Origin of the sequence: Paraburkholderia domus, from assembly GCF_905220705.1 — a bacterium.
GTDB classification, from domain to species: domain Bacteria; phylum Pseudomonadota; class Gammaproteobacteria; order Burkholderiales; family Burkholderiaceae; genus Paraburkholderia; species Paraburkholderia domus.
In genome coordinates this window covers 975424-1033094 of the sequence record NZ_CAJNAT010000001.1, presented here as the reverse complement: position 1 = coordinate 1033094, position 57671 = coordinate 975424, and the positions used below count along the sequence as shown (strand labels likewise).

Sequence of the window (57671 nt, the reverse complement as noted above, 5' to 3'; positions counted from 1 at the left end):
ATGGCGCGTTTGCCGCGCACGACGTCGTTGATGCGCGGGGCTGGCACATGTAAGGCGAGCGCCAGCGCATTGACTGACATGTTCAGCGGATCCAGAAATTCGTAACGTAGGATTTCGCCCGGATGAATGGCAGGGATTTTTTCGCCAGTCCCAATATCCGTAAAATCGATGCTGTCCAAGTCAGCGCGTTTGATAACCACTTCTGGCTCCCGGTCTAGTGATGGTAGTCAACTATTTCGACATTCATCGCGTTGCCCCCGGCGAAGTGAAAACAGATCCGCCACTGAGCGTTGATGCGGATGCTCCATTGGCCGCTGCGTCGCCCCTGCAATAATTCGAGGCGATTCCCGGGTGGGCTATGCAGGTCTTCGATGGTCTCCGCCGCATCGATCAGATGCAGTTTGCGACGCGCCATGTCTTGAATCTGGGGCGGCAGTGAGCGGATAAATTCTTCTTCGAACAGCGCCGCTGTAGCCTTGTCGCCGAATGTCGTGATCATGGGATGGTATAACGCGTCGCGTTAAACGTAAACCGTTAAATGAATGCGTTTACTTTCATCCTGCCAAGGCGACATGAACAGTCGTCCAGACGGCTAACGTTGACGTCCGCACGCCGCCTCATGGCGAGATTCAGGACGAAAAAAAGCCGGCAACACGTGCCGGCTTTCGATGCAGGAAGCAATTTCAAACGATCATCACGCCAACGCTTTCTCCACGATCTCGCGCACGTCGCGCGATTTCACCTGCGACGCCACTTTCTCCAGCGCCGCGCGCATGCCGTCGCGCAGCGTCGGCGTAAAGCGGCGCCACAGTTCCAGCGAACGGGCGAGGCGGGCGGCCACTTGCGGATTGATGGCGTCGAGCGCGATCACCTGGTCGGCCCAGAACGCGTAGCCCGAGCCGTCTTCAGCGTGGAACTGCGCGGGGTTCGCGGCGCAGAAGCTGAAAATCAGCGAGCGCGCGCGGTTCGGGTTCTTCAGGTTGAACGCCGGATGCGCCATCAGCTTGCGCACGATCTCGATCACCGGACGCTGCGCGCTGCCGCGTTGCGTGGCTTGCAGGGCAAACCACTTGTCGATGACGAGCGGCTCCTTCTCGAAGCGCCGGTAGAAGTCGTCCAGCGCCTGCTGCGCTTCAATGCTGCCGCCATTCGCCGCCGCTGCATTGAGCAATGCCGAGAGCGCCGCCGAGCGGTCGGTCATGTTGTTGGCGGCGTCGTATTGCGCGGACGCGAGGCGCACTGCTTCAGCCGGATCGTCCAGTTCCGCGAGATACGACAACGCAAGATTCTTCAACGCACGATGGCCGGAGGCTTCCGGCGTCGCTTCATACGCACCCGGCGTACGGTGCTTTTCGTACACGGCGAGCCAGTCCTTCCTGAGCGCGTTCGCGAGACGCTTGCGCACGAACTGCCGTGCGGCGTGGACGGCAGCCGGATTCGATTCCGCCATCTGTTCAGCCAGATACGCTTCCGACGGCAGCATCAACGCCAGTTCGCGGAATGAGGGCGAGAGCGTTTCGTCGGTCAGCACGCGGGCGAACGCGGCGACGACCGAGTCGTCGAGCTGCAGCGGCACGCCCGTCGCGGCGCGTCCAGCGAGGGTCAGCAACTCGCGCGTGGCGAGCCGTTGGCCGGCCTCCCAGCGATTGAACGGATCGCTGTCATGCGCGAGCAGGAAGGCGAGCTGGTCAGCCGAATAGTCGTATTCGACGATCACCGGCGCCGAGAAATTACGCAGCAGCGAAGGGAGTGGTTCTTGTGCGACGTTGACGAACGTAAAGGTCTGTTCGGTCTGCGTGAAATCCAGCACGCGTGTGGTGGAATCCGAAGCCCTGGTTTCGCCTTCCAGTTGCAGTGAGAGGTCGCTGCCGTCCTTGCCGATCAGACCGATCGCGAATGGAATCAGCAGCGGGCCCTTTTGCGTTTCGCGCGCGGCCGGGGCGGCATCGCCATAACCTTGCGCGAGCGTCACGCTGTAGCGTTGTTGCGCGGCGTCGTACCTCGTGCGTACCGAGACGCGCGGCGTGCCCGCCTGGCTATACCAGCGCTCGAATTGTGCGAGATCGCGGCCGTTCGCATCAGCCAGCGCGTGACGGAAATCGTCGCAGGTCACGGCCTGGCCGTCATGACGTTTGAAGTACAGGTCCATGCCCTTGCGGAAACCGTCGCGGCCGAACAGCGTCTGATACATCCGCACGACTTCCGAGCCCTTTTCGTAGACCGTCATCGTGTAGAAGTTGTTGATCTCGACGTAGCTTTCCGGACGCACCGGGTGCGCCATCGGACCCGCGTCTTCGGCGAACTGCATCTGGCGCAGCACGCGCACGTCTTCGATGCGTTTGGTGGCGCGTGCGGCTTCGTCTGTGGCGCCGCCCGCCATGTCAGCCGAGAACTCCTGATCGCGGAACACCGTCAGACCTTCTTTCAGGCTCAGCTGGAACCAGTCGCGGCACGTCACGCGGTTGCCGGTCCAGTTGTGGAAGTACTCATGGCCGACCACCGCCTCGATGTTCGCGAAGTCGGTGTCCGTTGCCGTTTCGGGGTTCGCCAGCACGTACTTCGTGTTGAAGATGTTGAGCCCCTTGTTTTCCATCGCGCCCATGTTGAAGTCGCTCACCGCGACGATCATGAAGCGGTCCAGATCCAGTTCCAGCCCGAAGCGCGCCTCGTCCCAGCGGATCGAGTTGATCAGCGAATCCATTGCGTGACGGGTCTTGTCCAGATCGTGTGGCTCAACCCACACCTGCAGCAGCTTTTCCTTGCCCGAGCCGCTCTTCACGCGTTCTTCGAGTGCGACCAGCTTGCCCGCGACGAGCGCGAACAGATAGCTTGGTTTCCTGAACGGATCTTCCCAGCGGGCGAAATGGCGGCCGTCCGGCAGATCGCCTTCTTCGAGCAGATTGCCGTTCGACAGCAGCACCGGATAGTCGGCCTTGCTGGCGCGCAGCGTGACCGTGAAGGTCGCCATCACGTCAGGGCGGTCGAGGAAATACGTGATGCGGCGAAAGCCCTCGGCCTCGCACTGCGTGAAGAAGTTGCCGCCCGACACATACAGGCCCGACAGCGTGGTGTTCTCCGCGGGATTGCAGATGCTGGTGATCGTGAGTTCGAAGTGATCCGGCACGTTGCTGAGCGTGAGGCCGTGCTCGTGCGCATGCGCGTTGTCGAACGGGGCGCCGTCGATCGTGGCGCTGACGAACTCGAGTTGTTCGCCCATCAGTTCGAGATTCGAGGCGTGGGACGCGTCCGGGTTGCGGCGCACCCGCATCGTGTTCCTGACGACGGTGCGTTCGGGAACCAGATCGAACTCCAGTGCGACGGTGTCGATCAGGAAGGCGGGCGGCGCGTAATCGGCGCGGCGGATCACATTGGGCGTTGCGGTATCGGCCATGGCGTTCTGTAGTGATGGGACTCGAGCCGTCACGCGTGCTTATGGCGCGCGAGCCGGGCTTGTCGAGCCATTGTACAAAGGCTCGGCGGATCGTGCGGAGCGAACTTTTTACCGAATTGCCTGGTCAGCGTATTATCGGGGCCGCTCGGCGCATCAAAGCGTGCGCACGAACCGACCCGCTCAAGAATGGCGAAAACAGGCATCACGAGGTAGACCATGAAATTCGATCGATGGACCCGCCGCGCCACGCTGCTGCTGGCCACGTTGACGGTGTTGCTGTCCGGCTGTACGACCTACGTGACCTCCCAGGTCACGGCGTTCTCCGACTGGAGCGGCAACGACGCCACCCGTACCTATGCCTTCACGCGGGCGGCGGATCAGCAGAACAATCTCGAACTCACCACGTACGAACGCCTGGTCGGCAACGAACTTGCCACACACGCGTTCCGTCAGGTCGACACCTCCCAGGCGCGTTATCTGGTCGGGTTGTCGTACGGGATTCGCTCGGACATGGTGACGGTCGCGCAGCCGGTGTATTACAACCCCTGGCCGGCGCCGTATTGGGGCCGGCCGTTCGATCCGTGGGGGCCATGGGGCGCGTTTCCGACGGCTTATGTGAACCAGAGCTACCCGATCTTCACGCATCTGCTCGGCGTGCGCATCACCGAGCGCGCCAGTGGCAAAGAGGTCTATAACGTGACGGCGCGCAACTCGGACGAAGAATCGTCGCTGGTGAGAGCGATGCCGTACCTGGCACGCAGCGCGCTGGCCGACTTCCCCCTGGGCAACGGCGTGGTCCATACCGTCAAGATTCCCGTCGACAAGAACGGCGGGGTGTCGAACGAAGTCGCGACGACGGGCGCCGCGCCCGCGGCTGCGCCGGCCTCGGCGCCGGGTGCGAAGGTCTTGCAATAAGCAGTACGCCGGCACGGCGAACGGCATACGCTGCGGCGCAACAAAAAACGGCCCGGCAGGTGATCCTGCCGGGCCGTTTTTGCTTCGCAACCCGCATAAAGCACGCGCCGAGCGCGCCGACGCAGGTGTGATCGACAGGGTAGCGGTCTGGACGCCGAGAATGATTGGTACAAGTCTGCAAAAGCGCGCCGCCGATTCCTCGCAAAAATAGCACTGCGGTAAGCGCCCGTAATTCGTGCGTGCGATCTGAGCGACACACCGCAGCACTCAACAGATAGGGCCCGAAGCATTGAAGTGTTCCCAAACGAAACACTCGCTTGGAAAGTTAAATGAAAGTATTTGTGTCTATTTGTGGGTGCGGCAGCGTCCGCCTGGGCCGCAAAGCTGTGCTGGCAGCGACTTTCTGGCCCTGTCGCAGGTTGTGCAAAGGCCGCCAGGCCTGCATTTTGGCGCTGTCCAGTCACCCGTCGCACCAGCGATACGGATACAGATAGATACGTCTTTTGTGGCTGAATTAATCCAGAATATTCAGTATGATTCCGGCGACCATAGGGAGCCTTTGCCAATCCATCAGACTAATTGGCAAAGGCGCCTAAATAATCAGGGCCAAGTGCCGTTAAATCGCTGGACCCCATATAAGAAGATTGGATTGACCCCGGCTGGAGATTGTCGTTCCGCGCGGCGCGCAGACGCTGTGACGGCTGCGTATTCCGTCAGGCGCCCTCAGCCCCTCCTTGCTTCTACGCGCGAACACCGATATGCCCGATCTGCACTGGACCATTCCGGTCGCTCGCTGGTCTAGCTGGCCTGCTGCCGCATCTGCCGCACCCGATATCGGCTTTATCGAGCCGATCGTGCGGCGTCGCCTGAGCACGCTGTCCAAGGTCGCCCTGAAAGTCGCGCACGATTGCGTGACGCAGGACGAAGTTCGGGTCGTGTTCGCTTCACGCCACGGCGAATTGCGGCGCACTACGGACATCCTGCGCACCATCAGCGCGGGTGAGCCGGTCTCGCCGACCGCCTTCAGCCTGTCGGTGCTGAACGCAATGACCGGGGTGTTCGGCATTGCGCGCGGCGATCGTTCCGCTGCCAGCGCGATCTCGGCCGGCGCTGAGACGCTCGGCTACGCGCTGCTGGAAGCGTACGCGCAATACGCAACGCAGCCCGGTTCGCCGGTGCTGCTGGTGTACGCTGACGAACCGGCCGATCCGGCGTACGGCACAATTGAGGACGAAGTGCAGGGCGGCGCAATCGCGATCCTGCTGAATGGCGAAGCAGCGGCGGGGCAGTTGGTCTGCACGACGTCCGGTGCAGGCGGGCCGGAGCCCGAGGCCGGGCAGGAGGCAAGCCGCGCAGGCCGGGAAAGCGCGGACGAAAGTTTCGCGACCCAGAGCCAGGCGCTGCTGCACTGTCTGGAAACGGGCGGGCCTGCCGTCTGGCAGGGCGCCGGCGCGGCCTGGCATTGGAGGTGGCATGAACGCGCGGCTTGATTTTCTTTGGCGGTTCTGCGCGACGGGTATGGCCTTCGTGGTGTTCGGCATCTGTGGCGTGCTGTTTTCGGTACTGGTGTTCCCGCTTGCGTGGCTGTGGCCGCATCGGGCGTCGCGTCAGCGCACGGTGACGACCGTGATCCACTGGTTCTTCCGCGCGCTGGTCGCGGTATTGCGGCGCATCGGCGTGATGGAGCTCGAGGTAACGGGCGCCGAGGCATTGCGCGCCGGTGGCCCGACGATCGTGGTCGCCAATCACCCGACGTACCTGGACGTGATGGTGCTGTTGTCGCTCACGCCGCGTGCCTGTTGCGTCGTGAAAAACGCACACTGGGGCAACCCGTGTTTCTGGGGAATCGTGCGCTCGGCGGAATATGTGAGCAATGCCGACCCCTCGGAGCTCGTCGAAGCCGGCGCCCGGCAGCTCGCAGCGGGCTATACGATGATTATTTTTCCCGAAGGCACGCGCAGCCCCGCGCCGAACCGGCTGCACGCGTTTTCGCGAGGTTTTGCGCACATGGCGTTGAAGGTCGGCGCGCCGATCGTGCCGGTGCTGATGGATTGCGATCCGCCGGCGTTCACCAAGCAGATGCGCTGGTACGACGTGCCGGCGCGCGCTTTCCGGATGCGCGTGAACGTGCTCGAGCCGCTTGGCGTCGAGCAGTTCGCGGACCCCGACACTTCACCGTCTCTCGCGGCGCGCAGCGTGACCAGCGCCATCGAAGCACACATTACTCAGCACCTGTTCGATTATGGATTCTTTAAAACTGGAAATTAAACAGCTTCTGATCGAAGCCCTCGATCTGGAAGACCTGAGCCCGGCCGATATCGACGACGACGCACCGTTGTTCGACACCGACGGCATCGGTCTCGACTCGATCGACGCGCTCGAGATCGGCATCGTGCTGCGCAAACAATACCAACTGACCATCGCAGCGAACGACGAACGCACCCGCGATCACTTCCGCTCGATCAGCACGCTGGCCGCGCTGGTCGCGAGTCAACGCGAAGCGGTGCACGCTGTGAACGAAACCGAAAAAAAGGGGGAGTAAATCGTGTCCGAGGCAGAGATTCTTGAACGCATCCGCGCCATCTTCAAAGAGAACTTCGCGATCGAGCCGGAGCGCGTGACGCCCGACGCGCATCTCTTCGAAGACCTCGATCTCGATAGCATCGACGCCGTCGACCTCGCGATCAAACTGCAGGAAATGACCGGCCGCCGCATCAAGCCGGAAGAATTCAAGTCAGTGCGCACGGTCGGTGATGTGATCGGTGCGGTCGAATCCCTGCTGGCGGCGCAAGGCTGATGCCATCCGTGCGCTCGCGAATGCAAGCGGCGGCGAGCCAGCCCGCCGAGGCATCGCCCGGCACGGAGCGCCACTGGGCCAAAACGGTAGTGCAGGTCCTGCTGAAACTCGCCTATCCCGCGTTGATTCTGTGTGCCTGGCGCTGGGACACGCCACGCTATGTCGGCTGCATGCTGTTTGCGATTCTGTGGCTGCAGCGCTGGGCCGGTAGCGGTCCGGTTGCGACTTCGCTGCGCCGGCTCTCCACGATCGATTGGACCGTGGTCGGCTTGCTGAGCTGCGCCTCGGCGGCGATCGTGTTCACCAATAGCGAGTTGTTGCTGCGCCTCTATCCGTCGCTCGTCAATCTGGGCCTCTTGATCGCGTTCGGCGCGACGCTCGTGCGCGGGCCGTCGATGATCGAAAAATTCGCGCGGCTGGGTAATCCGAATTTACCGGCAGGCGCCGTGCGCCATACGTGGCGCGTGACCCAGGTGTGGTGCGTATTTTTCGCGACGAACGGCGCGTTCTCCGCATATACGGCGCTGTACTGGAGCCGTGCAAGCTGGTCGCTCTACAACGGCGCGATCGCTTATGGGCTGATCGGTGTGTTGCTAGTGGCCGAGGTCATCTGGCGTTATCTGGTGGTACTGCCGCGAGCCGCGCGTTCGGAGGCGGCATGATCGCGTTGCATGATCTGTTGCTGGTAGGCCATCAGGCCTCCGTCGTGAATGCGCCCGTATGCCGCGACGGCGCGACGGTGCTCGATCGCGCGGCGTTTCGCGCGCGCGTCTCGACGCTGGTCACGCTGATGCAAACGCAAGCTGCGCGACGCTACGCGTTGTGTATCGACGATCCGTTCGATTTCGCTTGCGCGTTGTTTGCGTTGTTCGCGTGCGGCAAGGAGCCGGTGATTCCGGCCAATGCGACGCCGGGCTATCTAGCCGATCTTAAGGACGCGTATGACGCTGTGCTGACCGACGCCGACCTGCCGCATGGTGTGCAAGACGCCGACGCTGATGCCACGCGCGCGCTAGACACCTCACACACGATCGATCCGCAAGCCCCATTGACGCTTTACACGTCGGGTAGCAGCGGCACCCCCAAGCCGATCCGCAAGACCCTCGCGCAGTTCAACGCCGAAGTGCACACGCTCGAAAAGCAGTGGGGCGCTTTGCTCGGCGATGCGACGATGCTCGCGAGCGTGCCGCATCATCACATCTACGGTTTACTGTTTCGTGTGTTGTGGCCGCTTGCCGCGGGCCGCGCGTTCGACCGCGCGATGAGCATTGAACCTTTGCATTTGCAAACACAGATCGAGCAATGCGGCGCGACGGTGGTCGTCTCGACGCCCGCGCAATTGTCGCGTTGGCCCGCGTTGCCTGGCTTCGCCGCGTTGACGCCGGCGCCGCGTGCGTTCTTTTCTTCAGGCGGTCCGCTCGCCCTGGAAGCCGCGCAGGAATACGCCGCCGCGTATGGCGCTGCGCCGCTCGAAATCTACGGCAGTACGGAAACCGGCGGCATTGCGTGGCGTCGTCAGGACCAGACCGATGCCTGGCAACCGGTGACCGGCATCGAAGTGCGCCGCGACGAAGACGGCGCGCTGAATGTCCGCTCGCCGCATCTCGATCACACCGGCTGGCATCGTACGGACGACAAAATCGCCTTCGACGCCGATGGCCGCTTCCGTCTGCAAGGCCGTCTCGATCGCGTGCTCAAGCTCGACGGCAAGCGCGTGTCGCTGCCGGAGCTCGAAGCGCGTCTCGCGCTGCATCCGTATGTCGCGCAAGCGGCGATCGTGCCGCTGGAAGGCGCCTCGCGCGATCGCGTGGGCGCCGTGGTGGCGCTGACCGAAGCGGGCAGCGAGGCATTGCGCGACGAAGGCCGCGTGCTGCTCGCGCAAACCCTGCGCCGGCATCTCGCTGAGTATTTCGACGTGGTGGTGCTGCCGCGTCATTGGCGTTTTCGCCTCACATTGCCCTTCGACTCGCGCGGCAAACTGCCGGTGGCCGCGGTCGCAGCGGCTTTCGAGCCGCGTACGGACGGTGTGGAAGTGCTGGCCGTTGCCCGCAGCGCCGATACGTTGCATTACGAACTGCGCGTGCCGCCGACACTCGTGCATTTCGCCGGCCACTTCCCCGGTCTGCCGATTCTGCCGGGCGTGGTGCAGGTGCACTGGGCCATGCGTCTAGCCGCCGAACAACTGCCCGCTGTGCGCGCGCTGGTATCGGTCGACCGGCTCAAGTTCATGGCGCCCGTGCCGCCGGGCGCGGTGCTGAATCTCACGCTCGCACACGACGCCGCGCGTGGGCGAGTGCAGTTCGCGTACCGGCTGAGCGGGCATGAATGCGCATCCGGCGTACTCGTGTATCGGGAGCCTGCGTGATGAGCTTCGCTCCGTGCATCGTCATTCCGATTTACAACCACAAGGACGCGATCGGCGCGACCGTCGCCCATCTCGCGGTGCACGGCTTGCCGATCTTTGTCGTCGACGACGGCAGCGATGAGGCGACCCAGCAGGTGCTTGCCGCGCTGGCGCAGCCGTACACGGGGCAGCTCACGCTGCTGCGCTTGCCGATCAACGGTGGCAAGGGCGCGGCCGTGATGGCGGGACTGCGCGCCGCGCGCGCCGCAGGTTACAGCCACGCTCTGCAGATCGACGCCGATGGCCAGCACGACGCGACGGACGTGCCGCGTTTCATCGAAGCGTCGCAAGCCGAGCCGGGTGCGGTGATCCTCGGCCGTCCGGTCTACGACGAGAGCGTGCCGAAGTCTCGTCTCTACGGCCGCTATTTGACGCACGTGTGGGTGTGGATCGAAACGCTCTCGCTGACGATTCGCGATTCAATGTGCGGCTTCCGCCTGTATCCGCTTGCGCTGGCCTGCGAGCTGATCGACAGCGTGCAACTGCCGACGCGTATGGACTTCGATATCGAAATTCTCGTGCGCCTCCACTGGCGGCGGGCAGCGTTCCGCTCGATTCCTACGCGCGTCACCTATGCAACCGATGGCGTCTCGCATTTCGACGTGCTGTGGGACAACGTGCGCATCAGCCGCAGCCATACGCGGCTCGTGTTCGGCATGCTGTGGCGACTGCCGATGCTGCTCGCGCACAAAATGATGCCACACCGCGCGGCCATCGCAAGCGAACCGGGCGAACCGGGCGAGGCGGGCGAACCACACGAACCGAGCCCCCAGGACTGGTGGCGGATCGCCGAACGCGGCAGCCATCTGGGCATGTCCTTGCTCGCGCTCAGTTGCAAGCTGTTCGGCCGCCGTTTCACCGCGCTCTGGCTGCATCCGATCGTCGCGTATTTTCTGCTGACCGGCCGCGCCGCGCGCGAGGCATCGAGCACCTACTTCACGCGTCTTGGCGAAGCCGCGCCGCACGGCGATACGCCACGTCCAGGCTGGCTGTCCGCCTATCGCCACATGCTCGCGTTTGCGCAATCGGGCTTCGACAAGCTCGCGGCATGGTCCGGCCGTGTCAACAGCGCCGACGTCAAATTCGAAGACCCATCGGCATTCGAAGCCTTGGTGGCGAGCGGCAAGGGTGCGCTCGTGATCGGCGCGCATCTCGGCAATCTGGAAATGACCCGCGCGCTCGCCGCGCAAGGCGCCCACGCCAAAGTCACGGCCGTCGTCTACACCGAACATGCACGGCGCTTCAATAGCGTGCTGGCGTCGGCCAATAGCCAGTTCGCGCGGCATCTCCTCGAAGTCAGCAACTTCGGTCCCGAGACCGCGATGATGATGCAGGAGCGCGTCGATGCGGGCGAGCTGCTGGTGATCGTCGGCGACCGCGTGCCGGCACACGAAGCGGGCCGCACGACCGAAGCGCAATTTCTCGGCGCGAATGCCCCGTTCGCGCAAGGCCCTTACGTGCTCGCGCATGCGTTGGGCTGCCCCGTCTATCTGTTCTTTTGCCTGAAAGAGCGCGACGGTTATCGTCTGTATTTCGAACCGTTTGCCGAACGCATCGAGTTGCCGCGCCGCGAACGCGCGCAGCATCTTGCCGCGTGGGCGCAGCGCTACGCGGCACGACTCGAACACTATTGCCGCAAGGCACCTTATCAATGGTTCAATTTCTTCGATTTCTGGGCCAGCCCCAAGCGAGGCACGCATGGCCGAACATGATCTGACCGAGGCGCCGAACGTCAGCGCGCGCGCGAACGCACCAGCAAATGCAGCGACGGTGACCGTCGGTGGCCGCAAGCTGACGATCGAAGAAGTCGTCGCGATCGCGCAGCATCGTGCGCCTGTCGCGTTGAGCGCCGACCCGGCGTGGCGCGCGCGCATCCAGCGCGGCGCGGATTTCCTGCGCCGGCATCTCGCGGCGGGCGCGACCGTGTACGGCGTCAACACCGGCTATGGCGACGCGTGCGTGGTCGACGTGCCGATGGAACTCGTCGAGGCCTTGCCATTGCAGCTGACGCGATATCACGGCTGCGGCATGGGCCAGTATCTCGACGACGCGCAAACGCTCGCCGTGATTGCCGCGCGGCTCAACTCGCTGGCCTACGGTTTTTCCGGCGTGCGTCCCGTGTTGCTCGAGCGCCTCGCCGATCTGATCAATCATCGCGTCTTGCCGCGCATTCCGTCGGAAGGCTCGGTCGGCGCAAGTGGCGATCTGACGCCGCTCTCGTATGTGGCCGCCGCGCTTGCGGGCGAGCGCGACGTGATGTTCGACGGCACCTTGCGCGACGTGCGGGAGGTCTGGACGGAACTCGGTCATACGCCCTTGACGCTCGCGCCGAAAGAAGGCCTCGCGCTGATGAACGGCACCGCGGTAATGACGGGGCTGGCCTGTCTCGCGTTCGCGCGCGCCGATCATCTGACGCGCCTCACCGCACGTCTTACAGCACTCTCCACGGTCGCACTCGACGGCCGCGCCGCGCACTTTGACGCCACCCTGTTCGAAGTGAAGCCGCACGCAGGGCAGGCCGAAGCCGCAGCATGGATTCGCGATGACCTGACCGGTCGCGACGATACGCCGGGGCATCGTCTGCAAGACCGCTATTCGATTCGCTGCGCGCCGCACGTGATCGGCGTGGCGCGCGATGCCTTGTCGTGGGTGCGCCGCGATGTCGAGAACGAACTGAACAGCGCGAACGACAATCCGTTGATCGACCCCGACAACGAGCGCGTGCTGCACGGCGGCAACTTCTACGGCGGCCATATCGCGTTTGCGATGGACTCGCTGAAAGTCGCGGTCGCCAATCTGGCCGATCTGATGGACCGGCAGCTCGCGCTGCTGGTCGACGTGAACTTCAACAACGGCTTGCCGCGCAATCTGTCGGGTGCAGCGCCCGCGCGTGCCGCGATCAATCACGGTTTCAAGGCCGTGCAAATATCATCGTCCGCATGGACGGCCGAAGCGTTGAAGAACACGATGCCCGCGAGCGTCTTCTCGCGCTCGACTGAGGCGCACAATCAGGACAAGGTCAGCATGGGCACGATCGCCGCGCGCGACTGTTTGCGCGTGCTGGAGTTGACCGAGCAGGTCGCCGCCGCGCACACGCTGGCGACGGTGCAAGCCGCACGTTTGCGTTTGAAGATCGACAGCGCCACGCCGGTTCCCGCGCCGCTGCAAGCCTTCATCGACAGCGTGACGGCACAGTCGCCGTTCGTCGACGAAGACCGCGCGCTGGAAAGCGACCTGCGTGCGCTGACCGCGCGCATCGCCGCGTGCGATCTGTTGAAGGACTATCGCGGAGGTTCGAACGCATGACCGGCTCCCCCAAAGTGCTGACAGCCAGCGCGACGGTCGAAGTGCCGTTTCACGACGTCGACGCGATGAACGTGTGCTGGCATGGCCACTATCTGAAGTACTTCGAGATCGGCCGCGCGGCGCTCTTACGCACCTTCGATTACGACTACCGGGAGATGCAGGCATCGGGTTACCTGTGGCCGATCGTCGAGGCGCATCTGAAGTATGTGCGCCCGGCCACCTACGGCCAGGCGATCGAAGTGCGCGCGCAACTGCTCGAACACGAAAATCGCCTGAAAATCGGCTATGAAATTGTCGATTGCGCAACCGGCACGCGGCTGACGAAGGGCTACACGATCCAGGTCGCGGTCGATGCCGCGACACAGGAATTGCAGTTCGTGTCACCGCCGGTCGTATTCGAAAAGCTGGAGCGCGTATGGGGACGATGAACTTGCGCGGTGTGGCAGTGGGCGGGTTGCTCGTGCTAGGTGCATTAGGCGTATTAAACCTGGCAGCATGGCCGAGCGCGGCGTCCGCGGCAGAAGCCGCGCAGTCCGCCGGCAATCCGGCTCTCGTCTCGCAGATCGCGTCGCACCTCGCTCAAGCGAAGGGCGTCCGCGCGCAATTCACGCAAACGCAAACGCTCGCCGCGATGAAGCAGCCGCTCGTCAGCACGGGCTCGTTGCTGTTCTTCCGCGATCGCGGTGTGATCTGGCAGATCGACACACCGTACAAAGCCACCTACGTGATCACCGACGCGGGCGTCGCCGAAGTCGACGCCAACGGCCAGCGTGTGACGGCACACAGCGCCCAGGGCACACGCGGCGTCGCGCAGGTCTCGAAGATGATGCGCGCGATGCTCGGCGGCGATCTGTCGGCGCTGTATTCGCAATTCGACGTGCAAGCCGAAGGCAGCGCCGCGCAATGGCGTATGCAACTCACGCCGAACCAGCCGCAGATCGCGCAGTCGATCAAAGGCTTGCAGATGAATGGCGGCGACTATCTGCAGAGCTTGCGCATCACGCTCGCGAATGGTGACGTCACGAAGCTCGATTTCGCGAAGAGCGCGGCGGTGACCGATCCGACGCCCGCCGAGCGCAGTTTGCTCGGAGCGCCGTAATGCAGGTGCTACAACAGCGGTCCGGGAAACAGGCATGGGGCGTGCGCGCCGCGTGGCTGCTGCTCGCGTTCGTCGCTGCGCTGTATTGCGGTTGGCGTTTCGCGGGACCGTCGCCGCTACAGACCAATTTGCTGGCTTTGCTTCCTGCTACTGAAGCGGATCCGGTCGCCGAAAAGGCGGTCGATACGCTGGCGAGCGCGCTGGGCGATCGCACCGTTTTTCTGGTCACCAGCAACGACGACGCGCACGCGAAAGCGGCCGCGAAACAACTCGGCGCATCGTTGCAGAAGAGTGGGGCGTTCGGCTCGGTGACGGCGGAATTGCCGCCGTTCGATTTGTCGCAGATCGCGGCGTTGTACATGCCCTATCGATTCGGTTTGCTGGCGCCCGCTGATCGTGCAGCGCTTGCGCAGAGCAATGCTTCACGCCCCGCGTTGCGCGACGCGCTCGCGCAGCGCATCTACAGCCCGCTACACGGCGGCCTGACCACGTCGCTCGCTGACGATCCATTCGGCTGGCTCGAAGACTGGCTCGGCGGTTTGCCGCTTGCCACATCGAATCTCGAACTCGAAGACAACATGCTGGTGTCGCATCGTGGTGCCGCGACCAGCGTGCTGATCGTTGCCACGCTGCCGGGTTCGGCCTACGAATCGACGACGCAGCACGCCGTGCTCGCCGCGCTTGCACAAGGCGAAAGCACGTTGAAGCAGGCGTTCCCCGACGTGTCGGTGGCGAGAACCGGTGCGGTGTTCTACGCGGAATCGGCCCGCAGCGCATCGGAACACGAGGTGCACCTGATCGGTGTCGCGTCGCTGTGCGGAATTGCGTTGCTGATGATGTGGGTGTTCCGCTCGCCGCGGCTGTTGCTGCTCGGTTTCGTGTCGACGGCGCTCGGCATCGTCTGCGCGCTCGCCGTGACGATGCTGGTGTTCGGCCAATTGCATCTGTTGACGCTGGTGTTCGGCGCAAGCCTGATCGGCGAAGCGGTCGATTATTCAATTCAGTATTTCGTGGTCTATCTCGGTGCGGGGCGCGATTGGGATTCGCGCCGCGGTGCGCGTGCAGTACGTCCGGCCTTGACGGTTGCGCTTGCCACCAGCCTGCTCGGCTACGCGATCCTCACCTGGGTGCCATTCCCCGCGCTCAAGCAGATTGCATGCTTCGCGATTGCGGGCATTACGACGGCGTTTGCCTCCGTGTTGTGGTTGTTGCCTGCGTTGCTCACGCGCGCGCCGAAGCACAGCCCCCGGCGCTTATTCGCTGGGGCGGCAAGTGTGCTGAAGGTCTGGCATCGTACGATCGGCGGCAAGCGCACATGGTTCGTCGCGGCGCTCTTGCTGATCGTGGCGGTTCCCGGCTGGTTGCGTCTGACGAGCGACGACGATATCCATCTGCTGATCCAGCGCGATCCTTCGCTGGTCGCGCAGGAAGACAAAGTACGCGAGGCGGTCGGCGTCGATAACAGCGCGCAGTTTTTTGTCGTGCGCGGCGAGACGCCGGAAATCGTTTTGCAACGCGCCGAGGCGTTGGGCGCGAAACTCGACGGATTGAACGGCACGGCGAACAAGGTCGGCAGCTATCAGTCGGTGGCGCAATTCGTGCCGTCCGCGAAACAGCAGAACGAAGATCGCGCTTTGCTCGCCCAGCACGTATTCGACGATCCCGCGGCATTGCGTGCGACGCTGCTGCAGGCAGGATTTAAAGACGAAGTCGCCGATGCCTGGCTCGCCGCGTATGCGAAACCGCAGCCGTTGCTCACGGTCGACACGTGGCTCGCCGCGCCGTGGTCGCAGCCGTACAAACATCTATGGCTGGGCGTCGTCGACTCGACAACCAAAGCGTATGCAGCGGTCGTGATTCCACAAGGCGTGACGCCGCAGAATGAACCCGCGCTGATCGCCACCGCGCAGGCGCTGCCTGGCGTCGTATTCGTCGACAAGGCGGCGAGCGTGTCGAAGCTGTTCGGCGCGTATCGCGTGGATAGCGGCTGGTGGCTCGGCGGGGCACTCGCGCTCGTGCTCGTGCTGCTGACACTGCGCTACGGCCGAGAGGGGGATCGCGTGCGCGGCGGCATCGCCGTGACGCTGCCGGTGTTGCTGGCAATCGGCGTCACGCTCGCAGTGTTCGGCTACGCTCACATGCCGCTCAATCTGTTCAACTGGCTCGCGCTGATGCTGGTGCTCGGCGTTGGCGCAAACTATGCGGTGTTTCTGCGCGAAGGCTGCTTGCGCGCGGACGCGGATCTCGGCGCAGTGTGGACCGGCGTGCTGCTGTCGGCGGCCACCACGCTGTTGTCGTTCGGCATGCTCGGCATGAGCGCGATGCCTGCGCTGAAGAGTTTCGGCACCACGCTAGCGCTCGGTATCCTCGTGTCGGTGCTGCTCGCGCCGATCGGCATGCCATCGGAATCAAGGAGGGCCGCATGAAGGCGCCATCAGTTTATTTGCACGCGCTCGGCATGATCAATGCGCTCGGCGGCGACCTCGATGCAATCGTCCCGGCGCTCGCCGCCGGTCATGCACCCGGCATGGCGAACGCGCATACGGGTGTTGGCGAAGCGTTTGTCGGCAGCGTGCTCGCGCCGTTGGAACTAGCGCCGCCGGCCGGGCTCGCGCGTTACGACTGCCGCAATAACCGCTTGTTGCTGGCCGCACTGGCGCAGATCGCGCCGGCCGTTGAAGCCGCGCGCGAGCGGTATGGCGCGCATCGGATCGGCGTGGTGCTCGGCACCAGCACGTCGGGCATCGAAGCGGCCGAAGCCGCGTTCGTCTATCAGGCGCAAGCGGGCGACCTGCCCGCCAATTTCAATTACCGGCAGATGGAGATCGGTACCGCCGCGCCGTTTGCCGCCGCCGCCCTTGGTGTGAAGGGCCCGGCGTTCACGATTTCGACCGCTTGCACCTCGAGCGCGAAGGCTTTTGCGTCGGCGCGCCGGCTGCTGCAATTACGACTGTGCGACGCGGTCGTGGTGGGTGGCGTCGATTCGCTATGCGAGTTGACCGTGCAAGGTTTCGCCTCGCTCGAATCGACCAGTGGCGTGCGCACCAATCCCATGAGCCGCAATCGCTGCGGGATCAACGTCGGCGAAGGCGCCGCCGTGTTCCTGATGAGCCGCGATGAAGCGGAAGTACGGCTCGCGGGCGTCGGCGAATCGAGCGACGCGCATCACATTTCCTCGCCCGACCCGATGGGTGCGGGCGGCGAACTTGCGTTGCACGCGGCGCTGGCCGATGCGGGTGTCGCATCGTCGGCGATTGGCTATGTCAATCTGCACGCTACCGCCACGCGTAAGAACGATGAGATGGAAGCGAAGCTGATGGCGCGTGTGTTCCCCAACGGCGTAGCGACGAGCGGCACCAAGCCGCTGACCGGCCACCAGCTCGGCGCGGCGGGGGCAACCGAACTCGCTTTCGCGTGGCTGACGCTGTCGCGCGAGCATGTGCCACTGCCGCGCCATCTGTGGGATGGCGAAGCCGATCCCGCGCTGCCGGTGCTGGATCTGGTCGAAAGCGAACGCTTCCTGCCGCGCGGCGCGGGCTCGCAATATGTGATGAGCAATTCGTTTGCGTTCGGCGGCAGCAATGTCAGCCTGATCCTTGGACGGTGACACGCGCGATGACCCAGACGCCCGCCATTCAGGATCTCGTCCTGCAACCGATCGAAGCGATCATCCCGCATCGCGGCACCATGCTGCTGATCGACGCCGTGAACACTTTCAGCGAAGACACACTGAGCGCACGAGCAACCGTACGGTCCGACGCCTGGTATGCCGACGCCGACGGCGCGATGCCCGCATGGATCGGCATCGAATTGATGGCGCAGACCATCGCGGCGCACGTCGCGTTGCTCGCCATGCGCGGCGGTGGCAGGGCGCGCCCTGGCGTGCTGCTTGGCTCGCGCAGCTACAAAGCTCGGCAACCGTCGTTCGCAAGCGGCGCCCAGTTGCTGATCCACGCAACAGAATTATTGCGCAGCGAAGAAGGTCATGCCGCCTACGAATGCACGATCCACCACGGCGACGTGTGTTGCGCCGAGGCCGTGATCAAGGTCTTTCAACCGCCCGATTTCCAGTCATTCATCGAAGGGAGTTTCAGTTCATGAGCCGGCGTGTTCTCGTTACCGGCGCAAGCCGCGGCATCGGCCGTGCGATTGCGTACAAGTTGGCCGCCGACGGCTTCGCGGTGTCCGTGCATTGCCGCACGGGCCGCACCGAAGCCGAGGCCGTCGCAACGGGCATCGCCGCGCAAGGCGGCACGGCGCGGGTCCTGCAATTCGACGTGCGTGAGCGCGCCGTGTGCCGCGAAGTGCTCGAGGCGGACGTCGCGGCGCATGGCCCGTATTACGGCATCGTGTGCAGCGCGGGTGTGACTCGCGACGCCGCGTTTCCCGCACTCACCGAAGAAGACTGGGACATCGTGATCGAAACCGGCCTCGACTCGTTCTACAACGTCGTCCACCCGTTGACCATGCCGATGGTGCGGGCGAAGAAGGGCGGGCGCATCGTCACGATCGCGTCGGTCTCCGGCGTGATGGGTAACCGCGGCCAGGTCAACTACAGCGCGGCGAAGGCCGGGCTGATCGGCGCGACCAAGGCGCTCGCCGTCGAGCTGGCGACGCGCAACATCACCGTCAATTGCGTCGCGCCGGGCTTGATCGAAACTGGCATGCTCGACCAGATGCCGCTAGAGCAAGCATTGAAGACGGTGCCGATGAACCGCGTCGGCCAGCCTGCCGAAGTGGCGTCCGTGGTTGGCTTCCTGATGTCGGATGCGGCCTCGTATGTCACGCGTCAGGTGATTGGCGTCAATGGTGGGATGGTGTGATGAAGCGCGTCGTCATTACCGGCATGGGGGGCGTCACGGCGTTCGGCGATAGCTGGGACGTCATCGAAACGCGGCTGAAGCGCGGTGTGAATGCAGTGCGCCGGATGCCCGAGTGGGATTACTTCGAGTCGCTGCATACGCGGCTCGCGTGTCCGTTGCCGGGCTTCACAGCGCCTGCGCATTATCCGCGCAAGAAAACCCGTTCGATGGGACCGGTGTCGATGTATTCGGTGCGCGCGAGTGAACTGGCGCTCGCCGACGCGGGCCTCGCCGATGACGCGCTCATCAAGGACGGCCGCATGGGCGTCGCCTACGGCTCGTCGTCGGGCTCGGTGCAGCCGATTCGTGCGTTCGGCACCATGCTCCAAACCGGCTCGATGAGCGACGTCACGTCGAACAGCTACGTGCAGATGATGCCGCACACCACGGCGGTCAACGTCAGCCTGTTCTGGGATCTGAAAGGGCGCATCATCCCGACCTCGTGCGCGTGCGCATCGGGCAGCCAGGCGATCGGCTACGCCTATGAAGCGATCCAGGCCGGCAAGCAGACGCTGATGCTGGCGGGCGGCGCGGAAGAGATGTCGGGTCCGGCGGTCGCTGTGTTCGACACGCTGTACGCGACGAGCACGCGCAACGACGAGCCGCATCTCACGCCGCGCCCGTTCGACGCCGCGCGCGACGGCCTCGTGGTCGGCGAAGGCGCGGCGACGCTGGTGCTCGAAGAATATGAACACGCGGTGGCGCGTGGCGCGCGGATTCACGCGGAGATCGTCGGCTTTGGCTGCAATTCGGACGGCGCGCATATGACCCAGCCGACCGCTGAAACCATGGCGCTTGCCATGCAGCTCGCTTTGCGAGACGCACAACTGCCACCCGAAGCGATCGCTTACGTGAACGCGCACGGCACTTCGACGGACCGGGGCGACATCGCCGAAAGCCATGCTACCGCGCAAACCTTTGGCGCGCGCATGCCGATCAGTTCGCTCAAGAGCTATGTCGGCCATACGCTCGGCGCGTGCGGCGCGCTCGAGGCGTGGTGGACCATCGAGATGATGAAGCGCAACTGGTATGCGCCGACCTTGAATCTGGAGAACGTCGATCCGGCCTGTGCGCCGCTCGATTACATCGTCGGCACAGGCCGTGAGATCAACGCCGAACATGTGATGAGCAACAACTTCGCATTCGGCGGCATCAATACGTCGTTGATTTTCAGGCGCGTTCGATGAGCAGGGCGCTGCAACGCGTGGTCGTTACCGGCATGGGGATCGTGTCGTGCCTCGGCAATACGCTCGACGAAGTATCCGGCGCGTTACGCGCCGGCCGCTCGCGCATCGAGCGGGTCGACGCGTGGCGTGAGCGCGGTTTTGGTTCGCAGGTGGCAGGCGTCGCGTCGGTCGCGCAGGAGCGGCCGTTCGAGCGCAAGCATGAACGCTTCATGGGCGATACAGCGCGCTTTGCGTGCCACGCCGCACGCAAAGCGATCGACGACGCCGGGCTTGGCCTCGCTACGTTGCGCTCGCCGCGCGCCGGTGCAGTGATCGGCTCGGGCGTCGGCACGTTGTCGAGTTATGACACGGCTGTGTCGGTTGCGAATGCGCGCGGCGTCGACAAAGTCCCGCCGTACACGGTCCCGCACGCGATGAGCAGCACCGCGTCGGCCAACGTCGCGCAGGTGTTCGGACTCGAAGGCGTGAGCTACTCGCCGTCGTCGGCGTGCACGACGTCGGCGCTCGCCATCGGCCACGCAATGCAGTTGATACAGACCGGCCGCCAGCAGATCGTGCTCGCCGGCGGTAGTGAGTCGCTGCATGACAACATGACGCTGATGTTCGACTCGATGGGGGCGTTGTCGCGCAGCTTTAACGACACGCCCCAGCGCGCTTCGCGTCCCTACGATACGGCGCGCGACGGCTTCGTGATCGCCTCGGGCGGCGGCGTGCTGGTGCTCGAAGCGCTGGATCACGCGTTGGCGCGCGGCGCCCGCATTTACGCCGAGCTGACCGGCTTCGGCGACTGCACGGACACCGCGGGTATGGTCGCGCCGCATGCGGCCGGCATCGCACGGGCGATGCGCGGCGCGTTGGGTGAAGCGGGCAGGCGTCCGGACTACATCAACACACACGCACCGTCGACGCCGCTTGGCGATGTCGAGGAACTGCGCGCATTAATCGATGTATTCGGCGATGTTTCTGACGACGGATCCGGCGGAGAAGTACCCGCGTTCTCGTCGACTAAAGGCATGACCGGGCATCCGCTCGGCGCGTGCGGCGCGCACGAGGCGATCTACACGTTGCTGATGATGCGCGACGGTTTCATCGCGGGTACGGCGGGCATCGAGACGCCGGAGCCTGCCGTCGAGGACATGCCGCTCGTGCGCACGACGCGTGACGCGCGCATCGGTACGGCGATGTCGATTTCATTCGGGTTCGGCGGCAGTTGCGCAAGCCTGATGTTTGAAGGGTGGCAGGGCGGTTGAAACGGCCACGAATTTAAAAAAACGAGGGCAATAAAAATGAAAAAACGTTTTGTACTGGGTGCGCTGGCGGTGGTAGTGCTGACGCAGGCGGGATGTGCCACGGACGTGAAGTCGCTGCCGCTCGCGGCAGCCGGCGGCCAGTCGCGCGGCGGTGTGCCGGTGTATTTCGGCCAGCAGAGCCACCCGGCAGTGACGGCCCAATTGGGCGACGTGTCTTACTCGGTGCGGATTGCGCGCAAGGTGTCGAGCCAGGAAGATGCATGTCATGAAGCGCTTGCCGAAGCCGTACAAAAGCTGCGCGCGGAAGCTCACGCGCGCAACGCCAACGCCGTGATCAACGTATCGACGCGCTTTCATAGCACCGAGAGCAATTCGTCGACTGACTTCACGTGCGGCGTGAGTCCTAGCGCTGCGGCGATCGCGGTGAAGGGCCAGTTGGTCGTGCTGGAAGCGAACTAAGCGGGATCGGAAATAGAACTCACTAAAGCAACAAAAACCACCAAGGAGTCACTCAAGTAAGCGCGCTGTGATGTCTGCCAAGGCGGTGGCATGCCAGCGCCTTGACGAGATTCAATCTGCCTTGATCGCCGCGACATTGACCAGCGTCTCACGACGCTTGCCAGGCTGCGGACGGTACAGGCCGAGGCGCTCGAGCAGGCCGAAGTCTTTCGCGCGGCTCCACCAGAGATACGGCAGCGAGACGTTGCGCTGATCGAAGCGGAAGCCGCCGCGGCGGATCATGTCGAGGTAGCCGTCAGCGCTTTTCTGCACGTGCATGGGATGGCGGAACAGCAGTCGAATGACCCACGATTTGATGTACGCGTCGGTGGATTCGGCGAACAGCAGGATGCCGCCCGGTTTGAGCACGCGGTGGAATTCGGCGAGCGCGCGGTCCTGCTCGACGAGATGGTGGAAGGTTTGATGGCAGAACACGATGTCGGCGCTGGCGTCGGGCAGTGGCAATTGCGCGCAGTCGCCGTGCAGTACCTCGATATCGGCGAATTTGTCGCGGCACACGCGGGCTGCATTGGCGGCCAGCGTCAGCGACGGTTCGTGAAAATCGACACCGACAATGCGGCGCGGCTTGAACGCCTCGGCGAGCAGGTGGAACGAGATGCCTTGCCCGCAGCCGACGTCGACGATGACAGGTGCGGCAGGCAAGGGCGCGTCGATCAGGCGTTTGAGGTCGTTGATCGCGACCCGCAGTACATGATGTTCCCACGTATAGGTGCGCAGGAACCAGATCCCGAAGGCCGTTTCCGGCACGAAAGGCACACTGGATGTTTCGGATGGCGACACGCTGGGCTCCCCGAAGGAATATTGTTCTTGCTGTGACGCGTAATTGTAACGAGAAGTAAGGACGCAGCGTAACGCTGTTTCCGGGCAAGCAAACGATTGAGGCAACCTTGAGTACAAATCTGTCAAAGCGCATGACCGTCGACGTAGCGATCATCGGTGCAGGTCCGGCAGGCGCCGTCGCGGCGGCGCTATTGCGCAAAGCAGGCCGATCCGTGCTGGTACTGGAGCGTCAGCATTTTCCACGCTTCTCGATCGGCGAGAGTCTGCTGCCGCAAAGCATGGCCTACCTCGAAGAGGCCGGCATGCTGCAGGCGGTAGTCGAAGCCGGTTTCCAGTACAAGAACGGCGCGCATTTCGTTTACCGTGGCCAGTCGTCGGCGTTCGACTTCCGCGACAAGCATTCGCCGGGGTGGGGCACCACGTACCAGGTCGAGCGCGCGGTGTTCGACGATATTCTGATTCGTTGCGCAGCAGAGCAGGGCGCCGAGGTGCGCTTCGGTCATACGGTCCGCGCGATGCAAACTGCCGGGAAAGACAGCAAGCCAGTGCTCGACGTGATCGACGAAGCGGACAACGCCTATGAAGTCGAGGCGCATTTCGTGTTCGACGCGAGCGGTTTCGGTCGCGTGCTGCCGCGCTTGCTGAATCTCGAAGCCCCCACGCGCATGCCGACACGTGCCGCGATCTTCTCGCATGTGCAGGACGGCATTCCGGCCGGCGCGACCGACCGCAACAAGATCTGCGTGGCGACGCACCCGGAGCGCCGCGATGTGTGGTTCTGGATGATTCCGCTGGCGGGCGGCCGTTCGTCGGTCGGGTGCGTGGCCGAGGCCAGTTTCCTCGATGTACCGGAAGCCGCGCGCGACGCGAAACTGCGCGAGCTGATCCAGCAGGAACCGACACTCGGGCCGTTGATCGGTCATGCGCCGTTTCTGATGCCGGTGCGTCACATCGGCGGCTACTCGGCGAATGTCGAGCGCTTGCATGGGCCGGGCTATGCGTTGCTCGGCAATGCAGGCGAGTTTCTCGATCCGGTGTTCTCGTCCGGCGTGACGATTGCATTGCGTTCCGCGCATCTCGCGGTGCAGACGTTGAACCGGCAACTGGATGGCGAACAGGTCGACTGGTCGGCCGCTTACGACGTGCCGTTGCGCAGGGGGATCGACACGTTCCGCGCCTTTGTCGAGCGCTGGTACACGGGCGAGTTGCAGGACATCATTTTCTATCCGCACCAGACGCCGCCGATCCGCCGCATGATCAGCGCGGTGCTGGCGGGTTACGCGTGGGATGAATCGAATCCGTATGTCGCCGATCCGGTGCGCCGTCTGAATGCCTTGCACGAAGTGTGCACGCACCAGTGATCGAGCCGCACGGCACGAGTAAATAAAAACGGCGCTTCCTGGAGGAAGCGCCGTTTTTTATTCGACCGCTTGAATCGGATCAGGCGTTATTAGCCCAGGCATCCAGTCAAGCAGCGATTTTCGCGACACGCGGCGCATGCTGACGCACGTCGTCGCGACGATGCACGCGCTTGCCCGCGGCATACGTTTCGTAGATCGCGCGGTCGTCGCCGAGCAGCGCGAACGCGAACAGCAGTTCTTCGAGCGATTCGGTGCGTGCGGTACGGCGCGCGAGCAGCGGCGTGGCCTGCGGATCGAGCACGACAAAGTCGGCTTCCGACTTCGGCTTCAACGTGCCGACCTTGTCGGCCAGATCGAGTGCTTCGGCCGCACCCGCAGTGGCCAGATAGAACATCCGCGTGGCCGTCAGATGATGGCCCGTCAGACGCGCGACCTTGTGCGCTTCGTTCATCGTTTGCAGCATCGAGAACGAGGTGCCGCCGCCGACGTCTGTCGCCAGCGCGATCGGCATGCCGGCTTCGTCGGCCTTGTCGAAGTCGAACAGGCCGCTGCCGAGGAACAGGTTCGAAGTCGGGCAGTGCGAGGCGACCGTGCCGGTTTGCGCCATGCGCTTGCGGTCTTCCTCATCAAGGTAGATGCAATGGCCGTACACGGCGCGGCGGCGCAGCAGGCCGTAATGATCGTAAATGTCCAGATAGCTGCGGTGGCCGGGGAACAGATCGGCGACCCATTTCACTTCGTCGGTATTTTCGGCAACGTGGCTCTGGATGAAGATGTCCGGATGCTTGCCGGCCAGCACGCCGCACGCTTCGAGTTGCGCTTCGGTCGAGGTCGGCGCGAAACGCGGCGTGAGCGCGTACATCTGGCGGCCACGGTTGTGCCAGCGGCCGATCAACTCGGCGCTGTCGTCATAACCCGATTGCGCGGTGTCGCGCAGGAACTCGGGGCAGTTGCGGTCCATCAGCACCTTGCCCGCCACCATGCGCAGATTGCGTGCTTCGCTTTCGGTGAAGAGGGCGTCGGCCGATTCCTTGTGAACCGTGCAATACACGAGCGCGGTGGTCGTGCCGCAGGCCAGCAGTTCTTCGACGAAGAAGCTCGCCGTATCGCGCGCATAGGCCGGATCGGTGAAGCGGCGCTCGGTCGGGAACGTGTACGTGTCGAGCCACGGCAGCAGACCCGGCGCCGGCGAGGCGATCATGTCGGTCTGCGGGTAGTGAATGTGTGTATCGATAAAACCCGGCACGATCAGCTTGTCGCGCATTTCCTGCACCTGGGTGCCCGGCGCGAGTTGCGACGCGAGCGCGGCATACGGGCCCGCTGCCACGACATGGCCGTCTTCGACGATCAGCAAGCCGTCCTCATTGAAGACTGCCGCGTTGGGCGATTGCGCAGGATCGCCGTTGAAGGTCAGCAGTTGTGCGCGGAATGCTGATTGTGTCGGTTGAGTCATGAAAAACCGTCTCCGTATTTGTGAGGAGCTAAACAGCGCAGACGGCGGCTTTATTTCAGGTCTGAAACGAACCCGTGCCGCCGCCGGCTGCTATTCATTGGCCCGTCAATGCGGGCCGCTTGGGTGCCAGTGCGCGTCGAGCTTCGCGATCAGTTCGCTGCGTTCCTCGGGCGTGACGAACGACGCTTCGAAGCTGTTGCGGATGATCGTGTAGACCTCGGCATCGTTGAGCTTCAACGCGTCGATGGTGGCGAAATAGTTGGCGTTCACGTAACCGCCGAAGTAAGCCGGATCGTCGGAATTCACCGTGACGGCGACGCCCCGATCGAGCAGATCCTTCAGCGTGTGCTTGGTCATGTCGTCGAACACGCAGAGCTTGAGGTTCGACAGCGGGCACACGGTCAGCGCGACGCGCGTATCGGCGAGGCGCGTGACGAGTGCCGGATCTTCGATGCTGCGCACGCCGTGGTCGACGCGGTCCACTTTCAGCAGATCGAGCGCTTCGTAGATATACGACGGCGGACCTTCTTCGCCCGCATGCGCGACCAGCTTCAGGCCGAGTGCACGTGCTTGGGCGAATACGCGTTCGAACTTCGATGGCGGGTGGCCGCGTTCGGACGAATCGAGACCCACGCCGATCAGGCGATGCTTGTATTGCTCGAACAGCGGCAGCGCCTCTTCAAATGTGGCGAGCGCATCTTCTTCAGACAGATGGCGCAGGAAACACAGAATCAGCTTGCTCGACATGCCGCGCTTTTCCGCATCGGCGAGCGCACGATCAATGCCTGCGACGACGGTTGCGATCGGCACGCCACGCTCCGTATGCGTTTGCGGGTCGAAGAAGATTTCGCTGTGAATCACGTTATCGGCGAGGCAGCGTTCGACATACGCCATCGTCATGTCGTAGAAGTCCTGCTCGTGCAGAAGCACGCTCGCGCCGGCGTAGTAAATGTCGAGGAACGATTGCAGATCGGTGAACGCGTACGCGGCGCGCAGCGCGTCGATCGAGTCGTACGCGAGCTTGATGCCGTTGCGTTCGGCGAGCGCGAAGATCAGCTCGGGTTCGAGCGAGCCTTCAATATGAATGTGCAACTCGGCCTTCGGCGCGCGAGCGGTTTTCTCGATGAGTGGGGTAGCGGTTGTTGTATTCATGGTCGGTCAGCAGTTCGTTGGAGTCGGTTCGCGCCGGATGCGGGATGCAGGGCAGAATGCAATCGCTTTGGGGCAGCAGGGTCGATTGTGCGGCAAATCAGACCGTCTGCGCCGCATGCGCGCCCGCATTCGCCTCCACTGCCTGCAACACCTGGGCGGCCGCCGAGATCGCGATGATCTCCGGCGACTTGTCGACAATGCCGTCAACGCCGAGCGGGCACTTCATCCGTGCGATCTGCGACGGATCGATGCCGCGCGCGGCCAGCCGATGTTCGAACTGCTTGCGCTTGCTGTGCGAGCCGATCATGCCGAAGAACGCGAAATCGCCGCGCCGCAGAATGCGTTCGGCCAACTCGAGATCGAGCGCATGGTTGTGCGTCATCACGATGAAGTACGTGTGTGGCGCGGCCTGGTCGATGGCTTCGTCGGGCGCGTCGTTCGGATCGATCGTCACGTTCGGTGCATGCAGCGTTTCCGCGGGCGGAAACTGCGCGTCGCGTTCGTCGACCCAGCGAACGATGCAGGGCAGCGTGGCGAGCACGCGAACCAGCGCGGCGCCCACGTGACCGGCGCCGAACAGCACGACCTGGAAGTCGCCTGGCGCGATGGTCTCGGTGAGCAGCGCGCCGCTGTCGTCGAAGCCGGCGCCGTCCCACAGCAGGCAGTCGGCGGCATCGACACCCGGTTCGGGGTCGGACAGCATCACCGCATCCGGTGCGGGGCCGAATGATACGCTACGCACCGTCGATTGGCCCGCCACCACGCGCTTCGCAAGCGAGGTGATCCAGCCGAGGTCGCCGATGTCGAGGCGCTCAAAGGCGAGAATCACGGCGCCGCCGCAGCATTGGCCGAGGCTCGGACCCAGCGCGAAGCGTTCGAGGCGGCGCATATGCGGCGAGCGCATGCCGTCGCGCAGCACCTGGCGTGCAGTCTCGATGGCTTTCCATTCGAGATGTCCGCCGCCAATCGTATGCTTGGCCGAATCGCGCGTGACGATCATCTTGGTGCCGGCTTCGCGGGGCGCCGAACCTTCGACGCGCGCGACCGTCACCAGCACGGCGGCGTCGCCGTGCGCGAGCAGGTGTTGCAGGTCAGGTAGCCAGGCTTGCATCCGGCGGTTCTCCATACGTGGCCGCGCGGGGTGTCCGTGCGGCCGGTTGACTGTGGCGGGACGCGTTCGTGTCGCGCCGGGCCCTGGTTTTAAGTTGCTTAACGTTTCGTCAGGTTGCTAAACCGGCGTGGTTGCGGTGGTCGCCGTGATTGCCGCTTCCGCCGGTTGTTCCGCCGGTTCTCCTGTCGCGGTTTGCATCGCCGTCCCAAGCGCTTGCAACGCGTCCAGTGCATCGAGAATCGCTTCGGGCGTCGCCGGCGCGCGCAACTGTGGCGCATTTTCCGCGTCCGGCACCGCCGCCGCTACCGCGTCACGAATGGCGAGAAACACCGAGAACGGCAGCAGCAGAGGCGGCTCACCGACGGCCTTCGAATGGAACACGGTCGGCTCGGCGTTCTGATTCTGATAAAGCTGCACGTGGAACGCCGCAGGGGTATCGCTGACTGCGGGAATCTTGTACGTCGACGGCGCGTGCGTCATCAGGCGGCCATCGCGGTTCCACCACAATTCTTCTGTGGTGAGCCAGCCCATGCCTTGAATGAATCCACCTTCCACCTGGCCGATATCGATCGCCGGATTGATCGACTGGCCGGCGTCGTGCAGTACATCCGCGCGCACCAGTTTCCATTCGCCGGTCAGCGTGTCGATCACCACTTCCGACACCGCCGCGCCGTACGCAAAGTAATAAAACGGGTGACCGGTCAGCGTTTTCGCATCCCAGTGCACTTTCGGCGTCGTATAGAACCCGTCCGACCACAATTGCACACGCGCCAGATACGCTGCGGCGACCAGTTGCTCGAACGGCATCGCGCCGCCGTTCACCGACACTTCACTGTTGGCGAATTCAACCGCATCGGCGGTGCCGCCGAGTTGCTTCGCCGCGAGTTTGGCGAGCCTGTCGCGAATGGTACGGGCAGCGGCTTCGGCGGCTTTGCCGTTCAGGTCGCTGCCCGTGGAAGCGGCGGTCGCCGAGGTGTTGGCGATCTTCGACGTATCGGTCGCCGTTACGCGTACGCGCGAAAGCGGCAAGCCGAGCTGGTTCGCGACGACTTGCGCGACCTTCGTATTCAGCCCCTGTCCCATTTCGGTGCCGCCGTGATTGACGAGTACCGAACCGTCTTTGTACACATGCACCAGTGCGCCGGCCTGATTCAGAAACGGCACGTTGAACGAGATGCCGAACTTCACCGGCGAGAACGCGAGGCCGCGTTTGAGCACTGGACTTTTTGCGTTGAACGCGGCGATTGCTTCGCGGCGCGCACGGTAGTCGCTGGTTTCAAGTAACTCGTCGGTCAGCGGTGCGATGATGTTGTCTTCGACGCGTTGTCCGTACGGTGTCGTGTCGCGTTCGCCGATACCGTAGTAGTTGGCGAGGCGCACATCGAGCGGATCGCAGTGCAATTGACGCGCGATGCTGTCGAGCATCACTTCCGTCACCAGCGCGCCTTGCGGGCCGCCGAAGCCGCGAAACGCGGTGTTCGACTGTGTATTGGTCTTGCAGCACAGCGCAACGATGTCGACGTCGGACAGGTAGTACGCGTTGTCGAAGTGACAGACCGCACGTGTCGCGACCGCACCGGACAAGTCGGCGGAATAGCCGGCTTTCAAGGCAATTTCGACGCGCGCGCCGAGAATGCGGCCGCTATCGTCAAAGCCCGCTTCGTATTCGTAGACCGCGTCGTGGCGCTTGCCGGTGATCATGAAATCGTCGTCGCGGTCTGCACGCAGTTTGACCGGCCGGCGCAGCAGCTTCGCCGCCAACGATGCCACGCACGCGAATACCGCCGATTGCGATTCCTTACCGCCGAAGCCGCCACCCATCCGCCGGCATTCGCACACGACGTTATGCGCCGGCCAACCGAGCATATGCGCGACAACCTGCTGCATTTCGCTCGGATGCTGTGTCGAACTGTAGACGAGCATGCCGTCCATTTCCTTCGGCACGGCGTACGCGATCTGGCCTTCGAGATAAAACTGTTCCTGGCCGCCGACTTCGAACGTACCGCGGATTTTATGCGGCGCGGCGGCGATTTTCGCATCGGGGTCACCGCGCTTCAGATGCAGCGGCGGCAGGACGAATTGCTTATTTGCCTTCGCTTCGGCAGGCGTGAGGATGACTTCGAGCGGTTCATATCGCACGACGTCATCGCTTTTCGCCAGCGCAGCGGCGCGGCGCGCGAGTTCATGACTTTCGGCAATCACCGCGAACACCGGCTGGCCGAGATACAGCACTTCGTCCACAGCGAGAATGGGATCGTCGTGCAGCACCGGGCCGCAGTTGTTCTCGCCGGGGATGTCTTCAGCGGTGAGCACCGCGATCACGCCGGGGGCTTTTCTCACCGCGTCCAGGTCGAGCGACACGATCCGTGCGTGCGCATGCCGCGACAAGCCAAGCGCCGCGTGCAGCGTGCCTTGCAATTCGGGGACGTCGTCGGTGTAGGTGGCTTCGCCGCTCACATGCAGCGCGGCCGATTCATGCGGTAACGACACGCCGATCGCCGCCTCGCTTTCCTGAACAGCGGCGTGTTTTTCAGAATGTTCGACGAAAGCATCAGTCCGGTTCATCACGACGACTCCTTCGCAACGGGCGCGTCCGGCACGCCGTTTTCGAACGCGAACGCATTCACGTCGAAGAGGGCGAGCGGCGCGTCATTGCGCGTTTCGAGGTGGAAGCGCCACAGCAGGTTGCGCGCCACCTTCAGTCGATAGGCGCTCGAGGCGCGCATGTCGGTGAGCGGCTGGTAATCGGCGACGAGTGCGTTCATCGCTTGCCGCGCGGTGCTTTCGTTCCATGTTGCGCCGTTCAGCACGGCCTCGGTTTGCGCCGCGCGTTTCGGCGTGGCGGCCATGCCGCCGAACGCGATGCGGGCGTCCGTGATCGTGCCGTTTTCGTCGATGTGCAGCGCGAATGCGGCGCACACTGCGGAGATGTCCTGATCGTAACGCTTCGACACTTTATACGTACGGAACCGCAGATCGCGCGCCTGACGCGGCACGCGTAGCGCCGCGACAAATTCGCCAGGCGCGAGCGCGGTCTTCTGATAGCCGAGGTAGAACACATCGAGCGTCAGGGTGCGGGTTTTCGCGCCGTGGCGCAGCACGACTTCGGCGCCGAGCGCGAGCAGCGCGGGCATCGAATCGCCGATCGGCGAGCCGTTCGCGACGTTGCCGCCGAGCGTGCCGGCATTGCGGATCGGTAGCGACGCGAAACGCGTCCACAGTTCGGCCAGTTCAGGGTAATCGACGGCGAGCGCCGCGTAGGCGTCTTCGAGCGTGACGGCGGCGCCGATTGTCAGCGTCTGCGCATCGCGCTCGATTGTCTTCAATTCGGCGACATTGCCGATATACAGGATGTCGCCGAGATCGCGGAACTGCTTCGTGACCCACAGGCCGACGTCGGTGCTGCCGGCCAGCAGGCGTGCCTGCGGATTCTCGGCGCGCAATTTGGCGAATGCATCGAGCGTGACCGGTGCATGGAAGGTGGGCGAGCCGAATTCGACGCCGCGCGTATCGGGCGCGTTGTATTCGAAGGTGTCGCGGCGTTGAATCTCACGCAGCTTGTCGGCGACCGCCTTGCGGTCCAGCGTCACGCGAGGATATTGCGGGTAGTCGAACATCTTCTGCGATGCGTCGACGATCGGCCGGTAGCCGGTGCAGCGGCACAGATTGCCCGACAGCGCGGCGTTGATTTCATCGCGGGTGGGCAGGCCGGCGGCGGCTGGCTGGTTTTCGTACAACGCCCACATCGACATCACGAAGCCGGGGGTGCAGAAACCGCACTGCGAGCCGTGGCAATCGACCATGGCCTGTTGGACGGGGTGCAAGGCGCCGTCAGCGGCGCGCAGGTCTTCGACGGTGAAGAGGGCTTTGCCGTCCAGCGTCGGCAGGAACTGAATACAGGCGTTGACCGCTTTCAGTGAAAGGGCGCCTTGCGCATCCAGTTCGCCGATGACGACCGTGCAGGCGCCGCAGTCGCCTTCCGCGCAGCCTTCCTTGGTGCCCGTGCAATGCAAATCCTCGCGCAGGTGCTGGAGCACGGTGCGCGACGCTGGGACGCCCGCGACCTCACGGACGGACCCCTGGTGATAAAAGCGGATGGTTTGCGTTGTCATGGCGAATCCGAAAGACAGTGCGGACCGGGCGCGCGTTACGCATGGGGTCGCGCCAAAGCCGGCCTCGCGCACGTAGATCGCCATCCAGGTTCGAAGATAGCACTACCTCGTCCCAAAAATATTTCCCATATCGCATGAAGCTTATTCGGACGCGGTCATGAGATAAGTACGATTCGCGCTAAGGCGGGAAGTTGCGTAAGAAGGGGCGGATTGGGGAAAACCAGACGGGGCGGGGCAGAGCGGGGGAATTAGGCGGCCCCTGAGGGATGGCGTAGCCGATCCACGGGGCCGGAGCCGATATGAAAACGCCGGCCTTCGAGCCGCCGTAAAAGACGGTGGAAAGGCCGGCGCGAAGCCAGTTACGTCAATCGGAACAGCTTGATCAGGCGAACCGGCGGCGATTCCTGGCCAGGCTCCGCACCAGCGGCACGAAAGCCACCCCGAAAGCCAGCAATGACCAGGTGGGCAGCGACAGGCCCAGAATGGGCGGATAGGCGGTTTCGCAGAGGCCGGCGACCTTGAAGACGCCCGGCAGCCAGTGCGCGGGCGGCAAGCTGTCGACCACCGGTTGCAGCGCGTCGAAACCGCAGCTGAACCCCGGATTCGCCTGAACATACACGTGCCGCGCGGCGGTTACGATGCCGCCCAAGGCTGACAGGGCCGCCAGCACTTCCAGCAGCCGCACGCCGCGCCAGCTGTTGAAACGGGCACCGAGGAACGCAAAAATCGCGATCAGCAGGAAGAAATAGCGCTGGATGATGCACAGTGGGCACGGGTCTTCATGCAAGCCGTATTGCATATACAGTGCGCCGGCGACGAGGCCGAGGCAGATCAGACCAAGCAGAACCAGCAGGGAGCGCTCGCGGCGCAGCATCGCATTGTCGTTATTCATGGGTCGTGTGGCTGTCTTGAAACGGAAAGGGCGGGTGCTCGCGATTCTAGCGCGAACCCCTGCCCAAACGCTTATCGCGGATTTAAGGTGCAATCCCGCTCAGCGCCTGCCCCAGTTCCTGCTTAGCGAATCGCCTTGAGCACCGCTTCGGCGCCGCGGCCGATTGCCAGCAAGGCGTCGTCGGCGTGCGGCGCGCCTGCCAGCATCAGGCCGACTGGCGCGTCGCCGCGCAAATGACAGGGCAGCGACAGCGCGCAGGCATCGAGGAAGTTGAACACGCTCGGGTTGCGCAGGATCAGTGCGTTGGTGCGGCCAAATGCGTCGTCGTCGTGGATCAGATCGGCCACGCGCGGCGGCAGCACCGGTACCGTCGGCGAGACGACCGCGTCGAAACGCTGCCACAGCGTGCGCGCGGCTTCGTCGAGCATGGCCTGGCGTTCGGCGAGCAGGTCCAGATAGTCGACGGCGCTGGCCGGCTGGCCTTTCAGAATACGCACCAGTACGCGCGGATCGTATTGCTCGCGGTGCGTCTCCAGCAGCGGACGGTGCCACGCATACGCTTCAATCGGCGAAAAGCCGAAGCGGTTGATCTCAGGCAGGCGGTCGAGCGGCGCGAAGCGCACTTCGGTGACGATCGCGCCGGCCGCTTCCAGATGCTTGAGCGCCGTGTCGATCGCGGCGGCGACCGCCGGTTCGACACCGTCCGTCACGAAGTTGGTCAATACGCCGAGGCGCACGCCTTCGAGCGGCCGGGAGGCCGGGATGCGCGGCTCCAGTCCGGCCAGCATCCGGTCGACCAGCGCGCAGCAGGCTACCGAGACGCCGATCGGGCCGAACGAGTCGAGCGTCGAAGAGAGTGGCACGCCGCCTTGTTTCGGGATGCGGTCCGCGGTCGGTTTGAAGCCGGTCAGGCCGCACAAGGCCGCCGGGATGCGGATCGAGCCACCGGTGTCGGTGCCGAGCGCGATGGCCGCCATGCCATCCGCGACTGACGCCGCCGCGCCCGACGACGAACCGCCCGAAATCCGCTCGTCGCCCTTTACACCGCGCTGATAGGGCGACAGCGGATGGCCGTAGTGCGGGTTCAAGCCGAGTCCGGAAAACGCAAACTCGCTCATGTTGGTGCGCCCGACGATCACTGCGCCCGCCCGTTTCAGGCGCGCGACCGCGACCGCGTCCGCCTTGGCGGCGGGCGCGTCGGCCAGCACTACGGAGCCGGCGCGCGTCGGCTGGCCCTCGATATCGAACAGGTCTTTGACCGACACCGGAATCCCGGCGAGCGGCGAGAGGACGGTGCCGGCGGCACGCAGCCGGTCGTGTGCATCGGCGGCGGCGCGGGCGCTGTCGGCGTCGACGTGCATGAAGGCGACCGCGCCTTGACCCGCCGGGTCGGCGATCCGTTCGAGCGCGGTTTCAACAAGCGCGCGGCTCGTGGTGCGGCCGGCGGCGAGGTCGGCGGCAAGCTGGGCTAGCGGCGGGAAGGGCGTGAATTCAGTGGCCATGGTGTCGGGAAGACTCCGGTTGAACCGGGTGAAGCCGGTTGAGGTCGCGGTTGAGGTCGATTACTAGGTTCGATTAGAGGCGTTCAGTAAGCTTCGCTCAGATGCGGTTGAAGAGCGTCGCGCGAAACGCTTCGATATGCTTTTGCACCGATTGCCGGGCGCCTTCACCATCGCGTTCGCGCAGCAGGCGAAACAGTTCCAGATGTTCTTCGTGGACGTCTTCGAGATGATGCGGCTCGGACAGCGAAATGAACCAGAAGCGCAGCGAGCGTTCGTGCAGCCCACGCAGGATGTCGGCCAGCACCGGGTTGCGCGATGCCGCCGAAATCGCCAGATGAAACTCGCGGTCGATATCCATCATGCCCTCGATATCATGCGCGGCGACGCAAATCTCCGAGCGGTCGAGCAAGGCCTGCATCGCGTCGAAATCGTGCTGCTGCGCGTGGCGCGCGGCCAGTTCGACGCAGTAGCTTTCGTTGACGAGCCGCACGTCGATGATCGCCAGCACATCGTCGAGAGAAACCGGCCGGACCATGATGCCCTTTCTCGGCATGATGGTGAGCATGCCTTCGTGCACCAGCCGGTGCAACGCCTGATGAACCGGCGTTCTGCCGATGCCGGTCAGCACCATCAATTCCGCTTCGTTGAGTACCTCGCTCGGCCGCAAGCGCATTGTGATGATCTCGCGCTTGACGAAGGCATAAGCCTGTTCAGCGAGGCTTGCCGTGGCGGTCTCGCGGGGGGCACTGGAGGGGCGGGCAGTCTGCAAAAGCGTCATGTGAAGAGGGAAGCGGGCGATGTCGTCCGCATTGTAGAGCAAGGTTTTGCGCGGGCGGCGCCTGATAGGTGGTTGCTCACCGGCGCCGTCCGCGCGTTGCCGCATTCACGGCAACCACGGCATTCGCAGCATCCACGGCACGTCAGGCGCGGCTCGGCGTCGCCGCCGCGGCGTGCTGCACTTTGACGCGCGGCATCATCAACGTGACCAACCCGCCGACGATCAACGCCCCCGCGATCAGCACCAGCCCGAACGTCACGCTATGCGTCGCGTCCTTGACGATGCCAAGCACATACGGGCTCACATAGCCGGCCAGGTTCGCAATCGAGTTGATCACGGCGATGCCGGCTACGGCCGCGGTGCCTTGCAGGAAGGTCGTGGACATCGACCAGAAGATCCCGAAGCCCGCCAGGATGCCGATATAGGCGATCGACAAGCCGGTGACGGCGAGCGGAATCGAGTTCGTCACCGAGGCGCTGCCGAGCAACCCCGCCGCGCCGATGAAGCAGCATACGGCGTAGTGCCAGCGCCGTTCGCCTGTGATATCCGACGAGCGGCCGATCAGGATCATGCCGATACCCGCAGCCAGGTAGGGAATCGCCGTGACGAAGCCGTTCGTGACGAGGTTCGTGACGCCGAGGTCCTTGACGATCTGCGGCAGCCAGAACGAGAAGCCGGCATTGCCGGTGACAAGACAGAAGTAGATCAGCGTCAGCAGCCAGAAGCGTCCTGAGCGCAACGCGACCGCCAGGCTCTGCTCGGCGCCCGCTGCCGCAGCCGCCGTGTTTTCTCGCGAGAGGCGGCTGAGGATCACGCGCTTTTCGTCGTCGGTGAGCCAGGCGGCTTCGGCGGGCGTGTTGCGTAACACGGCCAACGCCCAGAAGCCGGCGAGGATCGACGGAATGCCTTCAATCAGGAACATCCACTGCCAGCCGCGCAAGCCGTGCGCTTCATGCAGCGCCGACATCAGGAAGCCCGACAGCGGCGCACCGATGATGCCCGCGACCGGAATCGCCGCCATAAAGACGGCGACCATCCGCGCGCGCCGGTCGGACGGAAACCAGAAGGTCAGATACAGCACCACGCCCGGAACCAGACCCGCCTCGGCGACACCGAGGAAAAAGCGCAGCACGTAGAACATCGTTTCCGAGTGCACGAACATCATCAGACACGACAGCAGGCCCCACAGCATCGTGATGCGGGCGATGGTGGCGCGGGCGCCGAACTTCTTCAGCAGCAGATTGCTCGGCACTTCGAACACGAAATAGCCGAAGAAAAAGATCCCCGCGCCGAGTCCGTATGCCGCGTTCGACAGGCCGAGGTCGCCGGTGAACTGCAGCTTCGCGTAACCGATGTTGACGCGATCCAGGTACGACAACACGTAGACGAGAAACAGGAACGGCATGATACGCCAGGTGATCTTGCGCAGGGCGGCGGCTTCGAGCCACGCGTCGGAAGAGGCGTCGGTGTCGGCGGATAGCGAAGGGGAGCTCATGGGTGCCTCATTCGACGATAGGTAACGCATGCACGCGATAAGCGTGGCGCAGCGTGCGGTTCAGGATGGGGTCGTGCAATTCGAGTTCGAGCGCGTCGCCGTCGGCCATCCCGACGATGCCGCCTTGTACCGCCAGCGTGCCGCAGAACATCGCTGCACCAGCCGCGACGGGCGCGCGTTCCAGCAGATCGGCGGCCGGTAGCAGCGACGCGACGGTGCCCTGCTGATAGACGCGCCGTTCACCGTTGTTGGTCACGGCGAAAGCACGCAGTTCAAGCTGGTCCCAGTGACCGGATACGTCGTCGAAGCGCCAGGCGTCGCGTGCGACCGGTTTCGGGCAGACCTGTTTGGATACGGTGACGCCGTAGGCCTCGACTTCGCGGTCGGTATGGTCGGAGCCGACGGTGACCAGCAGCCCCTTCGGCGAACGCACCAGTACGCACTCGGCTTCGCCGCTGGACTTCACGCCGACTACGTCGATCTGTTCGGCCTGCGTCAGCAGTTCGGCGCCGAGGCGGTAGAAGCAGGGCGTGGTGGACGGCCGCTTGACACCGAGTTCGGCCAGTTCTGCGATGTGATGCTCGATCGCCGCCTGATCGCGCCCGGCCCAGCCGGCGATCGTCAGACGATTCACTTCGACGATATCGGCGCGACTGTCGCCGGAACGATCTACAACATTGAAGGACACCTGCTGCATCACTCGACTCCCAGTAAAATATTCGACAAATATTATTGTGATATTTCACTGGCGTCCAGTGTGTCAAAAAAGTTTCGGGCCGGCAGTCTCGTTCTGAGGCTCGTGGTCCGGCCAATCCCACGCCCTTTCGGCGTTTGCGCGATTCGGAGTGCCGTGCGCGTGCGTTACACTGCGTTTTCGAGACATTACTTTGTGTAAGGGACGCATCAATGCACCATGGCATCGGCTTCATTCAGGATCTGGCGGTCGTGATGGCGCTCGCCGGCGTCGTCACCGTGCTGTTCCATCGCCTGAAGCAGCCGGTGGTGCTGGGCTACATCGCCGCGGGCGTGATCATCGGGCCGTACACGCCGCCGTTCCAGTTGATTCACGACGAGCAGACCATTCAGACGCTCGGCGAGTTAGGCGTGGTATTCCTGATGTTTTCGCTCGGGCTCGAGTTCAGCCTGCGCAAGCTGTTCAAGGTCGGCGCGACGGCGATCGTCGCGGCGCTCTCCGAAATCGTGCTGATGCTGTGGATCGGTTATGAGATCGGCAGTGCGTTCGGCTGGAGCCCGATGGACTCACTATTCCTCGGCGCGATCCTGGCGATCTCGTCGACCACCATCATCGTCAAGGCGCTCTCTGAGCTGGGCTTGAAGCGCGAGAGCTTCGCGCAGCTCGTTTTTGGGATTCTGATCGTCGAGGACATTCTCGCCATCGCGATGCTGGTGTTGCTTTCTGGCATCGCGCAGACAGGGCAATTGAGCGCGGGTGTCGCCGTTGTAACGCTCGGCAAGCTGCTGCTCTTCATGACGGTGTCGCTAGTTGTGGGCATTCTGCTTGTGCCGCGCGCGCTGAACTACGTAGCACGCGCCAGGAGCGACGAAATGCTGCTGGTGTCGATGCTCGGCTTCTGCTTTGGCTTCTGTCTGCTGGTGGTGAAGCTCGATTACAGCATTGCGCTCGGGGCTTTCCTGATCGGCGCGATCATGGCCGAATCGCGCCATCTGCATCGGATCGAGCATCTGATCGCGCCGCTGCGCGACGCCTTCTCCGCGATCTTCTTCGTGACGATCGGCCTGATGCTGAATCCTGCCGTGCTGGTCGACTACGCATGGCCGATTGCAGTGATTACGGTGGCGGTGATCGTCGGCAAGATCGTCTCGTGCGGGCTCGGCACTTTTCTCGCCGGCAAGGACGGGCGCACGGCGATGCGGGTCGGCATGACCGTCTCGCAGATCGGCGAGTTCTCGTTCATCATCGCGTCGCTCGGTCTGACCTTGAAGGTGACGAGCGCGTTTCTGTATCCGATTGCGGTGGCCGTCTCCGCCTTGACCACGCTGTTCACGCCATACCTGATTCGCGCCGCCGATCCATTGACGCAGCGCCTCGGACAGGCGATGCCACGCACGCTCGCCAACGTGTTCGGCATGTATGGGCAGTGGCTGCGCAGTCTGAGCACCGGAACCGGCGAGCCGACGTTGTTCAGCATGACGCGGCGGATTATTTTGCAGATTGCCGTCAATCTTGCCCTGGTCGCGGCGATCTTCCTGATCGTGTCGTATAGCGCGCCTTACACCAGTACCTTGCTCGCACGCTGGCTGGCATCTGAGCCGATGCAGCGCGTGGTGTTGTGGAGCATCGCGCTCGTGCTGTCGATGCCGTTCCTGGTAGCGGTCTATCGCAAGACCAAGTCGCTCGCGTTGTTGCTCGCCGAGGTGAGTGTGCAGCCGGCGACAGCGGGGCGCTTCACCAGCGCGATCCGCTACGCGATCGCCGACCTGGTGCCGGTGGTCTCGATGGTCGGCGTGTTTTTGCTGGTCGCGGCGCTCTCCGGCAGCATCTTGCCGCCGACGGGCCTCCTGACCGTGGTGCTGGTTTGCGCAGCGCTGCTGCTGGCGCTGGTCTGGCGCTGGTGCGTGAAAATCCACGCGGCGATGCAGATCGCCCTGCGCGAAACGTTCGAAGAGCAGCCGGATCCATAAGTCAGGCATCCCGGCCCGTTGCCCTGCAACAATGTGAGTAATTGTGTGCGGGTTTGCCGGGCTTGCCGCGCTAGCGGATAATCAGGGCATATTCATTCGTTCGCGTGAAGGCGCCTGTCTGACTGTCATGAGCGAAAATAAACCTGAAAACGCCGGCAAGCCCGGCAGCCCATCGTCGCCTTCGGCGGCGCCGGCGCCCTCAACGCCGTCCGGCACAGCGCCTGGCGCGTCGAAATCCGACATCACGCCGCCTGAGCCCGCAGCTTCACTGCCGCTCTCCCACGAAGACTCCATCCAGTCCGCGATCAAGGACGTGGTGGCGCCGTCGGCTGCCGAGGAGGCCACTGCGAGGTCGTCGACCGACGACCCTGAGAGCGCGTCCACTGTCACCCCTGCCGACTCGCAAACGGCGCAGCAACGCGACGCGGCCGAAGCGCGCAGTTCGGCGGCCGCATCGACCGCGCAGCAGGAGGCCGAGGTTCATGAGCGCGCGGCTGCAAAGGCAGGACATTTCGCAACAGGTCCTGCTTCGCGTCCGGCAGTTTCACGTCCCACTACGCTTGAAAACAGCGAGCCGGTTACCGTCGAGCTGACCGCGTCCGCTGACGATGCTGCTCTCGCTGAAAAAGCGGAAAAAGTGGCAGAAGCCGATGCTGCCACCCGCCCCGCCGGTTCTCCGCCGCCGGGTTTCGGCGCCGCGCCTGACTTTACTGCATCGAATCCGCCGCCGCCGAACGCGTTGCCACCTTCACCGCCGCGCTATCTGAAGCACAACGATTCGGCGTGGACTGTGTTCGGCCGGATCATCGCGGCGCGGGCGCGTCAGTTGTTCGATCGCGCCGGCCAACGGATCACGCAACGCACGCTGCGCATCGGCGTGTCGGCTCGGATCTTCCACCCGGAGCCGGGCGCGAAGGGGCTGCGGGGCAAGACGCTGCAATACCTCGAGGAATCGATCGCGCACTGGGTCATGTCGCGCGACGTGCTGGTGTTCATGATTCCGACGGTTGGCCATCAGGGCATGCTGCACCCGAGCAATATCCGTCTGCGCGACTATGCGAAGCATCTTGACGGTCTGCTGCTGCAAGGCGGCGCGGACGTCTCGCCGCAGTCGTACGCGGAGCAGGCGACGAGCCACGAGTGGCCGGGCGACCGTGTGCGCGACATGTACGAACTCGAACTGCTGCATGAGTTCATCGAGTCGGGCAAACCGGTGCTTGGAGTATGCCGCGGTTGCCAGTTGATCAACGTGGCGTTCGGCGGCACCTTGTACCAGGACATTGCCACTGACGTGCCGACTGCCGGCGCGCACGTCAACGAGCACTACGATCAGCATCGGCACAGCATTCACTTCCCGGACGGCTCGACGCTGGCCAATATGTTTCCGGGCCGGCGCGAGGCGATCGTCAACTCGATTCACCACCAGGCGGTCAAGACGATTGGCCGCGATCTGAATATCGAGGCAGTGTCGGCGTCGGACGGCATCATCGAGGCCGTGCGCTATCGGCGTGCGCCGTTCGTGATGGGCGTGCAGTGGCACCCGGAGTTTCATCGCGCGGGCGGGCCGGAGTTGCTCGATTGCACGCCGTTGCTCGATACCTTCCTGCGGGTGGCACGCGAAACGCGGTTTTAAGGCTGCGCCTCCAAGTCGCGCGTTCGAGGTCATCCTTCAAGCTCGTTTTTTGAGGCGATGCCGCCATGTTCGGCGGCGCGCCTCGTGCGGCTGTTTTCCTGCTTCGGATTCCGCTTCATCTTCGCCCGTCAACTCGGGCGCGGTACCTGGCGATTCACCGGTCATCGGCAGCCCGTTATCGAGATGGTCAGGATGGCGAGCGGTCATCGACCGGGCTGCGTAAGGCGGCCGGGAATTTGCCTGACGGTATTGCCGGCGTAACTGACGCGGTCCCTCTTCGTCGAACTTGTGCGAAATCGCTAATGCGCAGGTCGAGCGATCTAGCTATCTCCATATTGCGAGCTCTGCTCGCTCTTGGATTTTCACGAACGCCATACAAATTGGGAAACTTCCGCATAAATCACGCATGAGTCAGATTGTTGCGTTTTTGTCTTATCTGAAATCTTTTATTTCGCGACTGATGCGTCTATCTGGCCAAATTATTCGTTATCGATTTATCTTGATTTAAAGTCTGTCAGCGCGACACTTGAATGCTTCGCTTAATGGCTAATCCGCGCGATAATCTGCGGCTGTTTTGGATTTGCATGGAGCATGCACGTATGAAGTACCCCTTAATTGTACGGCGCGCCATGCTGCTCGCGGCCTCGTGTGCGCTGTTGCAGCATGGTGGTTTCGTGCTGGCAGCGCAAAGCGACGAGGCAGCACCGCTGGTCGGCACGCGGCCGGCCATGAACACGCTGACGCCGCAGCCGGTCGCCGCGGCGCTGCGCAGTGCGGCATCAAGCACGCCGGCTTCCGCCGGCGATGCGCAAGGCAATGTCGCCGAACTGATGCAGATGATTCACGACGCGAAGCTGAGCGAATTGCGCACCACGTATAACGGCAGTTACGGCGCGAGTCTGTTTTTCTATCCGCAGCAAATGACTTACTACGTCGCGCTCTTTCAGGATAAGCATTTCTGGCGCGTGATCAAGTCGGAGGACGTGGGCCGTGCTGAAGCGGTCTATGCCGGCTTCGTCCAGCAGACGGCGCAACTCGCGGACGTCGAGATTCGCCGCACGCAGTTGCAAGCGCAGAAGGCGTATATCGAAGACATCATCGCATTGTCGGAGGATCGCGCGAAGCGCTTGCAGGCTGACCTCGACGTCGCGCGTACGCAGCAGGCCAAGGTCAACGACTACCAGCGGCAGACGCAAGGCGAGGCGGCTGCGCTACACGCGGAAAAGGAAAGGGCGCAGGCGCAGTTGCGTCAGGTACAGGGTGAAGTGATGCAGTTGCAGCGCCAAACCGAGTTCGGATTGCCAACACAGAAGTAGGCACATGAGCGTAAAAAAGCCCGGTCATTCACGGCCGGGCTTTTTTTGTGACTCGATTTTGCGATAACGACGCACTTACTTCGCGAACTGATCTGGAACCTCGGTCACGCGCCGTTGCGACATGCGATTGATCCATTCTGTCTCACCGGTTCCAGGCGGATTGATCGACGAAGCAGGGCGCGATGGCGGCGCAATATTGCGCAGGTGTGTGCCGGCTGACGTGGTCATCGATGCGTATTCGTCGGTGCCGAGTTGCGATGGCGCAAGTGGCGAATAGGGGCCCGCCGATGATGGCTCCGGTGACGTTCGTTGTGCGATCGCCGACACCGCAATCTGCGGCACTTCGTCGTTCATCGGCGAGGTGCGTGCCAACCGCGGTGACAACCGCGTCGCGATGGTGGTCTGCGAACTGCGGACGTTTCTTTCGTGCAGGTTCGCGGCGTCTCTGGGTTGCTTATCCTTGCGGTGCGATACGTTCTTGCCGGCTTTGGTGTGCGCCGGCGTTGCCCTGACTGGCGCGACGACTTCCGTGGTGGAACTTGCCGTGAAGGCGCGCACCGGCGCAGCGGCAAGTGCGTTCGGCAAAATTTCAGGTGATGCAGGTGCGGGTGCAGATCCGGAAGCGCTTGCCACATGCACGGTCGACGGCGTGACGCTCGGTGCGAGTGCCGCGGCACGTTTGTCGGCGGTTGTGTGGGGCGTGACTGCGGCATCAGGCGAGAGACGAGCCGCCAACTGCGCCTCTTGGTGAACTGGAACCTTGGCCGCCGGTTTGACATCACTAATCGTGTGACGCTGCGCCAGATGACCGAACGCAACCCAGGCAAGCATCGCGGCGCCGCCGAGTGCGCAGGCGCCGCCCGCTAGCGCGCCCCGATGTACCTGTGACCCGCACGGCAAGGCCGGAATTGTTGGTGTGCTAACCGGCCGGAAAGGTGTGGCTTCAGCGGACATTCGCAAAGGTTCGTCGACCAGTGCGTCCACCACGCTTGTCGAGGTAGCCGGTGAGGTGAAAGCTGATGACGCAGCCGGCGGCAAGCGCCGCGATTCCCACTGGCAGAGCGCGCGGATGGCCTCCGCATTCAGACAGAAGGTACGTAACACTGCGGCATAGAGCGCCTTGAGTTCCGCCCGCAAGCTATGTCCTGGCGGCAGTAGCGCCCAATCGCGGCCGAATGGCGGAGGCAGTAGGCGGCCGAGCGGCGACAGGCTCGGCAGAGCCATAGAGCCTTCGATCAGGGTGAGGGGGATGGTGTTCGACATCGGTTTCTTCGCAGCGCCTCGTGAGGGAGCCGCGGAATGGCGGCTCAGGGGGCTCTGGCTTCGGAGCGACGCGTATGAAACGCTCTGCAGAACGCCATAGGGAAACGCCGTACTCGGATCGAGTACGGCGCCGCATGAGCGTTTGCTAAGAAGCCATCGGGATCCGAATGATGATGCCCGGAAGTGGCTGAACTAACGATCGGATTGTTCCGAAAAAGAACTGCCGGTGCACCCTGAGTCGGCGCCGCTTGGGACGACGATCAAAACGAGGCACGCTTGTCTCATCGATCAAGCCGGTACACGTAGCGCAATGCAGTAATATCCACGCCGCCCATATGATCCGGTTCGGCGCCGACGAACTGCCAGCCTTGCCTCTCGTAAAAGCTGATTGCCGGCGTGTTGCCTTCGAGCACGTAAAGGTACAACTGCGTCTCTCCTTGCGCGCGAGCCCAATCTTCGGCAGCACGCATCAGCAGCTTGCCTGCGCCGATGCCCTGGTGCGCCGGCAACGCATGCAGGTTGTCGAGCAGGACACCCCACGCGGACTCCGGTTGCTGTTCGACACAAACGAAACCGACCGGCTCGCCCGCGAGCTCGGCGATCAGGACAATGCGACGCTCGCCGCCCGGTGCGCGCAGGCGCGCTTCCCAATAGGCGGCCCGCTCCCGCGTGACTTCGCCGTCGAGGAATGCGTCCGGTAAGAGACCGCGATAGGTAGCCTGCCAGCTGATGCTATGGATCGAGGCGATCAGCGCTGCATCCGCTAGGGTCGCAGGCCGCAGCGAAAGTGCGTGGGAGGTTTGCATCGGGATGGTGGTCAACGGGAATTGCCTGTCTGCAAAAGTTTACCGCAAGGGTGAGTGGGCGTTGTCTGTAATGAACCTGTAGGGAATGCGCGACAGTGCCATCACCGGTAACATTACGTGTTGCGGACTCCGGGTATTTCACAACGTTTACCCTGATATCGTGCGAATCTGTTCGGCATGAAAATGCAGCGCCCCCGGCGCGTTTCAAGAAGTTGCCTAGGGCATCCGCTTGCCGAGTGCAGTGGATCGATTCAACTGCCTGAGCGCCACCCGTCTGTGTGGCGACGGGCCAATAAGAGAATGTCATGTCTACTGCGTCACACGCCACTTCCTCATCCGAAGAATCCAAGGTCAAGACAGTTTTTCGCGTCGTCAGCGGCAACTTTCTTGAGATGTACGACTTCATGGTCTACGGCTATTACGCATCCGCGATTGCCAAGACCTATTTCCCGAGCGGCAACGAATTCGCCTCGCTGATGCTGTCGCTGTCGGTATTCGGCGCGGGCTTTCTGATGCGGCCGCTTGGCGCCATCGTGCTGGGTGCCTACATCGACCATCACGGCCGGCGCAAAGGCCTGATCCTCACACTCGGGCTGATGGCGCTCGGCACGCTCACAGTGGCGTCGATACCAGGCTACGCGACCATCGGTGTGCTCGCGCCGGTACTCGTGCTGGGCGGCCGGCTGCTGCAAGGCTTTTCCGCCGGGGTTGAACTGGGCGGCGTGTCGGTCTATCTGTCGGAGATCGCCACCAAGGGCAACAAAGGCTTCTATTGCGCGTGGCAGTCGGGCAGCCAGCAGGTTGCCGTGGTGTTCGCCGCGCTGATCGGCGTGGTGCTCAACAAAGTGCTGCCGGCTGACCAGATGACGGCCTGGGGCTGGCGCGTTCCGTTCCTGATTGGCTGCCTGATCGTGCCGTTCCTGTTCCTGATCCGCCGTTCGTTGCAGGAAACCGAGGAATTCAAGGCACGCAAGCATCGTCCGATGCATGGGCGAGATCATGAAGACGATGGCCGCGAACTGGGGCATCGTGCTGGGCGGCATGGGCATGGTCATCATGACCACCGTGTCGTTCTACATGATCACGGCCTATACGCCGACCTTCGGCAAGGAAGTGCTGAAGCTGTCGTCGATCGATACGCTCGTCGTCACCGTCTGTATTGGTTTGTCGAACCTGATCTGGCTGCCGCTCGCGGGCGCGTTGTCGGACCGCATCGGCCGCCGTCCAGTGCTGCTCGCCTTCACGATCCTGACGATCATTACCGCGTACCCGGCGCTGCAATGGCTGGTCGCCGAGCCGTCATTCGCGCGCCTCCTGGCGGTCGAGTTGTGGTTGTCTTTCCTGTACGGCAGCTACAACGGTGCGATGGTCGTGGCGTTGACCGAAGTGATGCCGGTCGAAGTGCGGACCGCCGGGTTTTCGCTGGCCTACAGCCTCGCTACGACGATCGGCGGTTTCACGCCGGCCATCTCTACGCTGCTGATTCACACCACGGGCAACAAGGCAGCGCCGGGCCTTTTCCTGGGCGTGGCGGCGATCTGCGGACTGATCGCGACGCTCGTGCTGTATCGCACGCCGGAGTCGCGCGATCAGTATCGAACGGCGTAACGTTTACCGTTTATCCGGACAAACAAAAACCCCGCGTTCTGACGAGCGCGGGGTTTTTTGTTGGGCGCCGTATCGGCAACGGAATTCGGCGAAACTGGCCCGGTTAGCCGCGGCGCAATTCGTCCGCCACCGCATTCACCACATCGCCCCACGCGCCGGGCTGCGGCTGGCGCAGCAGCGTTGCGCCCGGATACCACGGGCTGCGCGTCTCGCCGACGAACCAGCGCCAATCCGCGGCGAACGGCAGCATCAGCCACAGCGACTTTTTCAGTGCGCCGGCGAGGTGAGCGATCGACGTATCGATCGACACGACCGCGTCGAGCCGCTCGACGATCGCCGCGGTGTCCGCAAAATCGCCGATCCGTTTATCAAAGCGATGAATCGACGCCGCGCGCGGATGCGCGTCGAGCGCCGCGCGTTCTTCGGCGCTCGGTTCAGGTTGCAGCACGATCCAGTCGATCCCTTCGAGCGCGAACAGTGGCGCAAGCGCGGCGAGCGGCATCGAACGGGTTTCGTTCTGCTGGATGCGTCCTGACCATGCAATGCCGATCTTGCGCTTCGCGTGACCGCCGAGCGAACCGCGCCATTTGCGGCTGTAAGCCGGCGGTGCACTGAGGTAAGGCGTGCGGGCGGGAATCGCGTCGTAGGTCGTGCCGAGCGCGAGCGGCAAGCTCAGCAGCGGGCATTGCAGATCTGCCGCTGGACGCGGTGCGCCCTGTGCGATCAACGTCACGCGCCAGGCTTGCGCGGCCGGAGCAAGCAGCGGCAGCAGTTGCGGCTGCACTTCGAGCACAACGCGCGCTGCACGCTGCGCGGCCAGCGGCACGAAGCGCACGAATTGCAACGTATCGCCGAAACCCTGCTCGGCGTGGACGAGGAGCGTGCGTTGTTCGATCGGCTCGCCGTGCCAGCGCGGCAACGTCTGGATGACCGGCTGCGCGGTAGTCTGCAACCGCCATTCGTATTCCGGCAGCCCGCGCGCGAAATCGCGTAACGCGAGCCATGCAAGCGCGCGGTTCATGTGTGCGGACGCAAGGTCGGGCCGCAGGCGCAGCGCCTGATCGAAGGCCCGTATAGCCGCGGCGTGCGCACCGAGCGCTTGATGTGCTGTGCCGAGACTCAGCCATGCGAGCGCGAATTGCGGATCGAGTCCGACCGCGCGCTCGAGATAGGGCAGGGCTTGCGCATGGCGTCCCAGTGCCGCAAGCGCGTTGCCGAGTCCGAAAATGGTGGGTGGCAGGTTCGGCTGCAAAGCAAGCGCCGCCTGGAAAGAGGCGACCGCTTCTTCGTGACGGCCGAGGGCGTCGAGCGTATTGGCGAGATTGAAGTGCGCGGCAACGAAACGCGGTTCGGCTGCCAGTGCCGCCTGAAAGCGCGGAATCGCTTCGTCCGCGCGGTCAAGCGCGTTCAGCGACATGCCCAGATTGTTGAGCGCTCCCGCATGCCCCGGGCGCAGCTCGAGCGCGCGCTGGAACGACGCGATCGCTTCCGCATGACGGCCGAGCGCATGCAATGCGTTGCCGAGATTGTTGTGCGACGAGGCGTCGTCCGGTTGCAGGCGTAGCGATTTCTCGAAAGCGTCGGCGGCGTCTTCGTGGCGGCCCACCGACGCGTATGCATTGCCCAGGTTGTAGTGCGCCAGCGGGAAAGACGGCGCCAGCGTGAGCGCATTGCGGAACTGTTCGATGGCGTCGTCGATCTTGCCCAGCGCCTTCAGCGCGTTGCCGAGGTTCAGTTGCAGCGCGGCGTCTTCCGGGCGCAGGTTCACCGCGCGCCGTACGAGTTCGGCGGCTTCGGCGTGCTGACCCTGCTGGTGGCGCAGGACGCCCAGCAGGTGCAACGCATCGACGTGCACGGGATTGCCGTCGAGCGTCGCGCGGTAGCCGCGTTCGGCGTCGTCGAGGCGGCCGTCACGATGCGCCGCGAAAGCGCGGTCAAATACTTGTTGCATGACGGAGGGATGGCATTCGGGTGAGACAGAGGCCGCATTTTCCCACACTCGCCGGACCACCCTCCGATTTGACCAGTTGTCTCGATAGCTATAACATGTGAATACCTGTTCATATGTGTGCTGAAGATGCCGCTCACCGTGGTTTCCACGCCATCGCCTGTCAGTTTCGAAGACCGTCCCGTTGAGACGATCGTGCCGCTGGCCGACCTGTTTCGCCTGCTCGGCGACCCGACGCGCTTGCGCATCGTGCTTGCTTGCGTCGACGAGCGGCGCGCGGTCGGTGCGATTGCCCAAGGGCTGGGCTTGTCGTCGTCGCTGGTGAGCCACCATTTGCGGCTGTTGCGCGCTGCGCGGATTGTGCGCGCGGAGCGGCAGGGCAAGCAGGTGTTCTATCTTGCTGCGGACCGTCATATCAGCGCGATGCTGGCCGGCATGCTCGAGCATGTGGCTGAGCCGGCTGGCGAATTTCCTCTGGACCCGTCATGAAGAAAACCACCACCCCGAACCGGGCCACCGAGGAACGTGAGGACGACCACGCGCCGGTGTGGCTCAAGGGGGAGTTCGACGGGGTCGATGACGCAGATGCGCAGGTCGAGGGAAAAGAGCGCGGTTCGCAGGACCATGGAGCGCATGAGCCTGACGCAAACACGCAGGATGCACTCGAGTGTGGTTCACACGACGCCGACCACGCTCACAGCCACGGCGCTGACGGCCACGGCGGGCAGAGCGGCAGCGAGCATGGCCACGATAGCCAAGCCGGCCATAACCACAGCCATAGCCATAGTCGAAGTGCCCGCGGCCACGCCGGTCACAGCCACACCCATGCCCACGCACCCGTCGCAGGCCACGGCCGCGCCTTCGCGCTCGCCGTCGCACTGAACGTAGCGATCGTGGTGGTTCAGGCCGTCTACGGCGTGATCGCGCATTCCACCGCGCTGCTCGCCGACGCCGGCCACAACCTCTCCGACGTACTCGGCCTGCTGCTCGCCTGGGGCGCAACCTGGCTCGCCGCGCGCCGCCCGTCAGCACGCTACACATTCGGCTACGGCAGTTCGTCGATCCTGGCGTCGCTCGCCAACGCGGGGCTGTTGCTCTTCGCGTGCGGCGTGATCGTCGCCGAGGCAATCGGGCGCCTGATGAATCCGGCACCGGTCGCGGGACTCGTGGTGTTCGTCGTCGCGACGGTCGGCGTGGTCGTCAACGGCTTCTCGGCGTGGCTCTTCATGCGCGGGCAGAAGGACGACCTGAACCTACGCGGCGCTTTCCTGCATATGGCCGCGGACGCCGCCATCTCAGCCGCGGTCGCGATCAGCGGCCTCGTGATTCTCTACACAAGTTGGACGTGGCTCGACCCGGTGATGAGCCTGCTCGTGGTTGCGGTGGTGGTGGTGGGCACGTGGGGCCTGTTGCGCGATTCGGTGCGCATGGCACTCGATGCAGTGCCGCCCGGTGTCGACCTTCAGAATATCCGCGACTATCTTGCCGAACAGCCCGGCGTCACTGACGTGCACGACCTGCATGTGTGGGCGCTGTCGACCACCGGCAACGCGCTCAGCGCGCATCTGGTGATGCCGGCAGGCCATCCCGGCGACGAGTCGATCGATGGCATCGTCGTCACGCTGCGCGAACGTTTCTCGATGCAGCACGCCACGCTGCAAGTCGACCTCGGCACCACCGAGCACCGATGCGCGATGGATCATTCCCACGATTGATGCAGCGCACCGTTGAGCGGACTATCGGCGGCGTACACTAGAACGACTTGTTGCCTCCGGAGTCCCGCATGGACGCTGCCGCACACGATGCGTCGCCGGTGCTGATCGTCGGGGCGGGGCCGACCGGGCTCGCCGCGGCGATGAGTCTGGCGCGTGCCCACATCCCCGTGCGCCTGATCGACAAAGCGCTGCAACCGAACCCGTATTCGCGGGCTATTGGTATTCAGGCGCGCACGCTCGAACTGTTCGAGCAGCACCGGCTGATCGAGCCGTTTCTCGAACTCGGTCATCGCGCGCGCATCGCCAATCTTTTTTCCAATGGCATGCGTCTCGCGCGCCTCGACTTCGATCCGCTGCACACGCGCTATCCGTATCTGCTGTTTCTCGATCAATCCGTGACCGAACGTTTGCTGACGGAGCATCTGGCGACGCTCGGCGTGACGGTCGAACGCGGCGTCGAGCTGATGATGTTCGCGCAGGGTTCCGCCAGCATTCAGGTGACGTTGCGTCGCGCGGACGGCCATACCGAGACCCTGCGCCCGTCGTACGTGATCGCGGCTGACGGTGCGCATAGCACGATCCGTCACCGGCTTGGGCTGAGCTTCGCGGGCAAGACCTTCGAGCAGACGTTCCTGCTTGCGGATGTGCATGCCGAAACCGATTGGCCTGAAGACGAGTTCCATATCTTCGCGTCAGGTGAGGGTCTTGTCGCGCTGTTTCCGATGGGTCATGGCCGTCACCGTCTGATTGCGGATCATCCGCTCGAACCGACTACAGTCCCGGAGCCGGCCACACCGGGGGGGCTCGGCGAACCGCCGCTCAACCGGGTCTCGCCGCCGTCGCTTTCGGAATGCAATGCGTTGATCGCCCGGCGCGTGCGGGAACGAGTCGACGTGTCGGAGCTCGCGTGGTCGTCGTATTTCCATCTGAATAGCAGGATGGTGGAGAGGTTGCGCGTCGGTCGCATCTTCCTCGCGGGGGATGCGGCTCACGTGCACAGCCCGGCCGGCGCGCAAGGGATGAACACGGGCATTCAGGAGGCATTCAACCTCGGCTGGAAGCTCGCGCGCGTTTTGAAAGGCGCCGCGCCTGACCGTCTGCTCGATACGTACCACCATGAACGGCATCCGATCGAGCGCGACGTGCTGCGGCAAACCGGTTTCATCACGCATATGGCCGAGGCCGATCATGGGCCGCTGAAGCTGCTACGCGAGCGTGTGATGCCGGTGCTGGCCGCACTGGGTCCGCTGCGCGACGCGGCGCGCATGACCATAAGCGAGTTGTCGGTCCAGTATCGGCGCAGTCCGCTGACGCTCGAACGCCTGCTCGACGGCGGCCCGCGTGCCGGCGAGCGGGCGCCGGATGCGTTGGTGCATGTGGTGGACGGGCCGCTTGGCCGGGCGCCGGGCGTCGGTTGCATTTTCGATCTGCACGATCCGGCGTTTTTCTCCTTGTTCCTGCTGGTCCCGCCGCTGCCTGTCGATGGAACGCCGCTCGATCCGGCCGCCAAACACGCACCGTCGCCGGACCCGGAATTGGAGCGACTGGCTGCGGAAGTCGAAAAATTGTTGCCGGGCGCGGTACGCATCTGGCGCGTGACCGATACGAGCGGCGAGGGCGCTCCGTCGCTGTCCGAATCATATGGACGCACAAGGCCGTCGTTTTATCTGGTTCGGCCGGACGGCTACATCAGCGCGCGCGGACGCACCGGGTCCGATCTGCACGGCTTGCTGCGGCATTGCGAAGCGTGGTTCGCCGTGGGAGGGGTGATACCGGAGCAGGCGGCGCTATGAGGTGGGTCTGCGAAGTGACCGTGCGAGGCGACCCCTGACATGGGCCGCCTTGCGTATGTCAGGAGCCGGGTGAACGGCGGCCCGCCTATACCGCAGAAAGTGCGGCCGGCGTCAGTTCGTCACGATGCTTGACGAGCGCTTCTCTGACGATGCCCGACATCTCGATGCCGCTCGCATCCGGCTCATCGAGCGCGGCCAGCAGAGCGCGCCGCATGCGCGGCTCCCAGAAGCGGCGGATATGATCGGCGATGCCGGTGAGCGCTTCTTCGCGATCCGGCATCGAATCGAAAAAATCGCCGATCCGGTTCGCCATGTCGATCAGATTCTGATTGTCCATGGCTTGCCTCACTTACCCGATGTTGCGTTGGCCAACTCGCGCTGCTTCAGCAGATCGAGCTGCTCCGTGTTGAAGCGCGAATAGTCCTGTTGCCATTGCGACGGCTGTTCGACTGGCATCACCTGCACCGCGGTCACCTTGTACTCGGGACAGTTGGTGGCCCAGTCCGAACTATCGGTGGTGATCACGTTCGCGCCCGATTCCGGGAAGTGGAACGTCGTGTAGACGACCCCCGGCTGCATGCGCTCGGTCACTTTCGCGCGCAACACCGTTTGCCCCGCGCGCGATTCGATGCCGACCCAGTCGTCGGTCTTGATGCCGCGCTCTTCTGCATCGTACGGATGCAGTTCCAGCCGGTCTTCATCATGCCAGCGCGAATTCTCGGTGCGGCGTGTTTGCGCACCGACGTTGTACTGCGACAGGATGCGGCCCGTGGTCAGCAGCAGCGGGAATTTGCGCGTGACCTTCTCAGGCGTGGCGATGAACTTCGTAATCACGAACTTGCCCTTGCCGCGCACGAACGTGTCGATGTGCATGGTCGGCGTACCGTCGGGCGCATCCTCGTTGCAAGGCCACTGGATGCTGCCGAGTTCGTCGAGCTTCCTGTACGACACGCCATGGAAAGTTGGCGTGAGACGCGCGATCTCGTCCATGATCTGCGACGGGTGCGCGTAGTCCATTTCATACCCGAGCGCGCGCGCGAGCATCACCGTCACTTCCCAGTCGGCGTAACCCGGCACTGGCGGCATCACCTTGCGCACACGTGAGATGCGGCGCTCCGCGTTGGTGAAGGTGCCGTCCTTTTCGAGGAACGTTGAGCCTGGCAACAGCACATGCGCGTACTTTGCGGTCTCGTTGAGGAAAATGTCCTGCACGACGATACATTCCATCGATGACAGCGCTGCCGACACATGGTGCGTGTTCGGATCGGACTGCACGATGTCTTCGCCCTGGCAGTACAGGCCCTTGAAGGTGCCGTGCACGGCGGCGTCGAACATGTTCGGAATGCGCAGGCCCGGTTCCGGCTGCAGTGTGACGTTCCAGGCTTCTTCGAACAACGCGCGCGTGATCGAATCGCTGATATGACGATAGCCCGGCAGTTCGTGCGGGAACGAGCCCATGTCGCACGAACCCTGTACGTTGTTCTGACCGCGCAGCGGATTCACGCCGACACCTTCGCGGCCGATGTTGCCGGTCGCCATCGCCAGATTCGCGATGCCCATCACCATCGTCGAGCCTTGCGCGTGTTCGGTGACGCCGAGGCCGTAGTAGATCGCGGCATTGCCGCCGGTGGCGTAGATGCGGGCAGCTTCGCGAATGGATGCGGCGGGCACGCCGGTGAGTTCCTCCGTCGCTTCCGGCGCGTTCTCTGGCAGGGCGACGAACGCACGCCATTGCTCGAACGCGCGCGTTTCGCAGCGCTCGGCGATGAACGCTTCGTTCAGCAGCCCTTCGGTCACGATCACATGCGCGAGCGCATTGACCACCGCGACGTTGGTGCCGGGGCGCAATTGCAAATGATGCGAGGCCTTCACGTGCGGCGTGTCGACGATATCGATGCGGCGCGGGTCCACCACGATCAGCTTCGCGCCTTCGCGCACACGGCGCTTCAGGCGCGAGCCGAACACCGGGTGGCCGTCGGTCGGATTCGCGCCGATCACCACGATGACGTCGGCTTTATCCACCGATGCGAAGGTTTGCGTGCCAGCCGATTCGCCCAGCGTTGCCTTCAGGCCATAGCCGGTGGGCGAGTGGCAGACGCGCGCGCAGGTGTCGACGTTATTGTTGCCGAAGGCAGCGCGCACGAGCTTCTGTACGAGATACGTTTCTTCGTTCGTGCAGCGAGAAGATGTAATTCCGCCGATCGAATCGCGGCCATGCTTCGCCTGAATGCGGCGGAACTCCGACGCCGCGTAAGTGAGCGCTTCTTCCCAGCTGACTTCGCGCCACGGATCGGTGATCTTCGCGCGGATCATCGGCTTGGTGATGCGGTCCTTGTGCGTCGCGTAGCCCCATGCAAAGCGGCCCTTCACGCACGCGTGGCCTTCGTTGGCCTGGCCGTTCTTGTGCGGCACCATCCGTGTGACCTGGTTGCCCTTCATCTCGGCCTTGAACGAGCAGCCGACGCCGCAATATGCACACGTCGTGACGACCGAATGCTCGGCCTGGCCGAGCATGATGACGGTCTTTTCCTGCAAGGTCGCAGTCGGGCATGCGGCGACGCACGCACCGCACGACACGCATTCCGATTCCATGAACGGCTGGTTTTCGCTTGCCGCGACACGCGATTCGAAACCGCGTCCGGCGATCGTCAGCGCAAACGTGCCTTGCGTTTCCTCGCACGCGCGCACACAGCGATTGCAGACGATGCACTTCGAGGGGTCGTAGGTGAAGTACGGATTCGATTCGTCCTTCTTGTCTTTCAAGTGGTTCGCACCGTCGAATCCGTAGCGCACTTCGCGCAAGCCGGTGACGCCTGCCATGTCCTGCAATTCGCAGTCGCCGTTAGCGGGGCAGGTCAGGCAGTCGAGCGGGTGATCGGAAATGTACAGTTCCATCACGTTACGGCGCAGCGATTGCAGACGATCGGTTTGCGTGCGGACTTTCATGCCGGCTTCGACGGGTGTCGTGCACGACGCGGGGTAGCCGCGCTTGCCTTCGATCTCGACCAGACACAAACGACATGAGCCGAACGGCTCAAGCGAATCAGTCGCACAGAGCTTCGGCACGTTGACGCCGGCTTCGACGGCAGCGCGCATCACCGACGTGCCCGCCGGAACCGTCACCGCCTGGCCATCGATTTCCAGTGTGACGTCGACGTCGGCATGACGCGCTGGTGTGCCGTAGTCGGTGTCGTCGAAAAACGAACGGGGCGCAGATCGTTGCGTTTGTGCCTGCGTTTGTGCCTGCGATTTGCACGCGCAATTTCCGGAGCCGCAGCCGCCCCCCATGGGGACTTCCTTCGGGGCGCCGGAAGGGGAGTTGAGCACATCGGACATGTGAGGCTCCTGGGTCAGGCCGCAGCCGCTTTGGGCGCGTGGTCGTGCACGTTATCGAGACCGAAGTCTTCGGGAAAATGGTCGAGCGCGGACAGCACCGGGAACGGCGTCATGCCGCCCATCGCGCAGAGCGAACCGGACACCATCGTGTCGCACAGATCGCGTAGCAACTGCACCTGCCGCGTGGACGTATCGCCGTTGCGAATCCGTCCGATCACTTCGACGCCGCGCGTCGAGCCGATCCGGCACGGCGTGCATTTGCCACACGATTCGAGCGCGCAGAAGTGCATCGCGTACTGCGCGAGTTCGGCGAGATTCGAGGTGTCGTCATGCACGACGATGCCGCCGTGGCCGACCACCGCGCCGACGGCTGCATACGCTTCGTAGTCCATGGGGATGTCCCACTGGCTTTCCGGCAGATACGTGCCGAGCGGGCCGCCGACCTGCACGGCGCGCGCCGGACGTCCGCTGGCCGTGCCACCGCCGTAGTCGAAGAGCAGTTCGCGCAGTGTGACGCCGAACGCCAGTTCGACCAGGCCGCCTTGTTTCACATTGCCGGCGAGCTGGAAGGGCAGCGTGCCGCGCGAACGGCCCATGCCGAAGTCTTTATAGAAAGCAGCGCCGCGCGCGAAGATGATCGGCACCGTCGCGAGTGTGATGACGTTGTTGATCACCGTCGGCTGGCCGTAGAGGCCGACCAGCGCCGGCACCGGTGGCTTCGCGCGCACGATGCCGCGTTTGCCTTCGAGCGATTCGAGCAGCGCGGTTTCTTCGCCGCAGACATAAGCGCCTGCGCCTTTCGCCACGAACAGTTCGAAGCGATGCGCCGTCGAGCCGAGCACGCTGTCGCCGAGCCAGCCGGCGGCGCGTGCTTTCGCGATCGCGGCTTCGAGCGTCGCGATCGAGTGCGGATATTCGCTGCGGACGTAGATGTAGCCGACCGTCGCGCCCGTCACGACGCCCGCAATGATCATCCCTTCAATCAGTACGTACGGGTCGCTTTCCATCACCAGGCGGTCGGAGAAGGTGCCGGAGTCGCCTTCGTCCGCATTGCAGACGATGTATTTCTGCGCCGCTTTCGCGCCGCGCACCGTGCGCCATTTGATGCCGGCAGGGAAGGCTGCGCCGCCTCGGCCGCGCAGGCCGGATTCGACCAGCGCTTCGCAGGCGGCGTCGCCGTCGGTTTGCAGGGCTTGCTTGAGACCTTCGAGGCCGCCGTGGGCGACGTAGTCGTCGATGGAAAGCGGATCGGTGATGCCGATGCGCGCAAAAGTCAGGCGCTGTTGCTTCTTCAGATACGGTATGTCATCGACCACGCCGACGCGGCGGGCGTGCTCGCCGCCCTCGATAAAGCCGGCGTCGAATAGCGCGGCGACGTCGCTCTCTTCGACGTTCGAATAACCGACGCGGCCTTCAGCCGTCGCCACTTCGACGAGCGGCTCGAGCCATAGCAAACCGCGCGAACCGTTGCGAACCAGTTCGATTTCAACGCCACGGCGTGCTGCTTCGGATTCGATCGCTTGAGCCAGTGCGTCGGCGCCGAGCGCAAGCGCTGACGAATCGCAGGGAACGTAAATTCGCGTCATGCCGTTGCCTCCACGCATTTGCTGGCGGCGGCGAAGAGCGCGTCGAATTTTTGCGGCGTGACTTTCGCATGCAACGTGCCGTTGAGCGTCAGTGCCGGCGACAGCGCGCATTGGCCGAGGCAGTAGACCGATTCCAGTTCGACCGTCGCGCCATGCCGATGCTCCGCGTCAAAACGGCAGCCGGTGTGCGCCTCGATATGCTGCGCGAGCGCCTCGGTGCCCATGCTGCGGCATGCCTCGGCGCGGCACAGTTGCACCGTGACGGGCGCCGCAGGCTGCGTGCGGAAGTGGTGGTAGTAGGTGATCACGCCGTGCACTTCCGCGCGCGACAGGTTCATGGCACGCGCGAGAGGCGCGACCGCGTCGGGCGGCACGTAGCCGAGTTCGTCCTGAATGGCGTGCAGTACCGCTAGCAGCGACATGCCCGGCTGCGCGTGACGCTGCACGAGTTGCTCCGGCGCGACGGCGATGGAATCGTCCAAGTGGGGGCTCCTCCAAAGTCATATATGCACTTGTTATTCATAAAGCGTGCACTTATGCTTCGTATATTCGATATGGGATAGCTGAACAATAGGCGGGTGATACGCCTCGCGCAATAGGAAAGACCAAAGCATATATGATCAGGATCGAGTGTCAGGCGCAGCTGGTTGTGAAGGGCCCGGACGGCCGTGAGGCCAGCCTGTCGGACGTGGTGCCGCTGCTCGCGCTGGTGGACGAATCCGGCAGCATCGCGCAGGCGGCGACGCTTAAGGGTTTGTCCTACCGTCACGCGTGGGGTTTGTTGCGCAGCATCGAGGAGCGGTTGGGTGGTCCGCTGATCGCGAAGGAGCGTGGGCGCGGCTCGGTGCTGTCCGAACTCGGGCAGGCCGTGTTGCGCGCGCAGCGTCTGTGCGGCGAGCGGCTCGACGGCAACATGCAGGCGCTCGCAAGCGAAGTCGCCAGCGACCTGAACCGCTGGCTCGCGCCACCTGCCGATGACGTGCGGATCCACGCGTCGCACGGGTACGCCGTGGCGGCGCTGGTGACGGCGCTGGTCGCGAACGATCTGCCGGTCGATATCAAATACCGCGACAGCGCGGACGCGGTGAGCGCGCTCGCCCGCGGCGAATGTGATCTGGCCGGTTTCCACTTGCCGCTAGGCGAGTTCCGCGCGGTATGCGCTGATACGTATCGGCGCTGGCTCGATCCACAGCGTCACGTGCTCGTGCATCTGACCAAACGCAAGCAGGGCCTCTTTCTCGGCAAGGGCAATCCCAAGGGAATCGGTGGTCTGAGCGATCTCGCGCGCGATGACATTCGCTTCGTCAATCGCCAGCCCGGTTCCGGCACGCGCATGGTGCTCGATCTCGCACTACGAAAAGTCGGGGTCGATCCGGACCGGGTCAATGGTTATGCGTCGACGGAACTCACGCATTCGGCGATTGCGGCGTTCGTGGCGAGCGGCATGGCGGATGTGGGTTTCGGCGTCGAGCCGGCGGCGCATCACTTTGGGCTCGACTTCATTCCGATTGTCGACGAAGACTATTACTTCGCCTGCGACCGCGCCCGGCTGGAGCGCATGCCGCTTGCAACGGTGATCGGCCTGCTGCGCGGCGCCGCGTTTCGGCACGGCGTCGAACAACTCGAAGGTTACGATC

Annotated in this window: 48 protein-coding genes and 1 pseudogene (2 of these 49 only partly in view); 27 read left to right on the top strand and 22 right to left on the bottom strand. The window is 63.7% G+C overall.

Annotated elements, in window-relative coordinates; all coding sequences use genetic code 11:
• From KHO31_RS04525 to pepN, 3 genes are all read right to left on the bottom strand, one after another.
• A protein-coding gene (locus KHO31_RS04525) for a HigA family addiction module antitoxin (protein ID WP_201070483.1) crosses the window boundary here: on the bottom strand, window positions 1-200 show its 5' portion. The gene continues 250 nt to the left of window position 1, outside the view; 200 of the gene's 450 nt are visible here — the first part of the coding sequence; it begins with the start codon at window positions 198-200; the stop codon falls past the left edge of the window.
• A 14-nt stretch (window positions 201-214) separates the two neighbouring features.
• Window positions 215-499, bottom strand: coding sequence for a type II toxin-antitoxin system RelE/ParE family toxin (locus KHO31_RS04520; protein ID WP_201070481.1), 285 nt, complete (start codon window positions 497-499; stop codon window positions 215-217).
• Window positions 500-694: 195 nt separating this feature from the next.
• A complete protein-coding gene (pepN, locus tag KHO31_RS04515; RefSeq protein ID WP_201084714.1) occupies window positions 695-3391 on the bottom strand; it encodes an aminopeptidase N in 2697 nt (898 codons plus the stop codon).
• A 216-nt stretch (window positions 3392-3607) separates the two neighbouring features.
• Between pepN and KHO31_RS04510 the strand changes: the two genes are divergently transcribed.
• From KHO31_RS04510 to KHO31_RS04425, 18 genes are all read left to right on the top strand, one after another.
• The gene (locus tag KHO31_RS04510) at window positions 3608-4306 is read left to right on the top strand and encodes a DUF4136 domain-containing protein (protein ID WP_201070477.1); all 699 of its coding nucleotides are present in this window, start codon (window positions 3608-3610) and stop codon (window positions 4304-4306) included.
• A 758-nt stretch (window positions 4307-5064) separates the two neighbouring features.
• Window positions 5065-5796, top strand: coding sequence for a beta-ketoacyl synthase chain length factor (locus tag KHO31_RS04505; protein ID WP_211622812.1), 732 nt, complete (start codon window positions 5065-5067; stop codon window positions 5794-5796).
• Window positions 5780-6574, top strand: coding sequence for a lysophospholipid acyltransferase family protein (locus tag KHO31_RS04500; RefSeq protein WP_201070471.1), 795 nt, complete (start codon window positions 5780-5782; stop codon window positions 6572-6574). The genes KHO31_RS04505 and KHO31_RS04500 overlap by 17 nt, the downstream gene beginning before the upstream one ends.
• Complete coding sequence (locus tag KHO31_RS04495) at window positions 6549-6848, top strand: phosphopantetheine-binding protein (RefSeq protein ID WP_201070468.1); 300 nt, start codon at window positions 6549-6551, stop codon at window positions 6846-6848. Before KHO31_RS04500 ends, KHO31_RS04495 begins: the two co-directional genes overlap by 26 nt.
• A gap of 3 nt (window positions 6849-6851) precedes the next feature.
• Entirely contained in the window at window positions 6852-7103 is a 252-nt protein-coding gene (locus KHO31_RS04490; RefSeq protein ID WP_020069032.1) for an acyl carrier protein, read from the top strand.
• Window positions 7103-7765, top strand: coding sequence for a COG4648 family protein (locus KHO31_RS04485; protein ID WP_201084713.1), 663 nt, complete (start codon window positions 7103-7105; stop codon window positions 7763-7765). The genes KHO31_RS04490 and KHO31_RS04485 overlap by 1 nt, the downstream gene beginning before the upstream one ends.
• Window positions 7762-9468 (top strand): AMP-binding protein, encoded by a 1707-nt coding sequence (locus KHO31_RS04480; RefSeq protein WP_201084712.1) that lies wholly within the window; start codon window positions 7762-7764, stop codon window positions 9466-9468. Before KHO31_RS04485 ends, KHO31_RS04480 begins: the two co-directional genes overlap by 4 nt.
• Window positions 9468-11219 carry a glycosyltransferase family 2 protein gene (locus KHO31_RS04475; RefSeq protein WP_211622810.1) on the top strand — a complete coding sequence of 584 codons (1752 nt, stop codon included), beginning with the start codon at window positions 9468-9470 and terminating at the stop codon, window positions 11217-11219. Before KHO31_RS04480 ends, KHO31_RS04475 begins: the two co-directional genes overlap by 1 nt.
• A complete protein-coding gene (locus KHO31_RS04470) occupies window positions 11206-12813 on the top strand; it encodes an HAL/PAL/TAL family ammonia-lyase (RefSeq protein ID WP_201070462.1) in 1608 nt (535 codons plus the stop codon). Before KHO31_RS04475 ends, KHO31_RS04470 begins: the two co-directional genes overlap by 14 nt.
• Window positions 12810-13241 (top strand): acyl-CoA thioesterase, encoded by a 432-nt coding sequence (locus KHO31_RS04465; protein ID WP_201070461.1) that lies wholly within the window; start codon window positions 12810-12812, stop codon window positions 13239-13241. Before KHO31_RS04470 ends, KHO31_RS04465 begins: the two co-directional genes overlap by 4 nt.
• Window positions 13229-13912 carry an outer membrane lipoprotein carrier protein LolA gene (locus tag KHO31_RS04460; RefSeq protein ID WP_201070460.1) on the top strand — a complete coding sequence of 228 codons (684 nt, stop codon included), beginning with the start codon at window positions 13229-13231 and terminating at the stop codon, window positions 13910-13912. Before KHO31_RS04465 ends, KHO31_RS04460 begins: the two co-directional genes overlap by 13 nt.
• Window positions 13912-16338: an MMPL family transporter gene (locus KHO31_RS04455; RefSeq protein ID WP_211622809.1), complete on the top strand. Its 2427-nt coding sequence runs from the start codon at window positions 13912-13914 to the stop codon at window positions 16336-16338. Before KHO31_RS04460 ends, KHO31_RS04455 begins: the two co-directional genes overlap by 1 nt.
• Entirely contained in the window at window positions 16335-17519 is a 1185-nt protein-coding gene (locus tag KHO31_RS04450; RefSeq protein ID WP_201070458.1) for a beta-ketoacyl-[acyl-carrier-protein] synthase family protein, read from the top strand. Before KHO31_RS04455 ends, KHO31_RS04450 begins: the two co-directional genes overlap by 4 nt.
• An 8-nt stretch (window positions 17520-17527) precedes the next feature.
• Window positions 17528-18013 carry a hotdog family protein gene (locus tag KHO31_RS04445; protein WP_201107688.1) on the top strand — a complete coding sequence of 162 codons (486 nt, stop codon included), beginning with the start codon at window positions 17528-17530 and terminating at the stop codon, window positions 18011-18013.
• Window positions 18010-18735 (top strand): 3-ketoacyl-ACP reductase FabG2, encoded by a 726-nt coding sequence (locus tag KHO31_RS04440; protein WP_201070455.1) that lies wholly within the window; start codon window positions 18010-18012, stop codon window positions 18733-18735. The genes KHO31_RS04445 and KHO31_RS04440 overlap by 4 nt, the downstream gene beginning before the upstream one ends.
• Complete coding sequence (locus KHO31_RS04435) at window positions 18735-19961, top strand: beta-ketoacyl-ACP synthase (RefSeq protein WP_201084709.1); 1227 nt, start codon at window positions 18735-18737, stop codon at window positions 19959-19961. Before KHO31_RS04440 ends, KHO31_RS04435 begins: the two co-directional genes overlap by 1 nt.
• Window positions 19958-21211: a beta-ketoacyl synthase N-terminal-like domain-containing protein gene (locus tag KHO31_RS04430; protein ID WP_201070450.1), complete on the top strand. Its 1254-nt coding sequence runs from the start codon at window positions 19958-19960 to the stop codon at window positions 21209-21211. Before KHO31_RS04435 ends, KHO31_RS04430 begins: the two co-directional genes overlap by 4 nt.
• Before the next feature lie 36 nt (window positions 21212-21247).
• Complete coding sequence (locus tag KHO31_RS04425; RefSeq protein ID WP_201070448.1) at window positions 21248-21670, top strand: YbjQ family protein; 423 nt, start codon at window positions 21248-21250, stop codon at window positions 21668-21670.
• 111 nt (window positions 21671-21781) lie between these two features.
• Here the strand turns inward: KHO31_RS04425 and KHO31_RS04420 are convergent, their stop codons facing one another.
• Window positions 21782-22510, bottom strand: a complete 729-nt coding sequence (locus KHO31_RS04420; RefSeq protein ID WP_201070446.1) for a class I SAM-dependent methyltransferase — start codon at window positions 22508-22510, stop codon at window positions 21782-21784.
• A gap of 131 nt (window positions 22511-22641) precedes the next feature.
• Between KHO31_RS04420 and KHO31_RS04415 the strand changes: the two genes are divergently transcribed.
• Window positions 22642-23871, top strand: a complete 1230-nt coding sequence (locus KHO31_RS04415; protein ID WP_407945920.1) for an NAD(P)/FAD-dependent oxidoreductase — start codon at window positions 22642-22644, stop codon at window positions 23869-23871.
• A 106-nt stretch (window positions 23872-23977) separates the two neighbouring features.
• On the opposite strand, the gene guaD is transcribed toward KHO31_RS04415, so the two are convergent.
• The 10 genes from guaD to KHO31_RS04365 all read right to left on the bottom strand — a co-directional run bounded on the left by guaD (window position 23978) and on the right by KHO31_RS04365 (window position 37063).
• A complete protein-coding gene (gene guaD / locus KHO31_RS04410; protein ID WP_201070442.1) occupies window positions 23978-25324 on the bottom strand; it encodes a guanine deaminase in 1347 nt (448 codons plus the stop codon).
• Between the two features lie 105 nt (window positions 25325-25429).
• On the bottom strand, window positions 25430-26476 hold the full coding sequence (locus tag KHO31_RS04405; protein WP_201070440.1) for an adenosine deaminase: 1047 nt from the start codon (window positions 26474-26476) through the stop codon (window positions 25430-25432).
• A gap of 97 nt (window positions 26477-26573) precedes the next feature.
• On the bottom strand, window positions 26574-27587 hold the full coding sequence (xdhC, locus tag KHO31_RS04400) for a xanthine dehydrogenase accessory protein XdhC (protein WP_201070437.1): 1014 nt from the start codon (window positions 27585-27587) through the stop codon (window positions 26574-26576).
• Window positions 27588-27704: 117 nt separating this feature from the next.
• Window positions 27705-30152 (bottom strand): xanthine dehydrogenase molybdopterin binding subunit, encoded by a 2448-nt coding sequence (xdhB, locus tag KHO31_RS04395; RefSeq protein ID WP_211622807.1) that lies wholly within the window; start codon window positions 30150-30152, stop codon window positions 27705-27707.
• Entirely contained in the window at window positions 30152-31699 is a 1548-nt protein-coding gene (gene xdhA / locus KHO31_RS04390; RefSeq protein WP_201070431.1) for a xanthine dehydrogenase small subunit, read from the bottom strand. Before xdhA ends, xdhB begins: the two co-directional genes overlap by 1 nt.
• Before the next feature lie 382 nt (window positions 31700-32081).
• A complete protein-coding gene (locus tag KHO31_RS04385) occupies window positions 32082-32591 on the bottom strand; it encodes a disulfide bond formation protein B (protein ID WP_201107685.1) in 510 nt (169 codons plus the stop codon).
• A 122-nt stretch (window positions 32592-32713) separates the two neighbouring features.
• Entirely contained in the window at window positions 32714-34093 is a 1380-nt protein-coding gene (locus KHO31_RS04380; RefSeq protein WP_201070427.1) for an amidase, read from the bottom strand.
• A gap of 97 nt (window positions 34094-34190) precedes the next feature.
• Window positions 34191-34871, bottom strand: a complete 681-nt coding sequence (locus KHO31_RS04375; RefSeq protein WP_201071109.1) for a GntR family transcriptional regulator — start codon at window positions 34869-34871, stop codon at window positions 34191-34193.
• Between the two features lie 142 nt (window positions 34872-35013).
• Complete coding sequence (locus tag KHO31_RS04370) at window positions 35014-36366, bottom strand: MFS transporter (RefSeq protein WP_201107683.1); 1353 nt, start codon at window positions 36364-36366, stop codon at window positions 35014-35016.
• Between the two features lie 7 nt (window positions 36367-36373).
• Window positions 36374-37063: a DUF2848 domain-containing protein gene (locus KHO31_RS04365; RefSeq protein WP_201070423.1), complete on the bottom strand. Its 690-nt coding sequence runs from the start codon at window positions 37061-37063 to the stop codon at window positions 36374-36376.
• Window positions 37064-37272: 209 nt separating this feature from the next.
• Between KHO31_RS04365 and KHO31_RS04360 the strand changes: the two genes are divergently transcribed.
• Together KHO31_RS04360 and KHO31_RS04355 are read left to right on the top strand one after the other, a co-directional pair.
• A complete protein-coding gene (locus KHO31_RS04360) occupies window positions 37273-39030 on the top strand; it encodes a cation:proton antiporter (protein ID WP_211622805.1) in 1758 nt (585 codons plus the stop codon).
• 127 nt (window positions 39031-39157) lie between these two features.
• Window positions 39158-40663: a gamma-glutamyl-gamma-aminobutyrate hydrolase family protein gene (locus tag KHO31_RS04355; protein WP_201070419.1), complete on the top strand. Its 1506-nt coding sequence runs from the start codon at window positions 39158-39160 to the stop codon at window positions 40661-40663.
• A 36-nt stretch (window positions 40664-40699) separates the two neighbouring features.
• Here the strand turns inward: KHO31_RS04355 and KHO31_RS04350 are convergent, their stop codons facing one another.
• Window positions 40700-40870: a hypothetical protein gene (locus KHO31_RS04350; protein ID WP_201070416.1), complete on the bottom strand. Its 171-nt coding sequence runs from the start codon at window positions 40868-40870 to the stop codon at window positions 40700-40702.
• A gap of 392 nt (window positions 40871-41262) precedes the next feature.
• Here KHO31_RS04350 and KHO31_RS04345 point away from each other — a divergent pair, with 392 nt between their 5' ends.
• Window positions 41263-41979 (top strand): DUF2968 domain-containing protein, encoded by a 717-nt coding sequence (locus KHO31_RS04345; RefSeq protein WP_201070415.1) that lies wholly within the window; start codon window positions 41263-41265, stop codon window positions 41977-41979.
• A 75-nt stretch (window positions 41980-42054) separates the two neighbouring features.
• Here the strand turns inward: KHO31_RS04345 and KHO31_RS04340 are convergent, their stop codons facing one another.
• Window positions 42055-43242: a hypothetical protein gene (locus KHO31_RS04340; protein ID WP_201070413.1), complete on the bottom strand. Its 1188-nt coding sequence runs from the start codon at window positions 43240-43242 to the stop codon at window positions 42055-42057.
• Between the two features lie 281 nt (window positions 43243-43523).
• On the bottom strand, window positions 43524-44048 hold the full coding sequence (locus KHO31_RS04335; RefSeq protein ID WP_201071107.1) for a GNAT family N-acetyltransferase: 525 nt from the start codon (window positions 44046-44048) through the stop codon (window positions 43524-43526).
• Window positions 44049-44353: 305 nt separating this feature from the next.
• On the opposite strand from KHO31_RS04335, the pseudogene tcuC reads away from it, so the two are divergent.
• Window positions 44354-45656: pseudogene (gene tcuC, locus KHO31_RS04330) on the top strand (tricarballylate/proton symporter TcuC).
• A 103-nt stretch (window positions 45657-45759) separates the two neighbouring features.
• On the opposite strand, the gene KHO31_RS04325 reads toward tcuC, so the two are convergent.
• Window positions 45760-47607 (bottom strand): tetratricopeptide repeat protein, encoded by a 1848-nt coding sequence (locus KHO31_RS04325; protein ID WP_211622803.1) that lies wholly within the window; start codon window positions 47605-47607, stop codon window positions 45760-45762.
• 126 nt (window positions 47608-47733) lie between these two features.
• Here KHO31_RS04325 and KHO31_RS04320 point away from each other — a divergent pair, with 126 nt between their 5' ends.
• The 3 genes from KHO31_RS04320 to KHO31_RS04310 all read left to right on the top strand — a co-directional run bounded on the left by KHO31_RS04320 (window position 47734) and on the right by KHO31_RS04310 (window position 51112).
• Window positions 47734-48093 (top strand): ArsR/SmtB family transcription factor, encoded by a 360-nt coding sequence (locus KHO31_RS04320; RefSeq protein WP_211622802.1) that lies wholly within the window; start codon window positions 47734-47736, stop codon window positions 48091-48093.
• Window positions 48090-49319, top strand: coding sequence for a cation diffusion facilitator family transporter (locus tag KHO31_RS04315; protein WP_201070408.1), 1230 nt, complete (start codon window positions 48090-48092; stop codon window positions 49317-49319). Before KHO31_RS04320 ends, KHO31_RS04315 begins: the two co-directional genes overlap by 4 nt.
• Before the next feature lie 68 nt (window positions 49320-49387).
• Entirely contained in the window at window positions 49388-51112 is a 1725-nt protein-coding gene (locus KHO31_RS04310) for an FAD-dependent monooxygenase (RefSeq protein WP_201070406.1), read from the top strand.
• An 85-nt stretch (window positions 51113-51197) separates the two neighbouring features.
• Here the strand turns inward: KHO31_RS04310 and KHO31_RS04305 are convergent, their stop codons facing one another.
• The 4 genes from KHO31_RS04305 to KHO31_RS04290 are packed head-to-tail and all read right to left on the bottom strand — an operon-like array spanning window position 51198 to window position 56516.
• Window positions 51198-51449 (bottom strand): formate dehydrogenase subunit delta, encoded by a 252-nt coding sequence (locus tag KHO31_RS04305; protein ID WP_201070403.1) that lies wholly within the window; start codon window positions 51447-51449, stop codon window positions 51198-51200.
• A gap of 8 nt (window positions 51450-51457) precedes the next feature.
• On the bottom strand, window positions 51458-54448 hold the full coding sequence (fdhF, locus tag KHO31_RS04300) for a formate dehydrogenase subunit alpha (protein WP_201070402.1): 2991 nt from the start codon (window positions 54446-54448) through the stop codon (window positions 51458-51460).
• 14 nt (window positions 54449-54462) lie between these two features.
• Window positions 54463-56034 carry a formate dehydrogenase beta subunit gene (locus tag KHO31_RS04295; RefSeq protein WP_201070401.1) on the bottom strand — a complete coding sequence of 524 codons (1572 nt, stop codon included), beginning with the start codon at window positions 56032-56034 and terminating at the stop codon, window positions 54463-54465.
• Complete coding sequence (locus KHO31_RS04290; RefSeq protein WP_201070400.1) at window positions 56031-56516, bottom strand: NAD(P)H-dependent oxidoreductase subunit E; 486 nt, start codon at window positions 56514-56516, stop codon at window positions 56031-56033. Before KHO31_RS04290 ends, KHO31_RS04295 begins: the two co-directional genes overlap by 4 nt.
• 134 nt (window positions 56517-56650) lie before the next feature.
• Here KHO31_RS04290 and KHO31_RS04285 point away from each other — a divergent pair, with 134 nt between their 5' ends.
• Window positions 56651-57671 carry the 5' portion of a substrate-binding domain-containing protein gene (locus KHO31_RS04285; protein ID WP_201084698.1) on the top strand. It continues 59 nt past the right edge of the window, so only the first 1021 of its 1080 coding nucleotides appear in the window; it begins with the start codon at window positions 56651-56653; its stop codon lies beyond the right edge, outside the window.

Excerpts from the sequence above, each read along its gene's own strand:
- KHO31_RS04520 (WP_201070481.1), bottom strand. The coding sequence starts at position 499 with ATGATCACGACATTCGGCGACAAGGCTACAGCGGCGCTGTTCGAAGAA.
- pepN (WP_201084714.1), bottom strand. The coding sequence starts at position 3,391 with ATGGCCGATACCGCAACGCCCAATGTGATCCGCCGCGCCGATTACGCG.
- KHO31_RS04510 (WP_201070477.1), top strand. The coding sequence starts at position 3,608 with ATGAAATTCGATCGATGGACCCGCCGCGCCACGCTGCTGCTGGCCACG.
- KHO31_RS04505 (WP_211622812.1), top strand. The coding sequence starts at position 5,065 with ATGCCCGATCTGCACTGGACCATTCCGGTCGCTCGCTGGTCTAGCTGG.
- KHO31_RS04500 (WP_201070471.1), top strand. The coding sequence starts at position 5,780 with ATGAACGCGCGGCTTGATTTTCTTTGGCGGTTCTGCGCGACGGGTATG.
- KHO31_RS04495 (WP_201070468.1), top strand. The coding sequence starts at position 6,549 with ATGGATTCTTTAAAACTGGAAATTAAACAGCTTCTGATCGAAGCCCTC.
- KHO31_RS04485 (WP_201084713.1), top strand. The coding sequence starts at position 7,103 with ATGCCATCCGTGCGCTCGCGAATGCAAGCGGCGGCGAGCCAGCCCGCC.
- KHO31_RS04480 (WP_201084712.1), top strand. The coding sequence starts at position 7,762 with ATGATCGCGTTGCATGATCTGTTGCTGGTAGGCCATCAGGCCTCCGTC.
- KHO31_RS04475 (WP_211622810.1), top strand. The coding sequence starts at position 9,468 with ATGAGCTTCGCTCCGTGCATCGTCATTCCGATTTACAACCACAAGGAC.
- KHO31_RS04470 (WP_201070462.1), top strand. The coding sequence starts at position 11,206 with ATGGCCGAACATGATCTGACCGAGGCGCCGAACGTCAGCGCGCGCGCG.
- KHO31_RS04465 (WP_201070461.1), top strand. The coding sequence starts at position 12,810 with ATGACCGGCTCCCCCAAAGTGCTGACAGCCAGCGCGACGGTCGAAGTG.
- KHO31_RS04460 (WP_201070460.1), top strand. The coding sequence starts at position 13,229 with ATGGGGACGATGAACTTGCGCGGTGTGGCAGTGGGCGGGTTGCTCGTG.
- KHO31_RS04455 (WP_211622809.1), top strand. The coding sequence starts at position 13,912 with ATGCAGGTGCTACAACAGCGGTCCGGGAAACAGGCATGGGGCGTGCGC.
- KHO31_RS04450 (WP_201070458.1), top strand. The coding sequence starts at position 16,335 with ATGAAGGCGCCATCAGTTTATTTGCACGCGCTCGGCATGATCAATGCG.
- KHO31_RS04445 (WP_201107688.1), top strand. The coding sequence starts at position 17,528 with ATGACCCAGACGCCCGCCATTCAGGATCTCGTCCTGCAACCGATCGAA.
- KHO31_RS04440 (WP_201070455.1), top strand. The coding sequence starts at position 18,010 with ATGAGCCGGCGTGTTCTCGTTACCGGCGCAAGCCGCGGCATCGGCCGT.
- KHO31_RS04435 (WP_201084709.1), top strand. The coding sequence starts at position 18,735 with ATGAAGCGCGTCGTCATTACCGGCATGGGGGGCGTCACGGCGTTCGGC.
- KHO31_RS04430 (WP_201070450.1), top strand. The coding sequence starts at position 19,958 with ATGAGCAGGGCGCTGCAACGCGTGGTCGTTACCGGCATGGGGATCGTG.
- KHO31_RS04425 (WP_201070448.1), top strand. The coding sequence starts at position 21,248 with ATGAAAAAACGTTTTGTACTGGGTGCGCTGGCGGTGGTAGTGCTGACG.
- KHO31_RS04415 (WP_407945920.1), top strand. The coding sequence starts at position 22,642 with ATGACCGTCGACGTAGCGATCATCGGTGCAGGTCCGGCAGGCGCCGTC.
- guaD (WP_201070442.1), bottom strand. The coding sequence starts at position 25,324 with ATGACTCAACCGACACAATCAGCATTCCGCGCACAACTGCTGACCTTC.
- KHO31_RS04405 (WP_201070440.1), bottom strand. The coding sequence starts at position 26,476 with ATGAATACAACAACCGCTACCCCACTCATCGAGAAAACCGCTCGCGCG.
- xdhC (WP_201070437.1), bottom strand. The coding sequence starts at position 27,587 with ATGCAAGCCTGGCTACCTGACCTGCAACACCTGCTCGCGCACGGCGAC.
- xdhB (WP_211622807.1), bottom strand. The coding sequence starts at position 30,152 with ATGAACCGGACTGATGCTTTCGTCGAACATTCTGAAAAACACGCCGCT.
- xdhA (WP_201070431.1), bottom strand. The coding sequence starts at position 31,699 with ATGACAACGCAAACCATCCGCTTTTATCACCAGGGGTCCGTCCGTGAG.
- KHO31_RS04385 (WP_201107685.1), bottom strand. The coding sequence starts at position 32,591 with ATGAATAACGACAATGCGATGCTGCGCCGCGAGCGCTCCCTGCTGGTT.
- KHO31_RS04380 (WP_201070427.1), bottom strand. The coding sequence starts at position 34,093 with ATGGCCACTGAATTCACGCCCTTCCCGCCGCTAGCCCAGCTTGCCGCC.
- KHO31_RS04375 (WP_201071109.1), bottom strand. The coding sequence starts at position 34,871 with ATGACGCTTTTGCAGACTGCCCGCCCCTCCAGTGCCCCCCGCGAGACC.
- KHO31_RS04370 (WP_201107683.1), bottom strand. The coding sequence starts at position 36,366 with ATGAGCTCCCCTTCGCTATCCGCCGACACCGACGCCTCTTCCGACGCG.
- KHO31_RS04365 (WP_201070423.1), bottom strand. The coding sequence starts at position 37,063 with ATGCAGCAGGTGTCCTTCAATGTTGTAGATCGTTCCGGCGACAGTCGC.
- KHO31_RS04360 (WP_211622805.1), top strand. The coding sequence starts at position 37,273 with ATGCACCATGGCATCGGCTTCATTCAGGATCTGGCGGTCGTGATGGCG.
- KHO31_RS04355 (WP_201070419.1), top strand. The coding sequence starts at position 39,158 with ATGAGCGAAAATAAACCTGAAAACGCCGGCAAGCCCGGCAGCCCATCG.
- KHO31_RS04350 (WP_201070416.1), bottom strand. The coding sequence starts at position 40,870 with ATGACCGCTCGCCATCCTGACCATCTCGATAACGGGCTGCCGATGACC.
- KHO31_RS04345 (WP_201070415.1), top strand. The coding sequence starts at position 41,263 with ATGAAGTACCCCTTAATTGTACGGCGCGCCATGCTGCTCGCGGCCTCG.
- KHO31_RS04340 (WP_201070413.1), bottom strand. The coding sequence starts at position 43,242 with ATGTCGAACACCATCCCCCTCACCCTGATCGAAGGCTCTATGGCTCTG.
- KHO31_RS04335 (WP_201071107.1), bottom strand. The coding sequence starts at position 44,048 with ATGCAAACCTCCCACGCACTTTCGCTGCGGCCTGCGACCCTAGCGGAT.
- KHO31_RS04325 (WP_211622803.1), bottom strand. The coding sequence starts at position 47,607 with ATGCAACAAGTATTTGACCGCGCTTTCGCGGCGCATCGTGACGGCCGC.
- KHO31_RS04320 (WP_211622802.1), top strand. The coding sequence starts at position 47,734 with ATGCCGCTCACCGTGGTTTCCACGCCATCGCCTGTCAGTTTCGAAGAC.
- KHO31_RS04315 (WP_201070408.1), top strand. The coding sequence starts at position 48,090 with ATGAAGAAAACCACCACCCCGAACCGGGCCACCGAGGAACGTGAGGAC.
- KHO31_RS04310 (WP_201070406.1), top strand. The coding sequence starts at position 49,388 with ATGGACGCTGCCGCACACGATGCGTCGCCGGTGCTGATCGTCGGGGCG.
- KHO31_RS04305 (WP_201070403.1), bottom strand. The coding sequence starts at position 51,449 with ATGGACAATCAGAATCTGATCGACATGGCGAACCGGATCGGCGATTTT.
- fdhF (WP_201070402.1), bottom strand. The coding sequence starts at position 54,448 with ATGTCCGATGTGCTCAACTCCCCTTCCGGCGCCCCGAAGGAAGTCCCC.
- KHO31_RS04295 (WP_201070401.1), bottom strand. The coding sequence starts at position 56,034 with ATGACGCGAATTTACGTTCCCTGCGATTCGTCAGCGCTTGCGCTCGGC.